General features: G+C 62.7%; 54 protein-coding genes and 1 pseudogene (2 of these 55 cut by a window edge). 41 read left to right on the forward strand and 14 right to left on the reverse strand.

What is annotated here, in order from left to right:
• The 6 genes from F3089_RS00560 to F3089_RS00585 form a co-directional block, all read left to right on the forward strand.
• A protein-coding gene (locus F3089_RS00560; protein WP_077530727.1) for a nitrate reductase crosses the window boundary here: on the forward strand, positions 1-64 show its 3' portion. 113 nt of this gene lie to the left of the window's left edge; the window shows 64 of its 177 coding nt (coding positions 114-177); its start codon lies off the left edge, out of view; its stop codon occupies positions 62-64.
• Positions 65-77: 13 nt separating this feature from the next.
• Positions 78-356, forward strand: a complete 279-nt coding sequence (locus tag F3089_RS00565; RefSeq protein ID WP_151438940.1) for a chaperone NapD — start codon at positions 78-80, stop codon at positions 354-356.
• Positions 353-2857, forward strand: coding sequence for a nitrate reductase catalytic subunit NapA (gene napA, locus F3089_RS00570; protein ID WP_151438941.1), 2505 nt, complete (start codon positions 353-355; stop codon positions 2855-2857). The genes F3089_RS00565 and napA overlap by 4 nt, the downstream gene beginning before the upstream one ends.
• Positions 2858-2881: 24 nt before the next feature.
• Positions 2882-3376: a nitrate reductase cytochrome c-type subunit gene (locus F3089_RS00575; RefSeq protein ID WP_151438942.1), complete on the forward strand. Its 495-nt coding sequence runs from the start codon at positions 2882-2884 to the stop codon at positions 3374-3376.
• Positions 3373-3960: a NapC/NirT family cytochrome c gene (locus F3089_RS00580; RefSeq protein WP_151438943.1), complete on the forward strand. Its 588-nt coding sequence runs from the start codon at positions 3373-3375 to the stop codon at positions 3958-3960. The genes F3089_RS00575 and F3089_RS00580 overlap by 4 nt, the downstream gene beginning before the upstream one ends.
• A gap of 189 nt (positions 3961-4149) precedes the next feature.
• Positions 4150-5559 carry an OmpP1/FadL family transporter gene (locus F3089_RS00585; RefSeq protein WP_202405514.1) on the forward strand — a complete coding sequence of 470 codons (1410 nt, stop codon included), beginning with the start codon at positions 4150-4152 and terminating at the stop codon, positions 5557-5559.
• 72 nt (positions 5560-5631) lie between these two features.
• Here F3089_RS00585 and F3089_RS00590 read toward each other — a convergent pair whose 3' ends face one another.
• Together F3089_RS00590 and F3089_RS00595 are read right to left on the reverse strand one after the other, a co-directional pair.
• Positions 5632-6315: a sensor histidine kinase gene (locus tag F3089_RS00590; RefSeq protein WP_151438944.1), complete on the reverse strand. Its 684-nt coding sequence runs from the start codon at positions 6313-6315 to the stop codon at positions 5632-5634.
• Entirely contained in the window at positions 6312-7961 is a 1650-nt protein-coding gene (locus tag F3089_RS00595; RefSeq protein ID WP_151438945.1) for a tetratricopeptide repeat-containing response regulator, read from the reverse strand. Before F3089_RS00595 ends, F3089_RS00590 begins: the two co-directional genes overlap by 4 nt.
• A gap of 184 nt (positions 7962-8145) precedes the next feature.
• Here F3089_RS00595 and smrA point away from each other — a divergent pair, with 184 nt between their 5' ends.
• The 6 genes from smrA to F3089_RS00625 all read left to right on the forward strand — a co-directional run bounded on the left by smrA (position 8146) and on the right by F3089_RS00625 (position 14988).
• Entirely contained in the window at positions 8146-8724 is a 579-nt protein-coding gene (gene smrA / locus F3089_RS00600) for a DNA endonuclease SmrA (protein ID WP_151438946.1), read from the forward strand.
• 25 nt (positions 8725-8749) lie between these two features.
• Positions 8750-9220, forward strand: coding sequence for a (2Fe-2S)-binding protein (locus F3089_RS00605; RefSeq protein ID WP_151438947.1), 471 nt, complete (start codon positions 8750-8752; stop codon positions 9218-9220).
• Complete coding sequence (locus tag F3089_RS00610) at positions 9217-11442, forward strand: xanthine dehydrogenase family protein molybdopterin-binding subunit (protein WP_151438948.1); 2226 nt, start codon at positions 9217-9219, stop codon at positions 11440-11442. Before F3089_RS00605 ends, F3089_RS00610 begins: the two co-directional genes overlap by 4 nt.
• A complete protein-coding gene (locus F3089_RS00615; protein WP_151438949.1) occupies positions 11435-12427 on the forward strand; it encodes an XdhC family protein in 993 nt (330 codons plus the stop codon). Before F3089_RS00610 ends, F3089_RS00615 begins: the two co-directional genes overlap by 8 nt.
• Positions 12417-13442 carry a DUF3080 family protein gene (locus F3089_RS00620; RefSeq protein WP_192497229.1) on the forward strand — a complete coding sequence of 342 codons (1026 nt, stop codon included), beginning with the start codon at positions 12417-12419 and terminating at the stop codon, positions 13440-13442. Before F3089_RS00615 ends, F3089_RS00620 begins: the two co-directional genes overlap by 11 nt.
• 91 nt (positions 13443-13533) lie before the next feature.
• Positions 13534-14988: a DUF4397 domain-containing protein gene (locus tag F3089_RS00625; RefSeq protein ID WP_151438951.1), complete on the forward strand. Its 1455-nt coding sequence runs from the start codon at positions 13534-13536 to the stop codon at positions 14986-14988.
• On the opposite strand, the gene F3089_RS00630 is transcribed toward F3089_RS00625, so the two are convergent.
• Positions 14981-15493 (reverse strand): SixA phosphatase family protein, encoded by a 513-nt coding sequence (locus F3089_RS00630; RefSeq protein WP_151438952.1) that lies wholly within the window; start codon positions 15491-15493, stop codon positions 14981-14983. The two genes, F3089_RS00625 and F3089_RS00630, sit on opposite strands and share 8 nt — an antisense overlap.
• A 28-nt stretch (positions 15494-15521) precedes the next feature.
• On the reverse strand, positions 15522-16322 hold the full coding sequence (locus F3089_RS00635) for an SDR family oxidoreductase (protein ID WP_151438953.1): 801 nt from the start codon (positions 16320-16322) through the stop codon (positions 15522-15524).
• A 150-nt stretch (positions 16323-16472) separates the two neighbouring features.
• Here F3089_RS00635 and F3089_RS00640 point away from each other — a divergent pair.
• Positions 16473-16886, forward strand: a pseudogene (locus F3089_RS00640) (sodium:calcium antiporter); the annotation flags it as partial.
• Positions 16887-16956: 70 nt separating this feature from the next.
• Here the strand turns inward: F3089_RS00640 and F3089_RS00645 are convergent.
• The gene (locus F3089_RS00645; RefSeq protein WP_151438955.1) at positions 16957-18183 is read right to left on the reverse strand and encodes a DEAD/DEAH box helicase; all 1227 of its coding nucleotides are present in this window, start codon (positions 18181-18183) and stop codon (positions 16957-16959) included.
• Positions 18184-18392: 209 nt separating this feature from the next.
• Positions 18393-18872, reverse strand: coding sequence for a manganese-binding transcriptional regulator MntR (mntR, locus tag F3089_RS00650; protein ID WP_151438956.1), 480 nt, complete (start codon positions 18870-18872; stop codon positions 18393-18395).
• 140 nt (positions 18873-19012) lie between these two features.
• Here mntR and F3089_RS00655 point away from each other — a divergent pair, with 140 nt between their 5' ends.
• From F3089_RS00655 to F3089_RS00675, 5 genes are all read left to right on the forward strand, one after another.
• Entirely contained in the window at positions 19013-19996 is a 984-nt protein-coding gene (locus F3089_RS00655) for a metal ABC transporter solute-binding protein, Zn/Mn family (protein WP_225741625.1), read from the forward strand.
• 13 nt (positions 19997-20009) lie between these two features.
• The gene (locus F3089_RS00660; RefSeq protein ID WP_151438957.1) at positions 20010-20810 is read left to right on the forward strand and encodes a metal ABC transporter ATP-binding protein; all 801 of its coding nucleotides are present in this window, start codon (positions 20010-20012) and stop codon (positions 20808-20810) included.
• On the forward strand, positions 20810-21946 hold the full coding sequence (locus tag F3089_RS00665; protein WP_151438958.1) for a metal ABC transporter permease: 1137 nt from the start codon (positions 20810-20812) through the stop codon (positions 21944-21946). The genes F3089_RS00660 and F3089_RS00665 overlap by 1 nt, the downstream gene beginning before the upstream one ends.
• Entirely contained in the window at positions 21943-22839 is an 897-nt protein-coding gene (locus F3089_RS00670; RefSeq protein ID WP_151438959.1) for a metal ABC transporter permease, read from the forward strand. Before F3089_RS00665 ends, F3089_RS00670 begins: the two co-directional genes overlap by 4 nt.
• Before the next feature lie 101 nt (positions 22840-22940).
• The gene (locus F3089_RS00675) at positions 22941-24044 is read left to right on the forward strand and encodes a histone deacetylase family protein (RefSeq protein ID WP_151438960.1); all 1104 of its coding nucleotides are present in this window, start codon (positions 22941-22943) and stop codon (positions 24042-24044) included.
• 20 nt (positions 24045-24064) lie between these two features.
• Here the strand turns inward: F3089_RS00675 and F3089_RS00680 are convergent, their stop codons facing one another.
• Positions 24065-24688 carry a TetR/AcrR family transcriptional regulator gene (locus tag F3089_RS00680; protein WP_151438961.1) on the reverse strand — a complete coding sequence of 208 codons (624 nt, stop codon included), beginning with the start codon at positions 24686-24688 and terminating at the stop codon, positions 24065-24067.
• A gap of 173 nt (positions 24689-24861) precedes the next feature.
• Here F3089_RS00680 and F3089_RS00685 point away from each other — a divergent pair, with 173 nt between their 5' ends.
• Both F3089_RS00685 and F3089_RS00690 read left to right on the forward strand, forming a co-directional pair.
• Positions 24862-26016, forward strand: coding sequence for a ferredoxin reductase (locus F3089_RS00685; protein ID WP_151438962.1), 1155 nt, complete (start codon positions 24862-24864; stop codon positions 26014-26016).
• A 35-nt stretch (positions 26017-26051) separates the two neighbouring features.
• Positions 26052-27230, forward strand: a complete 1179-nt coding sequence (locus tag F3089_RS00690) for a fatty acid desaturase family protein (protein ID WP_151438963.1) — start codon at positions 26052-26054, stop codon at positions 27228-27230.
• On the opposite strand, the gene F3089_RS00695 is transcribed toward F3089_RS00690, so the two are convergent.
• A complete protein-coding gene (locus F3089_RS00695) occupies positions 27231-27824 on the reverse strand; it encodes a GNAT family N-acetyltransferase (RefSeq protein WP_151438964.1) in 594 nt (197 codons plus the stop codon).
• A gap of 180 nt (positions 27825-28004) precedes the next feature.
• Between F3089_RS00695 and F3089_RS00700 the strand changes: the two genes are divergently transcribed.
• Both F3089_RS00700 and F3089_RS00705 read left to right on the forward strand, forming a co-directional pair.
• Positions 28005-28931, forward strand: a complete 927-nt coding sequence (locus F3089_RS00700) for an aldo/keto reductase (protein ID WP_151438965.1) — start codon at positions 28005-28007, stop codon at positions 28929-28931.
• A gap of 3 nt (positions 28932-28934) precedes the next feature.
• Positions 28935-29603, forward strand: coding sequence for a hypothetical protein (locus F3089_RS00705; protein WP_151438966.1), 669 nt, complete (start codon positions 28935-28937; stop codon positions 29601-29603).
• Between the two features lie 54 nt (positions 29604-29657).
• Here the strand turns inward: F3089_RS00705 and F3089_RS00710 are convergent, their stop codons facing one another.
• Positions 29658-30002 (reverse strand): DUF72 domain-containing protein, encoded by a 345-nt coding sequence (locus F3089_RS00710; RefSeq protein ID WP_225741626.1) that lies wholly within the window; start codon positions 30000-30002, stop codon positions 29658-29660.
• Between the two features lie 69 nt (positions 30003-30071).
• Between F3089_RS00710 and F3089_RS00715 the strand changes: the two genes are divergently transcribed.
• Complete coding sequence (locus F3089_RS00715; protein ID WP_151438967.1) at positions 30072-30608, forward strand: YgjV family protein; 537 nt, start codon at positions 30072-30074, stop codon at positions 30606-30608.
• 32 nt (positions 30609-30640) lie between these two features.
• Here the strand turns inward: F3089_RS00715 and F3089_RS00720 are convergent, their stop codons facing one another.
• Together F3089_RS00720 and F3089_RS00725 are read right to left on the reverse strand one after the other, a co-directional pair.
• A complete protein-coding gene (locus tag F3089_RS00720; RefSeq protein ID WP_151438968.1) occupies positions 30641-31303 on the reverse strand; it encodes an AbiTii domain-containing protein in 663 nt (220 codons plus the stop codon).
• Positions 31304-31466: 163 nt separating this feature from the next.
• Complete coding sequence (locus tag F3089_RS00725; protein WP_151438969.1) at positions 31467-32462, reverse strand: LLM class flavin-dependent oxidoreductase; 996 nt, start codon at positions 32460-32462, stop codon at positions 31467-31469.
• A 169-nt stretch (positions 32463-32631) separates the two neighbouring features.
• Between F3089_RS00725 and F3089_RS00730 the strand changes: the two genes are divergently transcribed.
• Both F3089_RS00730 and F3089_RS00735 read left to right on the forward strand, forming a co-directional pair.
• A complete protein-coding gene (locus tag F3089_RS00730) occupies positions 32632-34455 on the forward strand; it encodes a monovalent cation:proton antiporter-2 (CPA2) family protein (protein WP_160898024.1) in 1824 nt (607 codons plus the stop codon).
• Positions 34456-34535: 80 nt separating this feature from the next.
• Positions 34536-36194 carry an FAD-binding dehydrogenase gene (locus F3089_RS00735; RefSeq protein WP_151438971.1) on the forward strand — a complete coding sequence of 553 codons (1659 nt, stop codon included), beginning with the start codon at positions 34536-34538 and terminating at the stop codon, positions 36192-36194.
• On the opposite strand, the gene F3089_RS00740 is transcribed toward F3089_RS00735, so the two are convergent.
• Together F3089_RS00740 and F3089_RS00745 are read right to left on the reverse strand one after the other, a co-directional pair.
• Complete coding sequence (locus F3089_RS00740; RefSeq protein ID WP_095617541.1) at positions 36187-36384, reverse strand: hypothetical protein; 198 nt, start codon at positions 36382-36384, stop codon at positions 36187-36189. The genes F3089_RS00735 and F3089_RS00740 overlap by 8 nt on opposite strands.
• Entirely contained in the window at positions 36377-37432 is a 1056-nt protein-coding gene (locus F3089_RS00745) for an SO_0444 family Cu/Zn efflux transporter (RefSeq protein WP_151438972.1), read from the reverse strand. The genes F3089_RS00740 and F3089_RS00745 overlap by 8 nt, the downstream gene beginning before the upstream one ends.
• A 149-nt stretch (positions 37433-37581) precedes the next feature.
• Here F3089_RS00745 and pyrG point away from each other — a divergent pair, with 149 nt between their 5' ends.
• The 12 genes from pyrG to rpoS all read left to right on the forward strand — a co-directional run bounded on the left by pyrG (position 37582) and on the right by rpoS (position 48623).
• Positions 37582-39210 carry a CTP synthase gene (gene pyrG, locus F3089_RS00750; RefSeq protein WP_151438973.1) on the forward strand — a complete coding sequence of 543 codons (1629 nt, stop codon included), beginning with the start codon at positions 37582-37584 and terminating at the stop codon, positions 39208-39210.
• Between the two features lie 24 nt (positions 39211-39234).
• Complete coding sequence (gene kdsA, locus F3089_RS00755; RefSeq protein WP_151438974.1) at positions 39235-40080, forward strand: 3-deoxy-8-phosphooctulonate synthase; 846 nt, start codon at positions 39235-39237, stop codon at positions 40078-40080.
• 199 nt (positions 40081-40279) lie between these two features.
• Positions 40280-41578 carry a phosphopyruvate hydratase gene (gene eno / locus F3089_RS00760; RefSeq protein WP_095617538.1) on the forward strand — a complete coding sequence of 433 codons (1299 nt, stop codon included), beginning with the start codon at positions 40280-40282 and terminating at the stop codon, positions 41576-41578.
• A 31-nt stretch (positions 41579-41609) separates the two neighbouring features.
• Complete coding sequence (locus F3089_RS00765) at positions 41610-41882, forward strand: septum formation initiator family protein (protein ID WP_077530768.1); 273 nt, start codon at positions 41610-41612, stop codon at positions 41880-41882.
• A 9-nt stretch (positions 41883-41891) separates the two neighbouring features.
• Positions 41892-42623, forward strand: coding sequence for a 2-C-methyl-D-erythritol 4-phosphate cytidylyltransferase (gene ispD, locus F3089_RS00770; RefSeq protein WP_151438975.1), 732 nt, complete (start codon positions 41892-41894; stop codon positions 42621-42623).
• Positions 42623-43114, forward strand: a complete 492-nt coding sequence (gene ispF / locus F3089_RS00775; protein WP_095617627.1) for a 2-C-methyl-D-erythritol 2,4-cyclodiphosphate synthase — start codon at positions 42623-42625, stop codon at positions 43112-43114. The genes ispD and ispF overlap by 1 nt, the downstream gene beginning before the upstream one ends.
• Positions 43111-44079 (forward strand): tRNA pseudouridine(13) synthase TruD, encoded by a 969-nt coding sequence (gene truD, locus F3089_RS00780; RefSeq protein ID WP_151438976.1) that lies wholly within the window; start codon positions 43111-43113, stop codon positions 44077-44079. The genes ispF and truD overlap by 4 nt, the downstream gene beginning before the upstream one ends.
• On the forward strand, positions 44076-44825 hold the full coding sequence (surE, locus tag F3089_RS00785; RefSeq protein ID WP_095617535.1) for a 5'/3'-nucleotidase SurE: 750 nt from the start codon (positions 44076-44078) through the stop codon (positions 44823-44825). The genes truD and surE overlap by 4 nt, the downstream gene beginning before the upstream one ends.
• Positions 44826-45482 carry a protein-L-isoaspartate(D-aspartate) O-methyltransferase gene (locus tag F3089_RS00790; protein ID WP_151438977.1) on the forward strand — a complete coding sequence of 219 codons (657 nt, stop codon included), beginning with the start codon at positions 44826-44828 and terminating at the stop codon, positions 45480-45482. It abuts the gene before it with no gap.
• Positions 45479-46417 (forward strand): DUF368 domain-containing protein, encoded by a 939-nt coding sequence (locus tag F3089_RS00795; RefSeq protein WP_095617533.1) that lies wholly within the window; start codon positions 45479-45481, stop codon positions 46415-46417. The genes F3089_RS00790 and F3089_RS00795 overlap by 4 nt, the downstream gene beginning before the upstream one ends.
• Positions 46418-46761: 344 nt before the next feature.
• Complete coding sequence (locus tag F3089_RS00800) at positions 46762-47532, forward strand: peptidoglycan DD-metalloendopeptidase family protein (protein WP_225741627.1); 771 nt, start codon at positions 46762-46764, stop codon at positions 47530-47532.
• Between the two features lie 80 nt (positions 47533-47612).
• The gene (rpoS, locus tag F3089_RS00805; RefSeq protein ID WP_225741628.1) at positions 47613-48623 is read left to right on the forward strand and encodes an RNA polymerase sigma factor RpoS; all 1011 of its coding nucleotides are present in this window, start codon (positions 47613-47615) and stop codon (positions 48621-48623) included.
• Between the two features lie 35 nt (positions 48624-48658).
• On the opposite strand, the gene F3089_RS00810 is transcribed toward rpoS, so the two are convergent.
• Positions 48659-49558: a cation diffusion facilitator family transporter gene (locus F3089_RS00810; RefSeq protein ID WP_151438979.1), complete on the reverse strand. Its 900-nt coding sequence runs from the start codon at positions 49556-49558 to the stop codon at positions 48659-48661.
• A gap of 161 nt (positions 49559-49719) precedes the next feature.
• On the opposite strand from F3089_RS00810, the gene F3089_RS00815 reads away from it, so the two are divergent.
• The 4 genes from F3089_RS00815 to F3089_RS00830 all read left to right on the forward strand — a co-directional run.
• Entirely contained in the window at positions 49720-50106 is a 387-nt protein-coding gene (locus F3089_RS00815) for a hypothetical protein (RefSeq protein ID WP_192497231.1), read from the forward strand.
• 174 nt (positions 50107-50280) lie between these two features.
• Positions 50281-51447 (forward strand): TolC family protein, encoded by a 1167-nt coding sequence (locus tag F3089_RS00820; protein WP_192497232.1) that lies wholly within the window; start codon positions 50281-50283, stop codon positions 51445-51447.
• On the forward strand, positions 51447-52802 hold the full coding sequence (locus tag F3089_RS00825) for an efflux RND transporter periplasmic adaptor subunit (RefSeq protein WP_151438982.1): 1356 nt from the start codon (positions 51447-51449) through the stop codon (positions 52800-52802). The genes F3089_RS00820 and F3089_RS00825 overlap by 1 nt, the downstream gene beginning before the upstream one ends.
• 37 nt (positions 52803-52839) lie before the next feature.
• On the forward strand, positions 52840-55864 hold the 5' portion of the coding sequence (locus F3089_RS00830) for an efflux RND transporter permease subunit (protein ID WP_225741629.1). 86 nt of this gene lie beyond the right edge of the window; 3025 of the gene's 3111 nt are visible here — the first part of the coding sequence; it begins with the start codon at positions 52840-52842; its stop codon lies beyond the right edge, outside the window.

Genomic DNA, 55864 nt, shown 5'->3' on the forward strand with positions numbered 1-55864 from the left:
TTATGGCTTTGGCGTCTGGATGTTCCAGGAGCTGATGGGCCCGCCCGGCCCGCCGGCAGGCTAGTGGGAGCCCAGCCATGACAGACGAGATCCATATCGCGAGCCTGCTCGTTCAGGTGGCCCCTGAGTCCCTGGATGATCTGAGCCAGTGGGCCGGCGCCCACCCTGAGGTGGAAGTCCGCGGCACGGACCCGGCCGGGAAGCTGGTGCTGATCACCGAGAGCGAGGGTCGCCAGCCCATTCTTGACCTGATGGATGCCTGCCGGGATCGCCCCGGCGTGTTCACCGTCAATCTCATCTACCACGAGATCCTCAGCGCCCAGGAAGCGGATCAACCGGAGGAAATCCAGCCATGACCATGACACGTCGGGAATTCGCCAAAGCCAATGCCGCCGCGGCCGCTGCTGCCACGGCGGGGATGGCAACCCCTGCCGGCGCCAGTAACCTGATCACCAACCAGGAGCTGACCTCTCTGCGATGGGACAAGGCCGCCTGTCGTTTCTGTGGCGTGGGCTGCAGCGTCATGGTCGGCACCCGGGGCGGGCAGATCGTCGCCACCCACGGTGACAACCAGTCCGAGGTCAACCGGGGGCTCAACTGCGTTAAGGGGTATTTCCTCTCCAAGATCCTCTACGGTAAGGACCGGCTGGAACAGCCCATGCTCCGCAAGCGCGATGGGCAGTACCACAAGGAAGGCCAGTTTGAGCCGGTTTCCTGGGACGAGGCGCTGGACGTCATGGCCGAGAAGTTCAAGACGGCCATCCGCGAGCACGGCCCGGACAGTGTGGCCATGTTCGGCTCCGGCCAATGGACCATCTGGGAGGGCTACGCCGCCTCCAAGTTGATGAAGGCCGGCTTCCGCACCAACAACATCGACCCCAACGCCCGCCACTGCATGGCCTCGGCCGTGGGCGGGTTCATGCGCACCTTCGGGTCCGATGAGCCCATGGGCGTGTATGACGACATCGAGGAGGCGGATGCCTTTGTGGTCTGGGGCTCCAACATGGCGGAGATGCACCCGGTGCTCTGGACCCGGGTCACGGACCGGCGACTGTCATTCCCGGATACGGAGGTCGCCGTGCTCTCCACGTTTGAGCACCGCTCCTTCGATCTGGCGGACAACGGCATGGTCATGCATCCGCATGCGGATATTGTCATCCTCAACTACATCGCCAACCACATTATCCAGTCCGGCAATGTGAACGAGGATTTCGTCAACAACCACACGAAATTCGTCCGGAACGTGACCGACATTGGCTATGGCCTGCGCCCTGAGGATCCGCGCCAGCAGGACGCCGAGAACGCGGACAACCCCAATAGCTGGTCGGACATGAGCTTCGAGGCATTCCGCGAGCACGTCAGTGAGTTCACCCTCGAACGCGCTGCCCGTGAATCCGGGGTGCGGGAAAGCCAGCTCAAGCGCCTGGCCGAGCTCTATGCGGACCCGGATCGCAAGGTAATGACCTTCTGGACCATGGGCGTGAACCAGCACACTCGGGGTGTGTGGGTGAACAACCTGATCTACAACCTGCATCTGCTTACCGGCAAGATCAGCACCCCGGGCAACAGCCCGTTCTCGCTGACGGGCCAGCCTTCCGCCTGCGGCACTGCGCGGGAGGTGGGCACGTTCGCGCACCGGCTGCCGGCGGACATGGTGGTGGCCAACGCCGATCACCGGAAGAAGGCAGAGAAGATCTGGAAACTGCCGGAAGGAACCATTCCCTCAAAAGTGGGGTTCCATGCGGTGGAGCAGAGCCGCCAGCTGCGTGACGGCAACCTCAAGGTCTACTGGACCCAGGTGACCAACAACATCCAGGCCGGCCCGAACTCAGCCCAGGAGACCTATCCCGGATGGCGCAACCCGGAGTCCTTCATCATTGTCTCCGACATGTACCCCACGGTTTCCGCCCAGTGCGCGGACCTGATCCTGCCGACCGCCTCCTGGGTTGAGAAGGAGGGGGCCTTCGGCAACTCCGAGCGCCGGACCCAGTTCTTCTACCAGCTGGTGAGCGGTCCGGGCGAGTCCCGCTCGGATCTGTGGCAGACAGTGGCGCTTTCAAAGCGCATCCGGCTGGATGAGGTCTGGCCGGAGGAGCAGCTGCAGAAGGCACCGGAGCTGCGGGATAAAACGCTGTTCGACCTGCTGTTCGCCAACGGTAACGTGGATGCCTACCCGCTGGATCAGATGCGCGAGGGTTACCCGAACCATGAATCCGAGGACTTCGGGTTCTACATCCAGAAGGGCCTTTTCGAGGAATACCGCAACTTCGGCGAGGGTAAGGGCAAGGACCTGGCGCCCTTCGATACCTACCACGAGGTGCGCGGCCTGCGCTGGCCGGTGATTGACGGCGAGGAGACCCGCTGGCGCTACCGCGAGGGACTGGATCCCTACGTGGAAGAGGGCACCGGCTGGCAGTTCTACGGTAACGACGACAACCGCGCCCGCATCTTCGCGGTGCCCGATGAGCCGCCGGCCGAGAGCCCGGATGATGAATACCCCATGTGGCTGTGCACCGGCCGGGTCCTGGAGCACTGGCACACAGGGTCCATGACACGCCGGGTGCCGGAGCTGCACCAGGCCGTGCCGGATGCCTTGGTCTACATGAACTTCGACGATGCCCGGGAACAGGGCATGCGTCGTGGCAGCGAGGTGCGCGTGGTCAGCCGGCGGGGTTCCATCCGCGCCCGGGTCGAGACACGGGGCCGCGTGAATCCACCCAGGGGACTGATCTTCGTGCCCTTCTTCGACGCAGGCAAGCTGATCAACAAGGTCACACTGGACGCCACGGACCCGATCTCCAAGCAGACTGACTTCAAGAAATGCGCGGTCCGCCTGGAACTTGTGGACCTGGCTTAAGGCACCGGAACAGAGAGGCCCATCATGAAAAGCTTCATCACGACTGTAACCCTTCTGGTGCTCACCGTTCTGGCCATGGGCGTGGCGGCTGAGAAGACGACGGACGCACCCAGGCCGGATGGCCTGCGTGGTGCCGGTTACAGCGCAACGCCGGCTGCTCCGCCCATTGCTGGTGTCACCGACCGCAAGGGTCGGGAGGAACGCAATTACCCGGAACAGCCGCCGGTGATACCGCACAGCATTGACGGCTACCAGCTGGACAAGCGCTTCAACCAGTGCCTGGACTGCCACAGCCGCAGCGCCTCACCGGAGAGCGGGGCACCCATGGTCAGCATCACCCACTTCATGGATCGCAACAAACAGGTACTGGCGGCGGTTTCACCGGACCGTTACTTCTGCACCCAGTGCCATGTGCCGCAGACGGACGTGGATCCGCTGGTGGAGAACCAGTTTGAGACGGTGGATGAAGTGCTGCGGCGGCTGGCCGAAGACGGTGACGGCCAGGGAGGCGCGGAATGAAACAATGGCTGTGCTACTACTGGCGTCTGCTGTGGCGGCCCGCGGCCACCATCAGCCTGGGCGTGCTGGTGCTGGGTGGCTTTATTGCCGGGATCATCTTCTGGGGCGGGTTCAACACCGCGATGGAGGCCACCAACACCGAACAGTTCTGCGTCTCGTGCCACGAGATGCGCGACAACGTTTTTGAGGAGCTCAAGGGCACTGTCCACTACAGCAACAGCTCCGGGGTTCGGGCGACCTGTTCGGACTGCCATGTGCCCCACGAATGGACGGACAAGGTGGCGCGCAAGATGGAAGCCTCGAAGGAGGTCTGGGGCTGGCTCTTCGGCACCATCAATACGCCCGAGAAATTCGAGGCCAAGCGCCGGGAGCTCGCGGAGCGTGAATGGGCCCGCCTGGAGGCGAACGACTCACTGGAATGCCGCAACTGCCACGAGTTTGAGTCCATGGACTTCACACGCCAGAGCCCGCGGGCTGCGGAAGCCCATTCCACTGCCCTGGCTGGCGGTGAGGCCACCTGCATTGACTGCCACAAGGGCATCGCCCACGAGCTTCCGGATATGTCCGGGGTTCATAACCGTTGAACCCAGAACGTCCGCATGGAAGCGGGCGTTCTGGGCGTCAGTCGCGCTTCGTGCCCCCGGGGGCATATCCCGGATCCGGGTGGAGAAACCGCTCTGCTATGGCCGGCCGGCCACTGATTGGGGACTGTAATTTGTGATGTGAGCTAAAAGCGCATTAGAATCCGCATCGACAGACACAACAAAGAGGTAATGATGCGTACAGTCTTTGATGCGAAAGGCGCAGTTGTTCTTACCGCTGCAATGATTCCCGGTATGGCCATGGCGGGTGGCTTCTCCCTGAACGAGCAGAGCGCGAGCGCCATGGGCACCGCCAATGCCGGCGCCGCTGCCAACCCGCAGAACGCCTCGACGGTGATCTTCAACCCAGCGGGTATGACCCAGCTTTCCGGTACCAATCTCTCCTTTGGTGCTGCGGTTCTGGATATCGATGCTGAAGCCGATAGTGCATCCGCCACCAATCAGGTCGGTGAACCTGTTCGGGGCTCGAATGGCGGCGACATTGCTGACCCTGCCTATCTGCCCAATGCCTTCCTGACCCATGAGATGAGCGATAACGTCGCAGTGGGTATCGGTCTCCATGCGCCCTATGGCCTGGCGGCGGACTATGATGATGACTTCAAGGGGCGCTACTTCGCGGACGAGACGGAGCTTACCGGGATTGCCCTGACGCCATCCATCGCAGTGGACTCCGGTAACGGGCTGTCGCTCGGTTTTGGTGTGAATGTCATGTATCTGGATGGCAAGTTGTCCAAGTTTACGGATACGTCAGGCGCAACACTTCAGGATTCCAGTAATGGCTTCAATACGCCTGCCGCCGCAACGCGGGCAGCCAGTGCAACGCCGACCTACTCAAACGTTGAAGGTGATTCCATTGAGTACACGCTTCGCATTGGTGCTATGTATGAGCTGTCCGACAAGACCCAGTTCGGTTTGACTGTAGAGTCCGGTACTGAAGCCTCTTTGGATGGTGACATCACCATCAGCGACTTTCCGACCCAGGCAGGCCCTGTAACTCTCAAAGAAGATGCCGAGGTCCCTCTGGATATCCCGCCAAGTGTAACCTTCGGTGCCCGGCATCAGCTAAATGATGACGTTACCTTGCTGTTCGGGGCCACTTGGGCACGCTGGAGCGACTTTGAGGAACTCGATATCTACTCCGGTGAGGGTGGTACAGGAGAAGTTTCCAGCGCACTCAGGGCCCAAGGCCAGGTTGGTAACCCGATCACCCATATCACCGAGAAGTGGCAGGACACCTGGCAGTACAACCTGGGCGCCAGCTGGCAGGCGGACCCGCAGTGGAAGCTCAGGGCCGGCTATGCCTGGGACGAATCACCTGTGGACAGCTACACCACAGCACGGATTCCGTCTCAGGACCGCCACTGGCTGACTCTGGGTGCCCAGTTTGCTCCGGCCAATACCGACTGGACCGTGGACGCGGCCGTGGGGACGCTCATCTTTGATGGTGATGCGAAAGTCGATGAACAAAACTACACACACGCCACACCGCAGCAAAGTCCGGCAGCAGATCAGTCGCGGTACCAAGGTTCTTACGACCTGAGCGCATGGAGCGCTTCCGTGGAACTCAGTCGCTCATTCTGAACTCCATCCCCTCGGCTCCAGGGATGGAGCCGCCTCCCCCTTAGCCAAGGCACTTGTAACCCCTTTACGGGTCTACGGCAGCCACAGCTCGAACACACTGCCTCCCAGATCACCGCCATTGCGCAGGCGGGTGAAGCCCTGGCGGTCGCCAGCGGTGTGCATCCCAGCCATACGTTCGGCGAAGTAAAGCCCGAGGTTGGTGCTGCCAGTGCTGAAGTCGATGCGTTCGGTGCCGGAAAAATCGACCTCCAGCATGTGTTCCGGGTAGCCCGGCCCGTCGTCCTCCACGCTCAGGACCAGCCAGCCATCTTCGGCACGGGCGTTCAGCTGGAGCTGGCTGCCGGCGTAGCGGATGGCGTTGTTGATTACGTTGGTCAGGACGCCACTGACGAGCTGGGGATCAAAATAGCCTTCCTCCGCATCCGGCTCGGTGTGGACTTCGAGTGTTATGCCCAGCCCTTCCAGCAGGCGCCGGTGATGGGCCTGCTGCTCATCAAGAAAGTCGTGGACCAGCTGCTCCTCCACGGTCGCGGAAAGCTTTTCCTCGGACAGCCGGTAAAGGCTCAGCAGCTGGACCAGGTCGCCATGTACCCGCTGGGCCTCATACTCGAGGGTGGTGAAGGGGCGGGCGCCACGAACCTCCTCGCCGACTGAGTCACGCACCTCATCCAGTGAATTCAAGAGCATCCCCAGGGAATTCTTCATGTCATGGACGGTTGAGGCGAGCACCGTGGAAAAGTCGAGATCATTGCTCATGTGTTGCTCCCGGATGTGAGATCCGCAATTTTCTTTTTCAGGAACTGGTAGCGTTTGTACTGCTTGTGCTGGGGCGGCAGGTGGCTGAGCTGATCAAGGCACCGCTCACAGCGGCGCAGCATGCTCGGGTCTGACCCTTTTCCTTCCTTTTCCGCGTTCTTGAGCAGCACCTGGACCAGGTTGAGGTTCAGAGCCGGATGCTGGGGCACCAGCTCCAGAGCCTGGCTGAAGGAATCCGCGGCCTGACCCAGCTCGCCGCTCTCAAAGGCCTTGATGCCTTCCTTGTTAAGCGCCCGGGCCTGGTTCTTCTTATGGAAGCTCACGGGCTCATCCATCAGTTCCTCGATGGCTTTCATGATTTTCGGGTCATCCTGACAGCGTTCGGCCAGCTGGTTGAGAACCCGTTGGGCAGCCCCATCCTCCTGCTGGGTGTAGAGCGCGCGGGCGTAATCCAGGGTTTCCTCCGGGCTCAGGGTCTCCGGATCCAGCTGATCACTGATGCTGTCCAGCGCCTTGCGGCTTTCGTTCATCCGTCCTTGGCCGGCGTAGACCCGGGCGGCTACCAGCTGCTTCCGGGTTTTTGCGCTTTCGTCGTCCTTGAAGCGACGTCCCACGTTATGCAGGGCCTTGAGAGCTTCGTCCGCCAGCTGTTTGCCTTCGCTGGAGGTATTGCCGTCGCTGAGCTCGGACAGGGTGCGACCCAGGCCAAGGTAGTTTTCCGGGCTGTCGTGGATGGAGTTGTCGCTGAGTTTCACGGTGGAGCGCCAGGCGTCGGCGGCGGTTTCCATGTCCTGGTTGCTGGCCGCGATGCTGGCGAGCTGTTTCTGGCGCAGGATGGCCAGCGGTGAGATCTCAAGCGCCTTTTCCACGACCTCCTGGGCCCTGCGGCTGTTGCCCTTGCGCTGCAGGGCGTCCGCCAGGGCATCGTAGGCCTCGATGTAGTCGGGGTTGCTCTCGATCAGCGTCTCGAAGTGGCTGATGGCTTCGTCCAGTGCGTTGCGGGCCAGCGCGGCCCGCCCCATGCCCATGCGGGCCCAGGCCAGCTCGCGGCCCTCCAGAACCTGCTCATAGATGCCACGTGCAAGATCTGGGGTGCCGCGCTGAAGGTAGAGGTCACCGAGGATCTGCATGACCCGATTACGGTAGCGGGTCTTCGTCTGCAGGAGCTGTTCCGCCTGGCTGATGGCTTCCGGCAGGTCCTCCTGGTCGAGGGCATGGTTGATGGGGTAGAGAGCGTGGCGCTGGGCCATCAGGGCATCCATGCGTTTCTGCAGCACGGCCTGGGTGATGGGTTTGATGATGTAGGTATCGGGATGGTACTCACGGGCGCCCATCACGATCTCCCGCGAGGTTTCCGCGGTCACCAGCACAAACAGTGAGGTGTGGCGCAGCAGCTTGTGGTGGCGCAGTGCCTCCAGCACCTGCTGGCCGGTCTTACCGGAGCCCAGGTTGAAGTCGCAGATCAGTACGTCGTAATGATCCTTGGTGCACTTGGCAATGGTTTCGTTGCCGTTGGCCGCCATGTCGATCTTCTCGGCGCCAAAGCTGCTGAGCATCTGACGCATGGACTTGCGGAAATTCTCAAAGTCATCCGTGATCAGAAACCGCAGCTTCCGGTAAAGGTGATAGCGCTCGTTCTCATCCATCGGCTCTGGGCCCGTAATCAGTGGTGGCAACACAGGGGGTGCTGTTCAAATTAGTCGACCCCCGACCATCCCTCAACAGATCATGCACCCCCTTGACATAAAATAACGCCATTGGCGGCGTTTCCCTGCTTTCAGGGCGGGTGGTAGAGTAGCGGCGAAGCCTGTTTCCAGTTGAGAGGCTGCTATGACCACGAAGGATGAGCGCCTTCAGTTCCTTGAGGCCATGGGGGATGTTGAGCCGATCCGCAAGCCGGATCGTGCGGATCTCGATGGAGGGCGTCAGGTTACGCCGGGGCAGCTGGAACGCCAGCGCGCCGCCGTGCTCGAGAAAACCCGAGACCGTAACCCGCTGACCGCCACGGATGTGGCCTGGCTGGGCCCCCAGGATGAGCTGAGTTTCAAGCGCGACGGTATCCAGCATGGCGTTTTCAAGAAGGTGCGCCTGGGGCAGTACCCCATTGAAGCACAGCTGGACCTGCACCGGATGACCGTGGATGAAGCCCGCCAGGAGGTGTTCAACTTCATCCGCGAATGTCTGCGCCGTGGCGTGCGCTCGGGGCTGATCAAGCATGGCAAGGGGGAGCGCAATCCGGACCGTATCGCTACCATCAAGAGCTACGTTAACCAGTGGTTGCCCCAGCTGGAGGATGTAATGGCGTTCCACTCCGCGCAGCCGAAGCACGGCGGTACCGGAGCGGTCTACGTGATGCTGCGCAAGAGCCCGGAGGAACGGGAACGCAATCGAGAGCGGTTCAGTGGTTGAAGGGCCATTGTGACAGGAGTGAACAATGACAATAACGATCAGGGTGAATGGCGCCGAGCAGTCGGTGGATGCCCCGGAGGATACGCCCCTGCTGTGGGTGCTGCGTGACTGGATGGGGCTTAAGGGCACCAAGTTCGGGTGCGGAATCGGCCAGTGCGGAGCCTGTACCGTGCATATTGACGGCAGTGCGCAGCGCAGCTGCATCACGCCGGTTGCCAGGGTAGCCGGTGGCGAGGTGTCGGTTACCACCATTGAAGGCCTTGCCGGCGAAGACAGCCTGCATCCGGTACAGGAAGCATGGCTTGAGCATAATGTGCCCCAGTGCGGCTACTGCCAGTCCGGTCAGATCATGAGCGCTGCGGCGCTGCTTGACCAGGAGGCGAACCCGGATGATGAGCGGATCAGTGAGTTCATGGCCGGCAATCTCTGTCGCTGTGGCACCTATCCCCGGATCCATGCCGCCATCCGCTCCGTTGCGGATGGGAGTGCCTCATGAGTGAAGTATCCCGACGTGAACTGTTCCGCCTGGGTGCTGCTGGCTCCGGCGCTCTGGTACTGGGCATGGTGCTGCCCGGCTGTGCCACTGCCCCGGGTGAACGGGAACCAACCCGTGTCGGGGCCTGGGCGCCCAACGCCTGGCTTGAGATTGATCCTGACGGCGGGGTGGCGTTCACCCTGGACCGTGTGGAGATGGGGCAGGGGACGGTGACCGGCATTACCACCCTGGTGGCGGAAGAGCTGGATGTGGCCCCGCAGAACATTGAGGTGGTCTTCGCCCCGGTGGGTGATGCCTACATCAACCCCCAGTACGGCCTGCAGGTAACGGGTGGCAGCTCCAGTGTGCGTACCAGCTGGGAGCGGGTGCGCGAGGCCGGTGCCAGGGTGCGGGCGGTTCTGCTGGCCTCGGCTGCGGAGGTCTGGCAGGAGCCGGTTGCGTTACTGACCACCGGAGACGGCCATGTGCTGCACCCGGACGGTACCCAGCGGATAGCCTATAAGGACCTGCTGGCACTGGCGGCACGCCAGAGCATGCCCGAACAGGTCACACTGCGTCGCCCGGAAGACTTCCGCTACATTGGTAAACACAACCGTCGCCTGGATGCCCTGGCCAAGGTCACGGGCCAGGCCCGCTTCGGTATCGATGTGGAGCTGGAGGGGATGCGCTATGCCGTGGTGGCACGGCCACCGGCCATCGGCGCGCGTCTTGTGGCCTTTGACGATTCCAGGGCACGGGGGCTGCCCGGTGTGATCGATGTGCTGGCCATTGAGCGTGGCGTTGCCGTTGTGGCGGAAAGCTACTGGCAGGCCATGAAGGCGCGGGGTGAGCTGAGCATTGAGTGGGACGAGTCCGATGCGGTGAAGGTTACCCAGAATTCGGTCTTCCGCCAGTATCGTCAGGCGGCGGATGACAGCGCCGGTGATACCGAGCGCAGTGAGGGCGATGCCGCCGGTGTGCTTGAGAACGCGGATGAGGTGCTGGAGGCCGAATACGAGGCGCCTTTCCTGGCGCATGCCACCATGGAGCCCCAGAACGCCACCGCCATGGTCACGGACCGGGGGCTGGAGGTCTGGGCACCCACCCAGGGGCCCGATCTGGCACGGATTGCGGCAGCACGCACCAGTGGCTATTCCCCGGGTGAGATCAGGGTGCACACCACCTTTTTGGGCGGTGGTTTCGGTCGGCGCCTGACCCAGGAGTATGTGGAAGAGGTGGCGGAGATCGCCAGCCACAGAAAGGAACCCATCAAGCTGGTGTGGTCCCGGGAGGACGACATCCGCCATGACGTCTTCCGCCCGGCTATGCTGCACCGCTTTCGTGGCGCTCTGGCTGACGGGCGCGTCACGGCCTGGGATCACCAGATCACGGGCCCGCTCATCTTCGACTGGTTCGCCCGCAACGCGGCCGCCGCTCAGTACCCCTGGGCACCACGCATGTTCTACAACACCCTGGCGTCGGTGGGGCGAATGACCGAGGATACCTTCCTCACCCCCAAGGACCATTCCGCCATTGAGGGCGCTGTGGATGTGCCCTATGCCGTCCCGGACCTCTGGGTGCGCCATACCCACTCCGATGCCGGGGTGCCGGCCAGCTACTGGCGCTCCGTTGGCCATTCCCACAATGGCTTCGCGGTGGAGACCTTTATGGATGAGCTGGCCCAACGGGCCGGCGAGGATCCGGTAGCGTTCCGCCTGCGTCATCTGGAGGACAGCCCCCGGCACCGTGCGGTGCTGGAGCGGGCGGCGGAAGCCGCTGGCTGGGGCGGCTCCCTTCCCGAGGGCAGGGCGCGGGGCGTGGCCCTGCACCGCAGCTTCGGCACTTTCGTGGCGCAGGTGGTGGAGGTCAGTATTGAAGACGGCGCTATCCGTGTTCACCGGGTGACCTGTGCCGCGGACTGTGGTCGCATGGTGAATCCGGATATTGTGCGGATGCAGATGGAAGGCGGCATTCTGTTCGGCCTCACGGCAGCCCTCTATGGCGAGGTGGACTGGGATGAGAACGGCCGCCTGCAGCAGAGCAACTTCCACGACTACACACTGATGCGCCACGACGAGACACCGGAACTTAACATCCTTCTGGTTGAAAGTGATGAGGATCCGCAGGGCGTGGGTGAACCCGGAACACCGCCGGCAATTCCGGCCCTGGGCAACGCTCTGTTTGCACTCACTGGTGAACGCCAGCGGCGTACCCCCTTCCAGGCAGGGAGCGCCGATGCCTGAAGCGAATCAGGATCCGGCTTTTTCGGTCATAGAGCATGTCAGCCGCTGGCTGGCCCGCGGCGAGCGGGCCTGGCTGTGCACCGTTCTGCGCACCTGGGGATCCTCGCCGCGCCCACCGGGCTCCATGCTGGCGGTCAACGCCGCCGGTGAGTGGTCGGGCTCGGTCTCCGGGGGCTGTCTGGAGGAATCCCTGATCCGGGAGGTAGTGGAAGGGGGGGAACCGCTTTCCACAGCCCCCAGGCTGGTGGACCACGGCGTAACCGAAGAAGAGCAGGAGCGCTGGCGGCTGCCCTGCGGCGGCCGCATGCGGCTGGTGGTGGAGGTTCTGGATCCGGATCGCCATGCCGGCCCGGTCGCCCGGGTGCTGGATGATCTGGCCGAGCGCCGGGCGGTGACCCGGCGTGTGAACTGGGCCAGCGGCGACTGGCAGTTCGCCGGTGCCTCGGTGCCTGAGCGCGTTGAGGAGCATGAACAGGAGTTCCTGCACACCATCGGTCCAAGCTCGCGCATGCTGATGATCGGGGCCGGGGAAGTGGCTCGCTACGTCGGCCGCATGGCCCTGATGAATGGTTTCAGTGTCGCGCTCTGCGAACCACGCCCGCTGTTTCTGGAAGGCTGGGAGGAACCGGGTATCGAGTGCCATGCCTGCCTGCCGGACGATCTTATCCAGCGTGACTTCAATGATGCGCACTGCGCGATTCTGGCGCTTGGGCATGACCCACGCATTGACGACATGGGTCTGCTGGCCGCCCTGGAGAGCAATGCGTTCTATATCGGCGCCATGGGGTCACAGCGCACCGCCGCCCAGCGGCGGGAACGCCTGTATGAGCTGGGCGTGACGGACTCCCGCATGGGGCGTATCCATGCGCCCATTGGCTTCAGTATCGGCAGCAAGGCGCCGCCGGAGATCGCCGTGGCGACCATGGCGCAGGTTCTGGCCGAGCGCTACCGGCTGCTCCACCGGGTCAGCCGGTATGACGTTTAGGCCGCTGGCCCGCGTTCTCCTGCCGGCCCTGTTGCCCCTGGTCCTGGCGGGCTGCTGGTCGGGTGGGGAGAATGATGCCCGGGCAGAGGCCTATGTTGACGCCCTTGCCGGGGCTTTCGGTGTGGCGCCCGAACCTTCCCGCATCCCCACGGTCGAGCCCCTGCCGCGCCCCCGTGAACGCCGGCTGGAACTGCCGGAACTGGACATGGGGCTGGTGGATTTCCTGTCCCTCTACGGCTGTGAACTGCAGGTGGTGATCGGTGAGCGGACCAGTGTTCTGGGGCGTGTGGCGCATCCGGGTACACGCATGGAATACCATCTGCGCTTTCTTGCCGCCGTGGAGGCGTGCCTGCCCAAGGTCGACAGCGAATCCCGAACCAAGTCCCTGAAGAAAGCGTATGATGCGCGGGCGGAATCACTCCCGCTGGCACTGTGGAACGGCGTCTGGGGCAGCGATGAGATGGCGCGGCTGGTCAGCCGTTCCGGCGGTCGCGTGCCGGAAGCTGTGCCGGAGCAGGCGTTGGATCGGCTTATCGAGAGCCTCTCCGGGACCGCGTCGATGCTGGCCTCCGTGGAGCCGGGCAGGGTGCCTGAAGGGCTGGCGGCCATGACGGAGCACTATCGCCAGTGGCGCAGGGAGCCGCGCTTCGGGCAGCTGCTGCGCAGTGCCGAGGCCCTGCAGGCCCGTCTTGGCGACAGTGCCGGTATCCTGGACCGTGCCCTGGCTTCGGCGCAGGGCTGCCCCACGGACGCGGGGGCGGTGGCGCTCTACCGTAAGCATTATCTGGATGGTCTGGTGCCCCGTATCCGGCAGGTGCAGGGATACGGTCGCCGCATGGCCCGGGCCCTGGAAGCGCTGGTAGAGGCTACCGGCGCGTCGCCGCCGGACGCCATGATGCCCTTCATCAACCGCAACCTCCGTATTCGGCGCTCAGACAGTGTCTGGCAAGATCTCGACCAGGCGGTGGCACGCCACGCCGCTGCCTGGAACCGCCTACTCGAACGCTGTGACTGATCCCATGCCCGTAGTGTGAGGCGGTCGCTTTTGCCGCTTCCCGCATCCTGTTAAAACCGCCGCTGAACCTTCATGGAACAGGATGAACACCATGGAATCGCCTGCCAGGGCCGCACTGCTGGTAGCCGTGACGCTGGGGCTGAGCGGCTGCTTTGAGAGCCAGAGAGATGAAACCTTCAATGATACCGTCGTCGGTGATGACGTGGATGTCCGTGTGCTTCATGCCGTGACGGATGCGCCCTCCCTCCGCCTGGAAGCGGGTGGTGAGGTGCGGGCGGAGACACTGGACTACGGAAAGGTCGCTACCTTCAGCCTGCCGGCCAATCACCACCGTTTCGAGGCGGCGGGCTATACCGGCAGGGAAGCGCCTGAGCCCCTTCTGGACAACCTTGAGGGCAACCTTACCGAGGGCATGCGCCACGACCTGCTGCTGGCGGGTTCCCTGGCCGATGACAGTGCCCGCGCGATCCTGCTTGAGCAGGATGACGAGCCCTTTGATCCCGAGGACCAAGAGGACGAAGAAGACAACGGGGAAGACGACGGTGAGGCGGGTTCAGACGAGGATGAGCCGGACAGGGATGTGCGGTTCCGGGCGGCCCACCTTGCCCCCGATACCGGGGCTGTTGATCTGTATCTGGGCGGTGATACCTCTGGCAGCCCGGATGCGACCCTCTCTTACGGTGACGTCAGCGAGGCTATCCGGGTTGAGTCGGGCGTTTACCGTTTTCTGATCACCCGGGCCGGAGAAAGCGACCCCATTTATGACAGTGACTCGGTTCTGGGTTGGGATACCGGGGATGATCTGCTGCTGGCCGTGACGCCCGCCATCGGTGTTCAGGAGGACAGTGACCTGTCGCTGATCGAGGTGGATGGGGAGCAGAGTCGGCGGATTCCTGGTGATGGGCAGGGAGCTGAGATTGCTTTCGTCAATGGTTCGGCCAGCAAAGTCAGTGCTGAAAGCAGTGATGGCACAATCACCTGGCAGGATGTTGATTCTCTGAGTAAAGCACCCGTGGATGGATATGACCCCGTCGGAGGAGGAAGTTATCAGCTGGATTTCACTTCGGATGGAGGAGCGGCTGGCTCCTATGGTTTCAGTCTTGCCAAGGGGAGCGCAGGCACCGTTGTGCTGAGATCCTGGCCTCCCTCCGATTCGACGGAGGCCAGTTTGCTGATCAATGATGCCCGCTCTGTCGCAACCAATGCCAGGGCCCGTATTCTGAATACTTGGCCTAACGATCCCGATAACGATGGCGACGCCGAGCCCGTGGACGTTTACCTTGTGGAAGGCAGTGGGTGTGAGAACCCGCTTTCCGGTGATGGCGTTGTGCCCGAGCCGGTTGTCGGCAGCCTTGCCTATTCAAACAGGAGCTCAATGCTGCCGGTGCGGCCCGGTGATTATCAGCTGGTCGTAACGGAACCTGATGACCCCGGTACGCAGTTGCTCTGTGAGGATTCCGTATCACTGCAGGCGCAGGGGCTTTATGAGCTGGTGGTTGCCCAGGACAGTGACTCTGGCCTGATCCAGGTTGGAGGTGTCAGGTAGCCTGCCAGGGCTTCTTCGGGGTGTCGTAGACCAGAAGGCGCCCCGTGCCTTCCCTGACGTCCCGCCAGGACCCTCCATCAAACGCCATCCGGAAGACCGCGCAGGTGGGGAGGTTGTCGGTGTGCGGGCCGGCCAGCAGATTGGCCAGGTCCGTCAGGTCCGGATTGTGGCCGACCAGCCAGACCTCCCGTGCCCGATCCGGCAGGTTCCGGATGGTGTCGAGCAGTCGGTGGGTATCCGCCAGATAGAGGCTGCGTTCGAAGCGGATGTCCGCCTCCGGAAAGCCCGTGCCCTGGGCCAGTACCAGCGCCGTCTCCCGGGCGCGCCGCGCGCTGCTGGCAATGAAACGGTCCGGGTATTCGCCGCGTGCGGCCATGCGCCGTGCCATCTCCGGTGCGTCCCGTTCGCCCCGTTCGTTCAGGGGGCGGTCAAAGTCGCTCAGGCTGGGGTCGTCCCAGCCGGACTTAGCATGGCGTATCAGCGTCAGTACCCGTTCCGCGCTCATGTTCCATAACTCCTTTGGTGCTCCGCTGTTATTTGCGGTTCTTGGTCAGCCGGAATACCAGTTCCGGTGATACCCGCTTGAGCCACAGTGCCATCATTTCCTTGCCTTCGCCCACCGGGATCTCGCGCTTGCCCCGGCCGAGGCCATTGATGATGACTTCCGCGGCCTTGTTGGAGTCCATGCCACCGGCATTGTCCCCATCCGCCTGACCAAAGGCGCTGCCGTCCGCCGCCAGTGAGTTCTCCGCCACGGCGGTCGCCACGAATCCCGGCACGATGGTGGAAACCTGGATGCCTTCGTCTTCCACCTCGGCCCGCAGTGCATCGAAAAAGCCCATGACCGCGTGCTTGGCCGCGCAGTAGCCGGTGCGCAGGCGCACGCCGACCTTGCCGGCCACACTGGAGGTGACCGCGATATGGCCCCGGCCGCGTTCCAGCATGTGGGGCAGGACGGCCTTGGTCAGGGCGATCTGGCCCATGACATCCACATCCATCAGCCGCTGGTAGACGGCGAGGTCCGTTTCCTGGCAGAGCGAACGCTGGGAGACGCCAGCGTTGTTGATCAGCAGGTCGATCTGGCCGAAGTGCTCCAGAACCTGACTGGTTTTGCCGGAGGCTGTTTCCAGTTCGGCGACATCCAGTGGCAGCACCATGATGGAGCTGCGAGGAAGGCCGGTTTCACTTTCACAGCGCCGGGCCACGCGTTCCAGCTCCTCCTCGCGCCTGGCGGAGAGAACCAGCCGCGCCTGCTGGCCGGCAAACGCCAGGGCCAGTGACTCGCCGATTCCCGATGAAGCCCCGGTGATCCAGACCACCTGATGCTTGAACATGCGTTGCTCCTGCTGGTTGGTTATTGGTGTTCAGCAGGGAGGAGTATGGATCAGTCCCGGGCGGGTTGCTACGTGACGTTCCGGCCTGTATACCGGAGTCTCACGGATATGCAGGGAGGTTACGGGCTCTGTAATGCTGGCTGGCTACCTGGTCTGGGCCTTCTCATTGCCGGCTCCCGGGGTCTGCTGACAGGCGCAACCGGTATCGCGTTGGAATTGGGTCTTTCCGAGGCGCTGGTCGGGCTGACCGTGGTGGCGGTGGGCACCTCACTGCCGGAACTGACGGTGTCCGTGATGGCGGCAATCCGGCGCCATGCGGACGTGGCCATTGGCAACATCCTGGGCAGCAACATCTTCAACATTCTGGGTATTCTGGGGGTGTCCGCGCTGGTGCAGCCATTGCCGCTGGCATCGCGCATGGCGTGGTTCGATCAGTGGATTATGCTGGGTGCGGCGGTACTGCTGACGCTGTTCCTGGTCAGCGGACGGCGATTGAGTCGCCTGGAGGGGGTGGTTCTGTTGATGGGGTATGGCGCCTACGTGGCCGTAGGCGTCACCCTGTAGGAGCGCGCTCTGCGCGCGATGGGAAAGAATCGCGAGCGGGGCTCGCTCCTACACCGGAGCAGGTCCGGGTTTAACGACGGCGCGGGGGACCGTTACGGCCGGCGCCGGGGCGCCCACCGCCACCAGGGCGTCCACCACCACCGCGTTTCGGGGCCGGGCCGCTCTTCTGGACCGGCTCGAAACCGGCTTCCACGCCTGCGGGGATCTCCCGGTTGACCACCTTGCGGATGCTGTTGAACTGGCCCTTTTCCTGACCACTGACGAAGGACACGGCGGAGCCGCTTTCGCCACCACGGCCGGTGCGGCCGATCCGGTGCACATAGTCGTCCGGGTTGTCCGGCAGGTCGTAGTTGACCACGTATTCCAGCCGGTCGATGTCGATGCCACGGGCTGCCACGTCCGTGGCGATGAGGGCGCGAACGTTCTCGTGCTTGAATTCTTTCAGGGCCTTGTTGCGGGCACCCTGGCTCTTGTCACCATGGATTGCGGCGGAGCGGATACCGTCAGTCTCAAGCTGCTTGGCCAGTTGGTCCGCGCCGCGCTTGGTGCGGGTGAAGACCAGAACCGAACGCCAGTTCTGGGTGCCGATCAGGTGCGTCAGCAGTTCCCGCTTGCGGCCACCGTCGACCATATAGGCGCTCTGGTCGACCCTTTCGGCGGTGCCATTGCGTTCGCCGGTCTGGATCAGTTCCGGTTCGTTCATGAACTTCTGCGCCAGCTTCTGGATGGGTGCGGAGAAGGTGGCGGAGAACAGCATGGTCTGGCGGGCATCCGGCAGTGTGCGGGCGATTTTCTCGATCGCCGGCAGGAAGCCCATGTCCAGCATCCGGTCCGCTTCGTCCAGAACCAGCACTTCAATGTCGGACAGGTTCACGGTGCCGCGTTCCATGTGATCCATCAGGCGACCGGGTGTGGCCACGAGGATATCCATGCCGCTCTTGAGCTGACGGATCTGCGGGCCAATGCCAGCGCCACCGTAGATCGCGACGGAACGCAGGGGCAGATGGCGGCCATAGGTGCGCACGCTGTCTTCCACCTGAGCGGCGAGCTCACGGGTGGGGGTGAGCACCAGGGCACGCGGCCGGCCGCCCTGTGACTTGCCTTCGGAAAGCTTCTGCAGCAGCGGCAGTGTGAAAGCGGCGGTCTTGCCGGTGCCGGTCTGGGCACTGGCCATCAGGTCGCGACCAGCAAGGGCGGCCGGAATAGCCTGCTGCTGGATCTGGGTAGCTTGGTCATAACCCTGTTCCTTGATGGAACGGTTCAGTTCAGCCCGCAGGCCGAGGGAGTCAAAGGACATTCAGTCTTTCCTGTTCAATACGCCAGAGCGGGTGTTGCCCGATGCCCCCGTAAACAGGGAAGGGCAGATTGTCGGCTTGTCGGGAATGGCCCTGGCAATATGCAGTCCGCGATAAGCGTGCGGAGACCAACCGGCGAAACTGGGGTCGTGTGTGCGACCGGGGAAGGCGGAGGGAACAACGCAGGTCGGTACCCTACCACGACCTCCGCTCAGTCGCCACCATTATTCTGTCTGCGGGTGAACTCATGCATGATCCCCAGGGTGGTCTCGCTGACGTGATGCTCCATGCCTTCGGCATCAATACGGGCCGTGGCGTCATCCACCCCCAGGCTTCGCAGGAACTGGAGGACCACACCGTGGCGCTTGCGGGATTCCTCGGCCATGGTGCGGCCGCGTTCAGTGAGGAAGATCGATCGGTAGGGCTCATTGGTGACCAGCCCCTGATCGTTAAGCCGCCTGATCATACGGGCGACAGTGGCCTGGCGAACGCCCATGCGAGCCGCGATGTCCGTGGCCCTCGCCTCGCCGGCATGATCCAGTAGATCCCCGATGAGCTCGACGTAATCCTCGATCAGCTCGGTCTCATGGGCGTCTCTCACGGCAGCATACTGGCGCGCGTGCTGCTCGGGGGGTGGCAGGTTCGTGTCCTGTTCGGACGGGTCGGGGCCGTTGTCGGAGTAGGTTGGCATAGGGCCAGTCTAACCAACTCCCCGAGTCTCGACAATAGCTATGCTGCACAGTTTAGCCTTGGCTAAAAAAGTTTGCGGGAGTGTCAAAAGTTTTTGTAAACTACAAGGCACTACGCAACCCGATTGAAGGAGCATGAGGAATGGTGACGCAGGCGGTTCAGCGATGGATTGTTGCTCTCAGCTTCTCGGCGGTTCTCGTGATGGGCGCCTCCGGTGCGCGCGCCGCTGATGTTGTGACCACCACGGGGATGATCGCGGATGTGGCTGCCAACATCGCGGGTGAGTGCCTCAGCGTGGAACCCCTGATGGGGCCGGGGATTGACCCTCATCTCTATGAAGCGCGCCCCAGCGATATCCCGCTTCTGCGCAACGCGGATGCGATTCTCTACAACGGCTTCAATCTGGAGGGCCAGCTCGGTAAGGTTCTCGCCAGGATGGCTGAAAGCAGGCCTACTGTTGCGGTGGGACCTGAGTCGATGAAAGACGACGATCTGATCAAGGGGGCCGGGGGCTATGCAGTGGATCCCCACCTCTGGATGGATGCCTCGCTCTGGGCCCGGATCGTGCCCACGGTGGCGGACGTTCTGGTCAGGGTCGCCCCCGATTGTGAATCCGGCATCCGCTCGCGCGCCGCGAACTACCGGCAGCAGCTCCTGACGCTGGATGAGTGGGTGAGTGCCAGCGCAGCCAGCGTTCCGGAGCAGCAGCGTATCCTTGTCACCGCACACGATGCTTTCCGCTATTTTGGTCTGGGGTACGGTATTGAAGTGGTCGGCATCCAGGGCATCAGCACCGACAGTGAGGCGGCAATCGCGGATATCCGCTCGGTCGTGGACCGGGTCGTCAGCCGTAATGTGCCCGCTATCTTCGTGGAGAGCACCATCAGCCGCCGGACAGTAGAGACGGTGGTCGATGGCGCTAGGGACCGGGGGCACGACCTGACAATCGGTGGTGAGCTCTATTCCGATGCCATGGGCGCCCGCGGTACGCCGGAAGGGACGTACATCGGTATGATCCGGCACAATACCCGGACCATTGTTGAGTCCCTGGGTGGCTCAGTTGAGTCCTGGCCCGGGAGCCTGCCGTCCTTTGCGGGCAGCGGGCGCAGCAACGCGGCAGAATGAGACTGGAGTTGCCATGAAACGGGAGAAACGCCACGAACCGGACCTGGCGCTGCATATAGAGGACCTGACCGTTGCCTACGAGGGCAAGCCGGTTCTCTGGGACATTGATGTGAATATTCCCCCGGGGGTGATGGCGGCGGTCATCGGGCCCAACGGTGCCGGTAAGAGTACGCTGATCAAGACGGTACTCGGGCTGGTGAAGCCCACAGCCGGCCATATCTGCATCCATGGTTACCCACCGCGTCAGGCACTGAAGCGTGTGGCCTATGTGCCCCAGCGATCCTCGGTGGACTGGGACTTTCCAACCACCGTTGTCGATGTGGTCATGATGGGACGCTATGGCCATCTGGGCTGGTTCCGCTGGCCCGGGAAGCGTGAGCGCAGGCGCGCCATGGATGCGCTTTCAGCTGTTGGTATGGAGGCATTCGCCAACCGGCAGATCAACCAGCTTTCCGGCGGTCAGCAGCAACGGGTCTTTCTGGCACGGGCGATGGTGCAGGACGCGGATGTGCTGTTCCTGGACGAGCCCATGGCCGGCGTGGATGCCACGACCGAGAAGGCGGTCGTGGCGCTTCTGCAGGAGCTGCGGGATCAGGGCAAGACCATCATCGTGGTGCATCATGACCTTCAGACCGTGCGCGACTACTTCGACTGGCTGGTGATCCTGAACGTGCGGGTTGTGGCCCAGGGGCCGATCCCTGAGGTGTATACCGGTGAGAACCTGCGTAAGGCCTACGGCGGCCGTATCGCTCTCCTGGATCCGGATTCCTCTGGCGAGACACCGGATGCGGTGCCGAGGGAGGTTGTGAACTGATGCTGGAGCTGCTCGGCAACCATACGGTCCAGACCGTCACGCTGGGCGCGGTGTTGCTGGGGATGGTCAGCGGCCTTCTGGGTTCCTTTGCCGTCCTGCGCCAGCAGAGCCTTCTGGGCGACACTCTGGCCCATGCCGCGTTGCCCGGCGTCTGTATCGGGTTCCTGATTGCCGGTACCCGTCATCTGGGCTGGATCATGGCCGGAGCGCTTGTCACCGCCGTGATCGCGGCTCTGTTCGTACAGGTGGTCACGCGCTACAGCCGGATCAAGATGGATGCAGGCCTGGGGGCGGCCCTGAGCGTTTCATTCGCGGTAGGCGTGGTGCTTCTGACCTACATCCAGGGCCACGCCAGTGCCTCCCAGGGTGGACTGGATTCCTTCCTGTTCGGGCAGGCCGCAGCCACACGCCCTTCCGATCTGTGGTTCATGGGTGGGGTTACCCTTGCCGCCATGGCACTGGTCGCCCTGATGTGGAAGCAGCTCAAACTGGTGACCTTTGATCCGCTGTTTGCGGGCTCCATCGGATTGCGCGTCGGGGTTCTCGAGACGCTGCTGACGGCCATGATTGCCCTGGCCGTTGTGGTAGGGCTTCAGATGGTGGGGGTTGTCCTGATGACGGCCATGGTGATCGCGCCGCCAGTGGCGGCGCGCCAATGGGTGTCGCGGCTTGAGCACATGGTCTTCCTGGCCATGCTGATGGGAGTGATTTCCGGCGTTGTGGGCGTGCTTTTGAGTGCTGGTGTTGCCCATCTGGCCACGGGGCCGGTGGTAGTGCTGGTGGCCTCGGCGCTGGTGGCGCTGTCGTTGCTGCTGGCACCCGGGCGCGGCGTGCTGTGGAGCTGGCTGAAACTCTGGCGGGAACAGCGCTCCATCGGCCAGCGCCAGATGCTGGTGACGCTGCATAAGCTGGCGGAGCATCACGAGGATCCCTATTACCCGGTGGAACGCAGCATGCTGGACAGCTTCTATGGCGTGGCCACCAGCCATATTCTAAGACGCCTGCAGGCCCGGGGCTTTGTCGTGCCCGCCAGCCACATGCGTCAGGAGGGGCCCCACTGGGCATTGACGGATGCAGGGCATAATGAGGCCAGGCAGGAGCTGGAGCGCATGGACTGGAACCAGGCGGAGGTATGATGCAGGCGTTTCTGGACGATCCCATGGCCATGATCCTGCTGACCGGGGCCCTCGTGGCGACCTCGGGCGCCCTGCTCGGGACGTTTCTGGTTCTGCAACGCCAGAGCATGCTCTCTGACGCGATCAGCCACTCCATCGTATTCGGTATTGTGGTGGTGTGGTTGCTGACCCATGCCCAGTCCGGGCCCCTTCAGATTGCCGGGGCGGCGCTGACCGGTGTGCTGACCGTCTTCCTGACCGAAATGGTCGCCCGCACGCGCCGGGTCAAGCGTGACGCGGCCATTGGTCTGGTGTTTCCGGCGCTTTTTGCGGCGGGTGTGCTGCTGCTCAACCTCTATGCCCGGGATATTCATATCGACAGTCACACGGTGCTGCTGGGTGAGATCGGATTTGTCTGGCTGGATACCATGCCGCTGGCAGGGCTTGAGATTCCCCAGGCAGTGGTCTGGATGACGGTGGCGACGCTGGTCAACCTGGGCTTCGTGCTTGCCTGCTACAAGGAGCTCAAGCTGGCGTCCTTTGACTGGCAGCTGGCCGCCGCACTGGGGCTGGCGCCCACGCTCATGTTCTATCTGCTGTTGGGGCTGACCAGTGTGACGGCCGTAGCGGCATTTGATGCCGTGGGCGCGGTACTGTTCATCGCCTTCGTGATCGTGCCGCCCGCGACGGCTTACCTGCTGACCGACCGGCTCTCGTTGATGCTGCTCCTGGCGGTGCTGGTGGGCGTGGCGTCGACGCTGTGTGGCTACCCGCTGGCGGTCAGGCTGGATGTCTCCATTGGCGGCACAATGGCCTCCATGACGGGGGGCTTTCTGGTCCTGGCCTTCGTCCTGAGCCCTCGCTACGGGGTGCTGGGACACTGGCTGAACCGGCGTGTGAAATACTCCGGCTGAGCCGATTCGCCAGTAGTCTCTGGTACTTGCCTGCGTTCGCCGGCGGCGTATAGTGGAGGAACGCGGCAGGACTGTGGCGCCGCGAGCACACGGAGGCGGCAATGCCGAACGGCACCATAGCGCTTTTTCACGATGACCGCATGCTGGCACATGAGCCGGATGTGGACGTTCCTTTCCTGCCCGGTCGCCTTGACCGGCGCATCCGCGAGATCCTGGCTGGTCTCAATGCCCAGTGGAAGTACCCGGAACACCCCGGACGTCTGCGGGCGGTGATGGATCTGCTGGCCTCCCAGCCGATTCCGGGGCTTGCCATGGAGGCTGGCCGACCGGCCACCCGGGAGGAGCTGGGGCGGGTCCACACCACTGGCTATCTCGATCTGATCGAGGAGCTGCGTGACAAGAACGCCTGGCTTGACGTGGATACCACTGCGGTTTCCGAGGGCAGCGTTCTGGCTGCCGAGGTTGCCGCCGGAACGGCGTTGGCGGCGGTCGAGGCGGTGGTTGAGGAACGCTATCGCCATGCCTTTGCGCTGGTCCGCCCGCCTGGCCACCATGCGGAGCCGGTACGGGCGCGCGGGTTCTGCCTGTTCAACAATGTGGCGGTGGCCGCGGCGCATGCACGCAGCGAGCTTGGCTGCGAGCGGGTGATGATTCTGGACTGGGATGCCCACCACGGTAATGGCACCCAGGATATCTTCTGGGCGGATCCTGACGTGATGTTCATTGATATCCACCGTGCGGCGCCGTTCTATCCCGGGTCCGGCCTGATGGAGGAGGTTGGCGTGGGCATGGCTGAGGGATCGACCGTGAATGTGCCGTTGCCCGGAGGCTCTGGGGATGTCGCCTACCTCAAGGCCATGCGCGAGATCGTGGCGCCGGCTGCGGATGCCTTCCGCCCGGACATCATCCTGGTCTCGGCCGGCTTTGACACCCACTGGTATGACCTGGCGCTGAATGTGTCCTATGAGGGCATGTCGGTGATGACGGAGATCATCCAGGCCGTGGCGGAACGCCACTGCGACGGTAGGCTGGTGTTCGTGCTGGAGGGGGGCTACAACCTGGAGTCTCTTTCCCACGGAGTGCATACCGTTCTGCGGACACTGGCTGGAGAGCGCTTTCCGGAACCCGGTGCGGCCGGGGTAGCAGAAGTCGAGGCTGCGGCTCGCTTTCATCGGAATGCATTTCTGGATCCGGATCAGGAATAAGCCACGGCCACCGGCATGGGTCAGCTGCTCTGCCAGTGATCCGCGCCAATGAAGATCATCCGAAGGAAGCGGGTGGTCCGGCGCCTGATCCGGGCCAGCTCTGCCTCGTCCTCGGGTGAAATGCTGAGGATGTCGGTCAGGCTGAATGCCACCGTGCGCACCACCAGCTCACAGGCCATGTCCAGATCCTCATCACTGAGGTGGGTCAGCAGGCGGAGGTTACGCAGATCGTTGGCCAGCTCGCTGGCGAAGAACTGCATCTCGTTGCGGATGCCCTGCTGGATCGCCTGACTTTCCCCCGCCAGCCCCTGTGCCATGAAGGTGAAGAAGTTGCGATTGGCCTGAACGTGGTTCACGAAGATGGCCACGGATTCGTCCATGAGCTTGTCCGCATGCAGCACATTGGCGCGCGCTTCCCGCATCATTCCCCGCAGGACCACGCCCAGCTCATCCACCAGCGTCAGTCCCAGATCGTCCATGTTGCGGAAGTGACGGTAGAAGGATGTGGGCACCACCTCGGCCTGCCGGGTGACCTCCCGGATGCCGAGGCTGGCGAAGTGGCGGCCTCGGCCCACCAGGGTCAGCGCGGCCTCCATGAGCATGTCCCGGGTCTCGCCGGGGCGGCGTCGTTTCTGTGTTGTCATACCTTTACGGGCGCGTTCGGGCTGATCCCGGAAGTGTACCGACCTGCTGGCGGAATCGAAACGTGTGAGCCGGCTCTGATCACCTGTTGACACCCCAGAGCCCCTTGTGTACATTCGTACACAAGTTGTGAACAACCGTACACACGAGGCCTGTCATGCAGGAGTCAATGAACATGGAAAAGGGTGTTGATCGCGGTCAGGGCCGCTCCTACAGGGGCGTGCTGGCACGGGTCGGGCCGGGGCGTGACACCTGGCGCTGGCTCGGGCAGCAGCTGTTCAACCGGGAGAACCCGGCCATGTACTTCGATCCGCTGCTCGAGAGCATCAACCCGCTCTGGGCCCAGCGTTACATCCCGGCGCGGGTGGAAGCGATTGAAGCGGAGACCCATGACAGCAAGACCCTGACCCTGCGCCCGGCACGGCGTTGGGGTGGGTTCCGGGCCGGCCAGCACCTGAACCTGGAAGTGGAAAAGGACGGTCGCTGGTACAGCCGGCCCTTCAGCCTCTCCTGTTCACCGTCGCACTGGGAACAGGACGGCACCATTACTGTCACCATCAAGAAAGTGGCGGATGGCGAGATCACGCCCTGGCTGCTCGAACACTTCGAACCCGGCGATGTGATCGGGATCAGCCGTGCCTACGGTGAGGATCACACCCCCGAGCCCGGTCGTCCGATGCTGTTCATCACCGGCGGCAGCGGCATCACCCCGGTGCTGAGCCAGCTGGAAGCCATGGCGGATCGTCACCTGCGCAACCCGGTCACGCTGCTGTATTTCGTGCGTACCGACGCGGACGTCATCGGGGGGCGCAAGCTGGAAGCGCTTGCCGAGCGCCTGCCGAACCTGGAGCTGCGCATCGTGGCGGCGGAGCAGGATCCGCAGAACCCGGACCATCTCGGCCCGCATCATCTGCAGGCGGTTGAAGGGCTTACGGAGCGGGATTGCTTTCTGTGTGGCCCGCCTGGGCTCATGAAACACGCCCAGAATCTGCTGGCGGACGCCGGTGTGCCGGAGGAGAAGGTCAGCAGCACGCTGTTTGCGGTAGGGCCGGGAGTGGTCGTGACCGAAGACGCCGGCGGGACCGTTCACTTCAGCCGCAGCGACATCACGGTGGAAAGCGCCGGCGATCGTCGACTGCTTGAGGAAGCCGAGTCAGCCGGCCTGAACCCGCGCTATGGCTGTCGCATGGGCATCTGCCACCAGTGCAGCTGCCGCAAGACAAGCGGCATTGTCATCAACCAGCAGACCGGACAGCCATCGGGTTATGGCGAGGAAACCATCCAGCTCTGTATCAATGTGCCCCAGGGCGCCGTTGAACTGGACCTCTAACCGAACATCGAATCGACACTGCAAGGAGAATCACCATGCAGAAGCTCAGCGAAGAACAGCTCGAAAATCTTGCACAGGACCTGGACGCCATCCGTAATGAGCAAATGGCGGATCTGGGCCAGAAGGACGCCGACTACATCCGCGGCATCATCCGCCTGCACCGGACGCTGGAGTTTGGTGGCCGGGCGCTGATGCCCCTCGGCTTCATCCCGCCGTTCTTCCTGGCCGGCATGACTTCCCTCGGGATCGCCAAGATTCTGGAAAACATGGAGATCGGCCACAACGTGATGCATGGCCAGTACGACTGGATGAACGACCCGGAGCTCAACTCCCAGACCTACGAATGGGACACCATCTGCACCGCGGATTCCTGGAAGCGGACCCACAACTACGAGCACCACACCTACACCAACGTCATCGGCAAGGACCGGGACTACGGCTACGCGGTGCTGCGCCTTGAGGATGAGACGCCCTGGAAACCGATGCACCTGCTGCAGATGATCAACTTCATCAACCTGAGTGTCTTCTTCCAGTGGGGTGTGGGCGTTCACGAGCTGGAGTTCGAGAAGCTGCGCAGTGGCGAGGTGACGCTCCGGGAGAAGGCAGAGTTCCTGCGGGACTTCGCACGCAAGGGCGGCCGTCAGGTGTTCAAGGACTACGCGTTTTACCCGGCGTTGACCCTCCCGGTGGCTCCGGTCGTGATCGCGGGCAACTTCGGGGCGAACCTGATCCGTAACCTCTGGGCCTCCAGCGTGATCTTCTGCGGTCACTTCACTGAAGACGCGGAAAGCTTTACCGAGGAAGAGTGCGAGAACGAGAGCCGTGGTCACTGGTACCTGCGTCAGCTGACCGGTTCCAGTAACTTTACCGGTCCGAACTGGGTTTACACCCTGAGCGGGCACCTGAGCCACCAGATCGAGCACCACGTGTTCCCGGACATTCCGGCATACCGGTATCGCGAGATTTCGCCCCAGGTTCAGGCCGTCTGCGAGAAGTACGGCCTGCACTACAACGCGGACAGCTTTCCACGCCAGTACGCGACCGTGCTCAAGCGTGTGACGGCCTTCTCGCTGCCGGACCGGATGCGTGAGCGGCTGTTCCCCGAGTTCAATGAACGGGACGAGCAGGGCAAGGTGGCGGACAGGACCACCAGCACCTCCCTGGTCAGCCGCCTGCGTAACCGGGTGAGCAGTACGCTCTCAGCGGCGGCCTGATCAGGCCAGCCTGCCCATCCAGAAATTCATCGGCTTGGCCGTCTCCTCGGCCTGGTCGATGTCCTTCCAGGGGTAATGGGTCCGCAGCTCCGGCACGGGCTCATACCCCCGCTTTTTCCAGAAATCATCCAGTGGCTGGTAGTCAGCCGGTCGTAACGGATGATCTGCTGGCCGCTCCACCGCACAGAAGCAGCAGTACCGGATCCCGCCCAGTTCACTGGCGTGGGCTTCACGTTCCCCGAAAAAGCGTACGCCAATGCCCTGACCCCGGTATTCCGGCAGTAGCACCGATTCCCCGAAATAGAAGATCTCCGCCGGGTTGTAGCCCTGGTCAATGAACGGCTGAATGAAGGCGTCCTCTTCGTCTTCCAGCGGCAGTCCCGTGGCGGCACCCACAACGCGATCACCGTCCCGGGCCAGGACGAAGACACTGCGTGGCGACTGGATGTAGGTTTCCAGGTACTGCTGCTCGTAATCCATATCGCCGTCATACAGGTAGGGCCATTCACGGAAAACCTGGATCCTGAGCCTCGCGACCTCGCTGACCCAGGGCCGGATGGTTTCACCGCTGATACGTTCGAGCGTTACAGTCATTCGCTGCTGCCTCCCGGGACTGGTTATCGGCTAGGGGGTTCTTCAGATTGTCATCATTAGAGTACAGGGGCAGTGCCGTGACAATCCGGGTTCAGCCGGAGGCAGTGGGGTATCCCTTGTCAAACGAACCGGATTGGCGTGACGTATAAAGAACAAAGGCCATGAAAAGCGGAGGGCAGCATGGTGGGATACTCCAGGCGCAGGGTGCTTGGCGGCCTGGGCGCAGGGCTGGCGGTTGCTGCATGGCCAGGGCTGGCGGCTGCAGCCGGGAAGGCATTGAATCGCGCTGCCCTGCCGAATGGGGGTGGTTCCATTCCGGTGATCGGCATGGGCACCTGGCGCACCTTCAATGTGGGGGGAGACCCGGAACTTCGAGAGGCACGCACCCAGGTACTGGCGGCGTTCTTCGAGGAGGGTGGCGGGCTGATTGACTCCTCGCCCATGTACGGATCGGCGCAGTCGGTGCTCGGGCATGGGCTCGAAAAGCTGGGGTACCCGGATTCGCTGTTTGCCGCGGACAAGGTCTGGACCCGGGATGGCGGTGCCACGCGGGAGCAGGCGGCGGAGTCGTCCGCTAACTGGGGTCTCGAACGGTTCGACCTGCTGCAGGTGCACAACCTGCTGGCTTGGGAGGCCCACCTGGAAACCCTCCAGGCCATGAAGGAGGCGGGGGAGGTGGGTGCGATTGGCATTACCACCTCGCACGGGCGCCGGCGCGACCAGTTCGAGCGGATCATGGAGCGCCACGAGCTGGATTTTATCCAGCTGACCTACAATATCCGCGACCGCTGGGCCGAGGACCGGATACTGCCGCTGGCCCGGGAAAAGGGCATTGCCGTTATTGCCAACCGGCCCTACCAGGGAGGCTCGCTTATCAGGGGCGTGCAGCGTCGGGGCACGCCCCTTCCAGACTGGGCGGGCGAAATCGACTGCCGTACCTGGGCGGACTTCCTGCTCAAATTCATCGTCTCGCATCCGGCGGTGACCTGCGCTATTCCCGCCACCACGAGCGTCGAGCATGTACGAGAGAACATGGCAGCCGGGCGGGGGATCATGCCGGACGCCGCGCAACGCCAACGCATGATTGAAGCACTGGCAGAGGTCTAGCCCATGCTGGGGGCGCTCGATACCTACGCACTGCGGGACTTCGTGCCGGTCACACCCGAAGTGTGGTCCCGTCTGTTCGAGCGCCTCAACGGGCAGGTGTGGCCATGGCAGGGCCTGTTCCTCTTGTTCATGCTTTTCGCGCTCTGGCGGCTCCACCGGGGCGGCAGCGCCACCGCTGGGCTGGCGCTGGCGGCGTGCTGGTGCTGGTCCGCCGTCCAGTTCCAGTTTCTGCTGCACGCACCTCTGAACTGGGCAGCCAGCCTCATGGGGTGGGCCTTTATGGTTCAGGCGGTGCTGGTGTTCCTGGTGGGCCTTGGAGGCGGTTGGCGGTTCAGCGGCGGGTTGCGGGCGAAGCTGGGAGTCGTTCTGGTGCTGGCAGGCATCGTTGTACTGCCGGTGACCGGCCCATTGACGGGGCGCAGCTGGGCGGCGTTCGAGGTTGCCGGCACGGCGCCAACACCCACGGCCCTGGTAACGCTGGGCATGCTGCTCCTGGCACGCCCCATCAGCTGGGTGACGGGGGTGATCCCCGTGCTCTGGCTGGTCTACAGCAGTGTGATCTGGTGGGTCAGTGGCTGGCTGCCGGGAGCGGTCGTGGCTCCCCTGGCTATTGGCACTCTCGGAGTTGCCATGGGTGCCAGCCCTTGGTCCCGAGGCAGGGAGCCGTCCTAGAACAACCCGATCTGAGGCGGTTCCGTGTTGATCGCCAGGAAAGGACGATTGCTCTCAATGGAGCAGAAAGGGGCCCAGCACGTCTGCAAGCGGTTCAAGGGTTGCCAGGAACTCCCGGACCGCAGTCTCTGAGCCGGTGAGCAGCCGGTCATGGCTGATTTCACGTGGAAACTTGAACAGGAACCGGAAGTCGTCGGGTACCTGGGAGCGCCATTGGGCACATTGTTCCCGGGTGGGTGTGGCGTAGAAAGTGGTATTGCCCTCGACGCAGCCGAACACCCGGCTGTAGCGTGCAAGTGGCGTTGCTCCCGGTGGGAGCAGGGTGTTCCAGCTGGGATCCTGCCACTGCGGGCAGCCGAGGGCGTAGTGGGTCATGGCGCACAGGGTAAACCAGAACATCGCGGCCATCACGGAGGGACGCGGGGTGCTCTGGCTTCTATACTGACGGTTTGAGGCTGTGGAGGCCCTATGCTGGCGGATATGACTGCAATGGAGATCGCCGGCCAGATTGTCGCGCTGGTCTCACTGGGCTTCTGCATCGCCGGGTTTGCCAGTACCCGGGATGATCGCCTGATGCTGCTGCTGATTGGCGCCAACGTGGCCTTCGCCCTCCAGTACGCGCTTTTCCAGAGCTGGACCGCTGCGGCACTGACGGTGCTGGTGATCCTTCGCATCCATCTGGCACAGCGCTTTCAGGGCAATGTCGCCGTGATGCTGGGCATGCTGGCGGTCAGTGGCGTGGCAGCGGTGCTCACCTGGCAGAGCTGGATCGACCTGTTCCCGATGACGGCGATGGTGCTGGGCACCGTGGGCATGTTCATGCTCCGGGGCATTCCCATGCGGCTTTTTCTGGCCGGAGCCGGGCTGGCCTGGATGGGCAACAACATCGCCATCGGCTCGGTGGGCGCAACGCTCGCGGAGGCTCTTGTGGTGGTCACCAATTTTGTGACTATCCTGCGCCTGCAGCGGATGCGGCGGCGTTACCCGGATGTGGAGTTGCCCTGAGTCCTGCTGCGAGCAGCGAGGTGTTCTCGGCCTCAGGCGCTGCCGAAGAAGCGCTCCAGTACACCGGCCTGGCGTAATCCCGGAACCGGGAGGTTGGCATGTTCGTCCATCGCGCGCCGCCAGTAGTGCTCGGGGTCGTCCATGGTGGCTGCCTGTTCCCGTTCGGCCGTGCTGAATGAGTTATGCTCGCCACTGAAGCCCGCCTCGATGAGGTCGAGGGTCCAGAGGTAGATCGTTGAGCGGACCAGGCGCAACAGGTCGGAGTAGGTCTCGCGGTTGATCGTGAGCGCCAGGTCGGTGGTCAGATTGACCCGGGTCTGCAGTTCACGCATCGCTTCCGCGGAGAGAGCATGCTGAATGTAGCTGTCCTTGCGGTAACGGAGGCAGGTTTTCTCCAGGCTGCGGACACCGTCCCTCAGATCCATATGCGCTTCCCTGCGGTTCTGTTCCTCGCTGACGGGGGCGGGAATCCAGCCGTACTGGGGCGACCGTGTCATCAGGTGGCCGGGGAGATTGCGCCGGTAGTCAGGCAGGTCCACTTCCTCGCTGTAACCGGCAAACTCGTTCTGGAGCCAGCTTCCCATCCTGCGATTGCGGAGCATCAGCGACAGAGTGATCGAGGCGGGCAGGACCTCCTCGAGCGGGTCCTGAGGGTCCCTGACGCGCTGTTCCAGTGCATCGACCGGTGCTCCCATGGTGCCTCTCCTTCTGGTTCCCTGTTTGTTGTTTTAACGCAGACCTGACAGGGTCATCCAGCTTGATGAATGTCACAGTCTTCAAGCTAGGTTACCGGGGCGGAAGGTGCAACTGAACAGATGTTGAGCATCGGTAACACTGTGTCACCGATGCGCTGGGCGCTCAGGTGGAGAGGTTCCCGAGCGCGTCGGCCGCGATGCCGAATGAGTGCTTACGGGCGTCGTGATCGTGGATCTGGCCGGTCAGGATCAGCTCGTCCGCGCCGGTGCGTTCCAGGAAGGCCTTCAGCCAGCGCTCCACCGTCTCCGGCGAACCGACGGCTGACTCTTTCAGGGCGTGACGGGCAGTGCCGAGTTCGGCCCGGCTGCCCAGGCTGTCAGGGTCATCCACTGGAGGCTGGAGTGGTCCAGGGGTCCCCCGCCGCAGGGCAATGAACTGCTGTTCCATGGAGGTCATGAGCCGGCGGCCTTCCATGTCCGTATCCGCGGCGAAAACGTTGGCGGCGGCCGCTACATAGGGCCTGGCCAGGCGTTCCGATGGCTGGAACTGCTCGCGATAGACCCGGATGGCTTCGTCCAGCATGTCCGGTGCGAAGTGGGAGGCAAAGGCATAGGGCAGCCCCAGCGCCGCCGCCAGCTGGGCTCCGAAAAGGCTGGAGCCGAGGATCCAGACGGGCACCCGGGTACCGGCGCCTGGAACGGCCTGAACACGCTGGCCCGGCTGTACTGGTTCCAGGAAATGCAGCAGCTCCTGTACTTCCTGCGGGAAGCGGTTGGCCGCCGAATGATGGTCCCGGCGCAGGGCGCGCAGGGTTTCCTGATCGGTACCCGGAGCGCGCCCCAGGCCGAGGTCCACGCGCCCGGGGTAGAGGCTCTCCAGGGTGCCGAACTGTTCCGCCACCACCAGCGGCGCATGGTTGGGGAGCATCATTCCGGCGGCTCCCACTCCGATGCTGCTGGTATTGGCGGCGATGTGGCCCAGCGCCACCGGCGTTGCCGCGCTGGCGATACCGGTCATGTTGTGGTGCTCCGCCATCCAGAACCGGCTGTACCCAAGGGACTCGGCGTGCCGGGCCAGGTCGGCCGCGTTGAGCAGTGCCTGCCGCGGCGTGCTGCCTTCATTCACGGGGGCGAGATCGAGCAGGGAATAGCGCGTCATGGTCGCTCCTGATACGGGTTCAGGTCACACAGTAGCGAGCCGGTACCGTTGCCGGCAATACGGGGTTGCCGGCGGGCTTCGCAACGGCCTTCAGCGTCTGTAGTATGCCCCTGTTTTCCAGCGTGGCCCGAGTGAGCCCCGATCGAACCGGCTTTAAGGAGTGCGTGCATTGGATTTCCTGCTGGAAGTAACCCTGTTCCTGCTGGCGGCGGTGATTGCCGTGCCCATTTTCCAGTGGCTGGGGTTCGGAGCCGTGCTCGGGTACCTGGTTGCCGGTGTCATCATGGGCCCGTCACTGTTCAGTGTGATCGACGATGTCGAGAGTATGCTGCGCTTCGCCAAGATCGGGGTGGTGCTGCTGCTGTTTCTCGTGGGGCTGGAGCTGGCGCCGCAACGGCTCTGGGTGATGCGCAGGAACATCTTCGGTCAGGGGATGGCCGGCGTGCTTGTGTGTGCCATCCCGATGGGCGTAGTCGCCTGGGCCGGATTCGGTCTGGACTGGCAGACGTCGCTGATCATCGCGCTGGGTCTGGCGTTCTCCTCCACGGCCTTCGCCATGCAGGTGCTCTCCGAGCATAATGAGCTTTCCTCGCTCCATGGCCGCAGCGCCTTTGCCATGCTGCTGTTCAAGTACATTGCGCTGCTGCCGCTGCTGGCTGCGATTCCGCTCATGGGTGAGGGCAGTACCGCGTCCATGGACCCGCTCGGAATCGCCCAGGCCATTGCCCGCACCCTGGTGGTGCTGGTCGCGGTGATCGTTGGCGGCCACTACCTGCTGCGGCCGGTTTTCCGCACGGTGGCGCGCATCGGTGCACGCGAGACCTTCACCGCTACCGCGCTGCTGGTGGTGCTCGGGGTGTCCCAGATCCTGAAGATGGCCGGCATGCCCATGGAGCTGGGGGCCTTTCTGGCCGGCGTACTGCTGGCGGACTCCGAATACCGGCATGAGATCCATCTCTCCATCGAGCCGTTCAAGGGGCTGCTGATGGGGCTTTTCTTCATGTCCGTGGGCATGTCGGCCGATCTGCACATGCTGGCGGATATGCCCGGGCTGGTGTTCGGTATCACTGGCGGGGTGCTGCTGCTCAAGATCACCGTTCTCTATGCTGTCGGGCGGCTTGGTGGGCTCGATGACAAGGGCAGCAGGGCACTCGCCGCACTCATGCCCCAGGGTGGTGAGCTGGCGTTCGTGCTGTTCTCCATGGCCATGACCTACGGGGTCATGAGCGAGTCCGTGACCGACGTATTGTTTGCGGTGGTGATCCTCACCATGGCCGCCACGCCCTTCACCTTCCTTTTCAATCGTCGGATTCTGGATCCGATGCTGGCCACCTCGGAGATCGACGATCGGCCCTATGATTCGGTGGGAGAGGATGAGGAAAAGCCCAAGGTTCTGATCTGCGGCTTCGGGGGCTTTGGCCAGATGGTGGGCCGACTGCTGCACAGCGCCGAGATCCCGTTCTCCGCGCTGGATGCCAACCCCCTGCAGGTTGATTTCATCCGCCGTTACGGGCACCGCATCTACTATGGCGACCCGGCACGCGTGGACCTGCTGACAACCGCAGGCGCCCGGGATGCACAGGCCATCATTGTCGCGGTGGAGAATGCGGAGTACTCCATGCGCATCGTGGACCATGTCCGGCGCAACTTCCCGACCGTTCCGGTCTACGCCCGCGCGCGCAACCGCCAGCACGCCTGGCGCCTGATGGATCTCGGCTGCCGGGTGATCACTCGCGAGACCCTGTCGGGCAGCATGCACATGGGCGAGCAGCTGCTGCAGATCTTCGGCTGGGATGAGGATGAGGCCCGCGAAGCGGTGCAGGTCTTCCGGGATCACGATGAGGAGGAGTTGCGCAAGTACTACGCCATCCACCAGGAGAAGGGCAGCCGTAACCCCAGTGACCAGGAAATCATCGACGAACTGGAGGGGCTGTTCCAGTCGGACGAGGCGGAATCCATCGATCCGGACAGTCTTCAGCACTCGAGCAGCTGACCCCGTCTCCTGAAGTGTCTTGAATCTGTTGCTGCTTTCGTTCAGTTTTGCACAACAATAAGCACAACAACGAGGTAGTTATGGCTCAGGATGCGGATGTCATTGTGGTCGGCGCCGGCCTTGCGGGACTGGTGGCGGCGACCGAGCTGGCCGATGCGGGCCGGCGTGTTCTGATTGTGGAGCAGGAGTCCGAACAGAATCTGGGAGGCCAGGCGTACTGGTCGCTGGGTGGGCTGCTGTTCGTCGATTCGCCCGAACAGCGGCGCATGGGTATCAAGGACTCCCCGGAACTGGCGTGGCAGGACTGGTTGGGTACGGCCGGCTTTGACCGGGACGAGGATTACTGGCCGCGCCGTGTTGCCGAGGCGTACGTGAACTTCGCCGCGGGTGAGAAGCGCGCCTGGCTGCGCGAGATGGGCCATCGTGTCTTTCCGGTGCTGGGCTGGGCTGAGCGGGGTGGTTATGATGCCTGCGGTCACGGCAATTCCGTACCCCGGTTCCACATCACCTGGGGGACAGGCCCCGGTATTGTCGAGCCCTTTGAAAGGCGGGCCAGGGAAGCGGAGGCCCGGGGGCTGATCCGGTTCTGCTGGCGTCATCGTGTGGACGAGCTGCTGACCACTGGCGACCATGTGGATGGTGTGCGTGGCAGTGTGCTGGCTGATGACCGGGCCGAGCGGGGCGTTGAGACCAACCGGGAGGAGAAGGATGACTTCGAGTTCCGGGCCCAGGCCGTGATCGTGGCCTCGGGGGGCATTGGCGGCAATCATGAGATGGTGCGCCGCAACTGGCCGGAACGGCTCGGGCGCCCGCCCCAGCGTATGGTCAGTGGGGTGCCGGCCCATGTGGACGGGCGCATGATCGATATCACCGAGGCTGCCGGCGCGCGCGTGATCAACCCGGATCGGATGTGGCACTACGTTGAGGGCATCCAGAACTGGAATTCCATCTGGCCGAACCACGGCATCCGCATCCTTCCCGGTCCGTCCTCCCTCTGGTTCGATGCCACCGGCCGGCGTTTCCCCGCGCCCCTGTATCCCGGCTCGGATACCCTGGGGCAACTGGAGTACATCCAGTCCACCGGCTACGACTACAGCTGGTTCATTCTGGACCAGAGCATCATCAAACGTGAGTTTGCCCTTTCAGGTTCCGAGCAGAACCCGGACATTACCGGCAAGAGCTGGGCACAGACCCTGAAGCGGCCCTTCGGCAGGAAAGGTACTGGCCCTGTTGAGGCCTTCAAGGAGAACGGGGTGGACTTCGTGGTCCGGGACAATATCGAGGATCTGGTTAAGGGGATGAACGAACTCAGTGGCGACCACCTGCTGGACCCGGCGGACATCCGCCGCCAGATCGAGGCGCGCGACCGGCAGCTGACTAACCCCTTCACCAAGGATTTCCAGGTCATGGCCATGCACAATGCCCGGAAATTCTCCGGTGACAAGATGGTGCGCACGGCCAAGCCGCACCGGATGCTGGACCCGGCCCACGGCCCCCTGATCGCGGTGCGGCTGAATATCCTGACGCGCAAGACACTGGGCGGCCTGGAAACGGACCTGGAGGCCCAGGTTCTCAACGAACAGGGTGAGCGTATCCCCGGCCTCTATGCAGTGGGGGAGGCGGCCGGCTTCGGTGGCGGCGGCATGCACGGTTACCGTGCGCTGGAAGGCACCTTCCTGGGTGGTTGCCTGTTCTCGGGCCGTAATGCGGGGCGGGCCGCGGCGAAAGCCGTCATCTGACCGGGAGGTCGCGGCACAGGCCGCACTCCCCCTCACTCTGTTCCTCGGTTGCACCACCGCTCTCAACATAGCGCAGGCGGTGGCGGGCCCGACCGCGATTGGCGCTTACCTGGTAGCGCCGCGGCTCGTGTCGCTGCTCCGCTTCATCCTGTTGCGCCGGTACGGCGTCTGTTTCTTCAGGTTCAGTCATCGTGGGTCTCCCTGATGAGAGTGCGCCGGAGCCAGGGCACGGCCATTATCACCAGAAGGGCGAGAGCGCTCCATTCCAGCCAGGCGGGAATCCATTCCTGAACCCCCTGGACCGAGCCCTGGATGTCCAGGTTAAAGCCGGCAATGACGGCGTCGGTCGCCAGCCCCGCTGCAACGGTGCTCACCACGATGCCGGTGAGGTAGAGGAGCAGTGCCCCGGTGCCCATTTCTCGCTGGAAAATGCTGAGAGTGGCCAGGCTGGTTACAGGGCCGGCGAGCATCAGAACCAGTGCGGTGCCGGGGGATAGCCCTTCCAGCATCAGGGCTGCTGCAATGGGGGTAGTTGCGGCGGCGCACAGGTAAAGGGGGACGCCGATCAGCGCCATCAGCAGCATGGGGCCGATGCCGCTGCCCAGCACCGCCAGCCCCTGGGGCGGCGTCAGCGTGATCAAAAGGCCGGCCACGGCCAGGCCAATGGCAATCCAGACGCTGATGTCGTCGAGCATCTCGGTGAACGCGTAGCGCAGGCCGTGGCGCAGCCCCGGGGCTGTTTCATCGGCGTCCGCCATAACATCGCCGCCGTCACAGCCGGAGGAGCAGCAACCGGAGTTGCAGGCTGCCTCCGCGGGGTCCGCGGCGGTTGCACCGCCGTGGCTCAGGGCGGTAAGCAGGCCGGTACTGATCGCTGCGACAACTGCGCCCAGCGCCCTGGCCACCATCATGAAGGGACCCATCAGCACAAAGGTGAGTGAGAGTGAATCAACGCCCGCGCCCGGCGTACCCACCAGGAAGGAGGTGGTCGGGCCGCGCCCGGCGCCACCCCGGTAGAGCGCCAGCGCGGTCGGAATGGCGCCACAGGAGCACATGGGCAGGGGAACACCCAGAACGGCACCCCGCATGATGGGCCGGATGCCGTCGCCGCTGAGCCACTGCCGGATGCGCGCCCGGGGCACCAGGCCGCGCACCAGCCCCGCCACCAGCAGGCCCAACAGCAGCCAGGGAGCGGCGAGCAGCGTCATCTCAACAATCGCGAACACAAGTTCCTTCATACCCACAGTATAGAGGTCGGCATGCCGTTATGGTGTAGCGCCTTTTGCAAATTGAGGCTCGACCCCCTTTCTGGTAGCCTGTCATCCCATCTTGAGGCGACGCCTCCCTCCTCCTCACAACTGGCAATCGGGCAGAATACGGGATTCGCATGACGCGCTATATATTTGTCACCGGCGGGGTTGTGTCCTCGCTCGGCAAGGGCATTGCATCAGCATCACTGGCCGCCATCCTCGAGGCACGTGGCCTCAGGGTCACCATCCTCAAGCTCGATCCCTACATCAATGTGGATCCCGGCACCATGAGCCCGTTCCAGCACGGCGAGGTCTTCGTCACCGAGGATGGCGCCGAGACGGATCTGGACCTGGGTCACTACGAGCGCTTCATTCGCACCACCATGAGCAAGCGCAACAACTTCACCAGTGGCCGGGTCTACGAGGAAGTCATCCGCAAGGAACGCCGTGGCGACTACCTGGGCGGGACGGTGCAGGTGATCCCGCACATCACGGATGAGATCAAGCGTCGCATTGTCGAGGGCGCCGGTGACGTGGATGTTGCCCTGGTGGAGGTTGGCGGTACCGTCGGTGACATTGAATCCCAGCCCTTCCTGGAGGCCACGCGCCAGCTGCGTGTCGAAGTCGGGCCCCAGCGTGCGCTCTTCATGCACCTGACGCTGGTGCCCTACATCTCCACTGCCGGCGAGGTGAAGACCAAGCCGACCCAGCACTCCGTTAAGGAGATGCGTTCCATCGGCCTGCAGCCGGACATTCTGTTGTGCCGCTCCGAGCATGAGGTGGACGCCAGCTCGCAGCGCAAGATCGCGCTCTTCACCAACGTCGAGGAGCGGGCCGTCATCCCGCTGTGCGATGCGCCCAGCATCTACCGTGTGCCGCGCATGCTCCACGAGATGGATCTGGACCAGCTGATCGTTGAACGCTTTAACCTAAACGTGGGTCCGGCGGACCTGTCCGAATGGGACCAGGTGTTTGAGTGGGAGCAGAATCCCGACAAGACAGTGACCATCGCCATGGTCGGCAAGTACATGGAGCTGCTGGATGCCTACAAGTCCCTGATTGAGGCACTGAGCCACGCCGGGCTGCACACCAGGACCGACGTTAAGATGAAGTACGTCGATTCCGAGGACCTGGAACGCGAGGGCGAGGCGGCGCTGGAGGACGTTGACGGCATCGTGGTACCCGGTGGCTTCGGCGAGCGGGGGGTGGAAGGCAAGATCAGCGCCGTGCGCTACGCGCGTGAGAACGGCATTCCCTACCTGGGCATCTGCCTGGGGATGCAGGTGGCCGTTATCGAATACGCCCGCAACATCGCCGGGCTTTCCGGGGCCCACAGCACCGAGTTCCGCAAGGACTCACCGTACCCCGTGGTGGGCCTGATCACCGAGTGGGTGGACGAACACGGCCAGCTGGAAAAGCGCGGCGAGGATTCCGATCTGGGCGGCACCATGCGTCTGGGCGCCCAGGACTGTCGACTTGAACCGGGAACCACATCGCATCGGTGTTACGGCAAGGACGTGATCCGCGAGCGCCACCGCCACCGGTACGAGGTCAACAACCTGCTTCTGCCCAAGCTGGAGGAAGCGGGCCTGCGCGTGGCCGGGCGCTCCGGCGACAACAGCCTGGTGGAAATGGTGGAAGTCCCGGAACACCCGTGGTTCGTCGCCTGCCAGTTCCACCCGGAATTCACATCCACGCCGCGTGATGGCCATCCGCTGTTCAAGGGCTTTGTGGAAGCCGCGCTGGCCCGCAGGGGCGAATCCTGAACCCGACTGCCGAGGGCGCTCACCATGGCGTATAGCACCATCGACATCGCTGACCTGAGCATCGCCAACGACCGCCCGTTCACGCTGTTCGGCGGCATGAACGTGCTGGAATCCCGGGAGCTCGCGCTGGAAGTGGCGGACGCCTACAGCCAGGTAACCGCCCGGCTGGGCATTCCCTATGTCTTCAAGGCCTCCTTCGACAAGGCCAACCGCTCCTCCATGCATTCATTCCGCGGCCCCGGCCTGGAAAAAGGGCTGGCCATCCTCGAGGAAATCCGCGACCGCTACGGCGTTCCGGTCCTGACCGACGTCCACGAACCGCACCAGGCGCAACCGGCCGCCAACGTCTGCGACGTGATCCAGCTGCCCGCGTTCCTGTCACGCCAGACCGACCTGGTGGTCGCCATGGCCCGGACCGGCGCCGTCATCAACGTCAAGAAAGGCCAGTTCCTCGCGCCCCACGAAATGAACCACATCATCACCAAGTGCGGGGAAGCCGGCAACGAGCGGGTCATACTGTGCGAACGCGGCACCAGCTTTGGCTACAACAACCTGGTCGTGGACATGCTCGGTTTCGGCGCCATGAAGAAACTCGGTGTGCCGGTGTTCTTCGACGTCACCCATGCCCTGCAGATGCCCGGTGGCCGTGCTGACTCCGCCGGCGGCCGCCGCGAACAGGTTACCGAACTGGCCCGCGCCGGCCTGTCACAGGGCCTGGCCGGTCTCTTCCTGGAAGCGCACCCGGATCCGGATCAGGCTAAGTGCGACGGCCCTTGTGCACTAAGGCTCGAACACCTGGAGCCTTTTCTTTCGCAACTCAAACAACTGGATGATTTGATCAAGGGGTTTGAGCGGCTGGATACAGCGTGACCAACAAGGTTTGAAGAGGTGGGGAAGGCAGTCCTTTACGGGATTGTCTGGAGCCATGGATGGCGGAAGACAAGCGTACAGGGATGTATTTACAGCGTATCCCGTAAAGGACTGCCTTCCCCACCTCCTGAAATGACTTTCAGACTCGATTTCATTTCCTGAATCACTGACTGATTCAAAGATAAGAGAGGTTGAACGGATGACAACAATCGCCAACATCAAGGCCCGCGAAGTCCTCGACTCCCGCGGCAACCCCACCGTGGAAGCCGACGTGATCCTCGAATCCGGCCAGATCGGCAGCGCCTGCGCACCCTCCGGCGCCTCCACCGGCTCCCGGGAAGCGCTCGAACTGCGCGACAAGGACAAGAACCGCTACCTCGGCAAAGGCGTACAAAAAGCCGTCGCCGCCGTGAACGACCGCATCCGCGGCGCCCTCAAGGGCATGGACGCCGCCGACCAGCGCGCCATCGACAATGCCATGCTCGAGCTCGACGGCACCGACAACAAACAGAACCTCGGCGCCAACGCCATCCTGGCCGTCTCCCTGGCCAGCGCCAAGGCCGCCGCCACCGCCCTGGGCAAGCCCCTGTACGAACACATGGCCGAAATCAACGGCGCCGCCGGCCGGTTCTCCATGCCCGTGCCCATGATGAACATCCTCAACGGCGGCGAGCACGCGGACAACAACGTCGACATCCAGGAATTCATGATCCAGCCGGTGTCCGCGCCGACCTTCCGCGAAGCCCTGCGCTGCGGCGCCGAGGTGTTCCACAGCCTCAAGAAGGTCCTCAACAGCAAGGGCCTGAACACCGGTGTGGGCGACGAAGGCGGTTTCGCGCCGGACCTCCCGTCCAACGAAGCTGCGCTCGAGGCCATCCGCGAAGCCGTGGAAGGCGCCGGCTATACCCTCGGCAAGGACGTCACCCTGGCGCTCGACTGCGCCTCCTCCGAGTTCTACAGTGACGGCGTTTACGACCTGAAAGGCGAGGGCAAGCAGTACAACGCCGCCGAGTTCAGTGACTATCTTGCCGGCCTGTGCGACCGCTTTCCGATCGTCTCCATCGAGGATGGCATGGACGAAGGCGACTGGGACGGGTGGAAAACCCTGACCGAGCGCCTGGGCAGCAAGGTCCAGCTGGTCGGGGACGACCTGTTCGTGACCAATACCCGGATCCTCAAGGAAGGCATCGACAAGGGCGTCGCGAATTCCATTCTTGTGAAGTTCAACCAGATCGGCAGTCTCAGTGAAACCCTGGATGCCATTCGCATGGCGCAGGATGCGGGCTATACTGCGGTTATCTCGCATCGTTCGGGCGAGACCGAGGACACCACGATCGCGGATCTGGCCGTGGCCACCAGCGCCGGGCAGATCAAGACCGGGTCCCTCTGTCGTTCCGATCGGGTGGCGAAATACAATCAGCTGCTGCGGATTGAAGAGCAGCTCGGGGATCGGGCCGAGTATCGCGGTCTGACCGAAATCAAGGGGCAGGGGGGCTGAGGCACCCCTGACGCGTCAGGGAGCGTCGTGCATGAAATGGTTGTGGGGCATTATGGCCGTGCTGACCCTGCTGCTGCAGGTCCGGCTCTGGGCGGGCGAAAACAGCCTGCCCCACGCCTGGGCCCTGCAGGAGCAGATCGATGAGCAGAAGACCATCAATGCCGGGCTCCGTCACCGTAACGAGGAGCTGTTCGCCGAGGTGAACAACCTCGGCGACGGCACCCGTGCGATCGAGGAGCGCGCCCGTCGCGACCTCGGCATGATCGGCGAGGATGAGACCTTTTTCCTGGTTGTGGAGCCCTGAACCGTATCCATGCCGCCTAATGCCGCCTCAGACGGCCTCCCCCCAGCCATTGTTATACCCGCCGCGGGCGTCGGTGCCCGTGTCGGGGGCGAACGCCCCAAGCAGTACCAGTATCTCGGTAACGCCTTCCTGATTGACGTCACCCTTGAGCGGCTGGCCCGGGCAGTGCCTGGCGCAGCCCTCATGGTGGCTCTGGGGGCCGGGGATGGCTGGTGGGCGTCTACCCGCAGCGCGGCGGCAGACTCCGTCCGTACCTGTATTGGCGGCGCCACCCGTGCCGAGTCCGTGCTGAACGCTCTGCAGGCGCTGGCACTTCCTGAGGAGCACCCCGTACTGGTGCACGATGCCGCCCGCCCCTGTATCACAGGAGGGGATATCCACGCCCTCATGGAAGGGGTTGGCAGCAGCGAGGCCGGAGGCCTTCTGGCCCAGGCAGTCACGGATACGATCAAGGAAGTGGATGGGGCCCGCCATGTGCTGGCAACCCGGGACCGGAGCCATCTCTGGCGGGCCCAGACCCCCCAGCTGTTTCCCGCCGGGGTGCTGGAACGGGCGCTGCTCAGGGCCGCGGCAGCCGGGGCGCCGGTAACGGATGAGGCCTCGGCGGTGGAATATCTGGGCCTGAAGCCGCTCGTGGTACCGGGCCGGGCGGACAATATCAAGGTGACCCATCCGGGGGACCTGGCCATGGCGGCATGGCTGATCGAACAACAGCAACAGGCCGGAGGGGCCGTAACATGATACGAGTCGGGCAGGGGTTCGACGTCCACGCCTTTGAGGAGGGCGATCATATCCGCATCGGTGGCGTGGTCATCCCTCATGATCAGGGACTGCGGGCGCATTCGGATGGAGACGTGCTGCTGCACACCGTCAGCGATGCCCTGCTGGGGGCCATCGCCCTGGGCGATATCGGCCACTGGTTTCCCGATACCGAACAGCGCTGGCGGGATGCGGACAGCCGTGCGCTGCTGCGCGAGGTCTATCGTCAGGTGCGGATGCAGGGCTACCAGCTGGTCAATATTGATGCCACAGTCATGGCACAGGCGCCGAAGATGGGTCCCCATGTGGATGCCATGCGCCACAACATCGCGGAAGACCTGGCGGTGAACCCGGAACGGATCAGCGTGAAAGCCACCACGACCGAACGGCTGGGGTTCGTCGGGCGCGCCGAGGGCATTGCGGCCCAGGCGGTCTGTCTGGTCGAAAGCCGTCGCAGCGGCGGGGGCTCGTGACGGGCTGGCGCCTGGACTGGCCGCGGGCCGGGGGAGAACCTGTCGGAACCGGCCGCATCCGTGTGGACCCGGGGGATTTCGGGGTCACTGAGAACCTGGGGTGGTCTCCCGACGGTGAGGGCGAACACCTTCTTATCCAGCTTGAGAAAAGCGGTGACAACACCGATTGGGTTGCCCGTGGGCTGGCGCGCCTCTGTGGCTGTCCTGCAGCTGCGGTGGGTTATGCGGGGCGCAAGGATCGCCATGCCGTCACCCGCCAGTGGTTCAGCCTGCCCTGTCCGCCCGGGAGAGCGGATGACGTGCTTCAGGCTGTTTCCGCGCAGTGGCGGGTTCTGTCGGTAGACCGGCATAGCCGCAAGCTGCGCACCGGCGAACTGGCTGGCAACCACTTCCGGATCCGGGTAAGAGATCTTGAGGCGGACAGTGCCGCCCTGGCCGCGCGTTGGCAGGCGCTGGCAAATAACGGCTGTCCGAACTATTTTGGACGCCAGCGCTTTGGGCGTGATGGGGCCAATCTGGAGGCTGCCGCGCAGCTGGACCCGCAACGCCTGAAGCGCCCGCGTGAGCGGGCCCGCTCCGGCATGCTGCTGTCCGCCGTGCGCAGCTGGCTGTTCAATGAATGGCTGGCCGGGCGACTGGCAGCGGGCGATTGGCGGCAACAGCGGGAGGGGGACCCGGAAACCTCTCCTTCAGGGCCGATGTTCGGTGACGACAGCTGCGGGGCCGAAGGGGCGCTGGCAGAGGCGGAACTGGCATTTGCCGGGCAGTACCCGGAGTTCATGGCACTTCTGCGGGCCACCCGCATGCGCCCGGCACGTCGCAGCCTCGCGCTGAAACCGCTAGACTGCGCTCTGGAGCAGGAAGGCGACAGTGCCGTTTTTGATTTCTTCCTGCCTGCCGGTGGCTTTGCCACGGTGGTACTGACTGAGATTCTGGATCTGGAGGACGGTTCCCGAACGCCATGAAATTGCTGCTTTCCAATGACGACGGTGTCTATTCCCCGGGGCTCAAGGCACTCTACGACGCTCTGGAGGACCTGGGGGACGTGCGTGTTGCCGCCCCGGACCGGGATCACTCCGGCGCCAGCAACGCACTGACCCTGACACGGCCGCTTTCCGCGACCGATGTACCCGGTGGTTTCACGGCCATCGACGGTACGCCCACGGACTGCGTTCATCTGGGCATCGGGGACATGTTCGGGATTGAATTCGACCGGGTCATCTCCGGTATCAATACCCACTCCAACCTTGGTGATGACATCCTTTACTCGGGGACGGTGGCTGCTGCGGTTGAAGGGCGTCTGCTGCATCATCCGCCGATTGCGGTTTCGCTGGCCAACCAGGGTAACTGGCGTTTCGATACGGCGGCGCGGGTGGTCCGCAGCCTGCTGCTGCGCCCGGATCCGCTGGCAGTGCCGCCCAGAACGGTCCTCAATGTGAATGTACCGGATGTGGATTGGCATGAGCTCAGGGGCTTCCAGATCACGCGCCTGGGCCATCGTGGCCGGGGGGAGCTGCCCCAGCGGGTCCACTGTCCGCGTGGACGCGAGCGGATGTGGATCGGTGCCGCCGGGGACGAGGATGATGCCGGCCCTGGTACGGACTTCCACGCCATCCGTGAGGGCTACGTGTCCATTACACCGGTGAAAGTGGACATGACCCACTATGATACGTTCCAGAACCTGAACGACTGGCTGAAAGACGGACTCTGAATGAATACCGAACTCCAGGGGATCGGCATGACCTCCCAGCGCACCCGGATGCGGCTGGTGGAGCGTCTCAGTGATGAAGGCATACAGCGTGTGGAAGTGCTGGACGCCATCGCGAATGTGCCCCGGCACATCTTCCTGGATGAGGCGCTGTCACACCGTGCCTATGAGGACACGGCGCTGCCCATCGGCTACCAGCAGACCCTGTCCCAGCCCTATGTGGTCGCACGCATGACCGAGATGCTGCTGGCTGCCGGCGCCACGCGAATCCTTGAGCTGGGCACCGGATCCGGCTACCAGGCGGCCATCCTGGCGTATCTCGGCAAGGAGGTTTACAGCATCGAGCGCATTGGTGGTCTTCATCGCCAGGCCCGGGAGCGCCTGCAGCGGCTGGGTTATCGCAATGCCCACCTGCGCTTGGGGGATGGCAGCCAGGGTTGGCCGGAAGCCGCGCCCTTTGACGGCATGATCCTGACGGCAGCGCCCGGGGATATACCGGCAGCGCTGTACGATCAGCTGGCGGACGGCGGCAGCATTGTGGCACCGCTCGGCCGTGATACCCAGATGCTGACCCTGATCACCCGCAACGGGGACGAATTCGAGCGCCGGGAGATTGAGCCGGTGCGCTTCGTGCCCGTGCTCGGTGGCGTGGTGCGATGAACCGGACTCACACCCAGTCCGCTCCCGGTATTGTGGTGCGAGGTTGTCTCATGGGGGCTGCGGATATCGTGCCGGGGGTGTCCGGCGGCACCATGGCGTTGATCACCGGTATCTATCAGCGGCTGCTGGCCGCGCTTGGCAATATCCCAGCAGCGGCGCTGACCCTGGTGCGCGACCGCAGCCTGGTCCGGGCCTGGCAGACCATGGACGCAAACTTCCTCCTGCTGCTTCTGGGCGGCATTCTCTTCAGCGTTGTGACCCTGGCGCACGGTATCGGGACACTGCTGGATGAGCATCCGATGCTGGTCCGTGCTTTTTTCTCCGGCCTGATCATTGGGGCAGTCCTCCATGTGGGGCGGCAGATTCCCCATTGGTCACTGACTGCCGGGATGGGGCTGGGCCTGGGGACCCTCGTGGCCTGGGGCATTGCCCAGCTGACGCCCGCCACCCTGGCCCTGACACCGTTGATCGCTTTTGGGGCCGGATTTGTGGCCATCTCGGCGATGGTTCTCCCCGGTATTTCCGGCAGCTTTATCCTGCTTCTGCTCGGTCTCTACGAGCCGATCCTCGATGCCATCCGCGAGCCTGCTCTGGCAACGCTGGCGGTGTTTGCCGGTGGCTGCGCGCTGGGGCTGGTCGCCATGGCCCGCCTGGTGGCGGCGACCCTGGCCCGCTTTCCCGCTGTGACGCTGGCGGTTCTGACCGGTTTCATGGTCGGTTCGCTTACCAATCTGTGGCCCTGGAAGCGCGCAGTGGCCTGGCGCACCGGCTCGGGCGGGGAAGCCGAGCCACTGCTGTATGAGAATCTTGCGCCCTGGCGCTATACGGAGCTGACGGGTGCTGCTTCCCAGACCTGGACGGTGCTGGTGCTGGCGTGTCTGGGGCTGGGGCTGATCCTGCTGGTTGAGTGGTTGGGTCGTTGTGGCAAGTCGTAACTGGTTGCCTGGCCGTGCGGGGCATACACTTGAGACGGATCACGCGACAGTCGGAAGTAACGCACGGCTTTTGCGTGATCTGTTACGCCCACTGTTCCCACAGGTAACAGTTCGGGGTGGGTGGGTAACTGAATTCTGGGTAAAAATTATCCTGACAAAAGAGCAATTTACCCGCGTCTCCTCAGAGGCTCGTGAATATTCAGGATTTTTTTAGAATAAAAATATAGAATCAATAGCGGAAAGTTCTAGTACGGATGGAGTTCAAAACGGTCAGAAAGGCTGTACGGAACCAGGCGGGAACCGGGATTCGAACAATCCGAAAACCGCTCCTGGCAGTTCTGGTATTGCTTCTGGTTGGTGGCTGCAACTCCACGGATCTGCTCCTCGACAGTGATTACAACCCCAGAGTGAACTGGGGGCATCACCGTGTCTCGAAGGGTGAAACCCTTTACAGCATCGCCATGCGTTATGGCTGGGATTACCGCAGACTCGCGGCTGCCAACGATATCGAGCCCCCCTATGAGATCCATCCCGGTCAGGTGATCCAGTTCGACGTTGAGGCGCCGGATGACTTCAGGCGCTCCGGTGGTGGCTCGGCTTCATCCCCATCATCCGGCACCGCTTCATCGTCAACCGGACGGGCGTCCGGATCATCCGGGCAACCCGCAGACCAGACGCGGGCGTCACCCCAGGCTTCCCGGAGTAACAATGCGTTACAGGCATCTGATGAAGCGTCATCCGAAATCGATTGGGCATGGCCCCATTCTGGCCCGATTATTGCGAAATATTCATCCGACGGCTCCGATGTGAACAAAGGTGTTGATATCGGAGGTGACGCGGGAGACCCCGTCAGGGCCGCTGCGGATGGCAGCGTGGTTTACGCCGGGAACGGGTTGCTGGGTTACGGCAACCTCATCATCGTGAACCACAGCGAGACCTTCCTCAGCGCCTATGCCCACAACCGGACGATCCTGGTGGAAGAGGGTCAGAACGTTGGGCAGGGCGATACCATCGCCGAGATGGGGGATTCGGGCGCCGACAGGATCATGCTCCACTTCGAGATACGGAGACGGGGCGATCCGGTTAACCCGATGCAGTACCTTCCGCGTCGCTGATCCGGGACTTGCGGCCCATAAGAAGTCGAACAAGGCCGGAAGTGTTCAAGGGGTAGATCAGTTAACGCAGGGTGAAAGCTATGTCGGAAGAGATGGTTCAGGAAGCAGCGCTCGATGCATCGGCCGAAGAGGCGGTGATGGATCCGGAAGAGGCCGTGGCCGCCAGCGAAGAAGCCACAAAGCTGGATGGGGATGCGGCAGCGCTTGAACGTGCCCGCTCCAGAACGTCGCGTTACAGCTATACCAGCCGCCAGCAGCAGGCGGATGCCACACAGCTCTATCTCAACGAGATCGGGTTTTCACCGCTGCTCACACCGGAAGAGGAAAAGCACTACGCCCGGCTTGCACGTGATGGCGACGAAAGCGGCCGCCGGCGCATGATCGAAAGCAATCTGCGCCTGGTGGTGAAAATCGCCCGGCGTTACGTCAACCGCGGCCTGACGCTGCTGGACCTGATCGAGGAAGGCAATCTGGGTCTCATCCGGGCCGTGGAAAAGTTCGATCCGGAGCGTGGTTTCCGGTTCTCCACCTACGCGACCTGGTGGATCCGCCAGACCATTGAGCGGGCCATCATGAACCAGACCCGTACCATCCGCCTTCCCATCCACGTGGTGAAGGAACTCAACCTCTACCTGCGGGCGTCGCGTGAGCTCAGCCAGCAGCTGGATCACGAACCCACCGCTGAGGAGATCGCAGAGAAGTGCGAGAAGCCGGTGAAGGACGTGAAACGGATGCTGGGGCTCAATGAACGGGTTGCCTCCGTGGATACACCCATCGGGCACAATGGCGACAAATCCCTGCTCGACACGGTTCCGGACGAAGGCTCGGCAGACCCGGCCGCGCTGCTGCAGGAGAGTAACATCAAGGGCTGCCTGGGGCAGTGGGTTGAGCAGCTCAGCGAAAAACAGCAGGAAGTACTCTGCCGCCGTTTCGGTCTGCGGGGCTACTCGACCATGACCCTGGAACAGGTGGGCGCCGAGATCGGGCTGACCCGGGAGCGGGTGCGCCAGATCCAGGTCGAGGCCCTGCGCCGCCTGCGCGAAATCCTGGAAAAGGAAGGGCTTTCCTGCGACATGCTCTTTGAGGGCTGATTGCCTTCGCCGCCCGCCCTCGCGGGCGGGCTCCTTTAGTCTCTGCCGTAGAGGCTGGCGCCTTGGTGCTGCTGGTTCGAGGGCTCCAACTCCAACGTCGTGTGCTGAATGCCAAAGCGGCTATCCAGTGTGCGTCTGATTTCCTCCTTGAGTGTGTGTTGTTCCTGCCAGATCGAATCAACGACGACGATGTGGGTGTCCAGAGCCGCTGTTTTTTCCTCCATCAGCCAGAAATGCGCATGGTGTACGCCTTCGACACCATCGAACTCGCGGATGCAATCGAGCACTGCATCCGTGTCGATGTCCGGCGGGCTTCCCAACATGAGGACACGAATGACGCCACCGACCTCGGTGGCGGAAAGCCATAGGATGTAGCCTGAAATCAGTAGGGTGATCAGAGGATCAATCAGCCGCCAGTCGTAGAGCACAATGAGTACGCCACTGACCACAACTGCCACGGAGGTAAGCGCATCGCTGAGGTTGTGCAGGAAAAGGGCGCGAATGTTGGCACCACCGTGCTGGATGGATCCGGTGAGAAAGGCCGTAAGCGTGTCCACAACCAGCGCCAGCACCCCCAGGGCGATAACCGCCATTCCGGCGACTTCGGCGGGATCCAGGAGGCGCATGATGCCTTCGAACCCCAGGTAGAGCCCGATCAGGATCAGGGAGGTGTAGTTGACCAGTGCCGCAACGGTCTCCACCCGACCGTAGCCGAAGGTCATGGCAGGATCCGCCGGTCGTCTTGCAATGCGCCGTGCTACCAGTGCAATGACCATTGAGGCCATGTCCGAGAAGTTATGCAGGGCGTCGGCAATGAGGGCAAGGCTGCCGGAAAGGATGCCACCCACAACCTGGGCAAGGGTCAGCAACAGGTTGCTTATAATGGCAACGCCGACCCTCCGGTCCCCTGCCGAGTGACTGTGATCATGGCTCATAGGCGCTCCAGTTCGGTTACATGCGTGTACGAGGCTCTCGCGAGCAGGCCGCCACCTTACCTGAATCAGATTCGGTACACCTTGTTGTTCGTTGTTTCTATGGTAAGCTATTCGACTGTAAGTGATTGCACCCTGCAAAGGGTATTGGATAATTGACGCCTATGCATCCACAAGCAGCTGCCATGCCTGTTGCGAGTCGAACACAGACCCGTCGGCTCAGTGTCGCACTGGTGATGCTGTTCGTGCTGCAGCTGCTGTTCGGGGCAGGGCTTCATTTCCATCAGTTTGCGGACTACGAGCTGTCCAGCTCTGATGCGGTTCATGCGGATTTTTCCCATGAGTTGCATGGAGACCAGAATGGCCTGGACGCGGACCCGGCAACCCGCGAGCAATCAGGCGACTGGTCACTGGATGTGGTGGTCAGCCAATGGCCACAGCCGATCCTTCTCACAGCGGCCCCTGTCGACGTGGGCTTGCAGCTTGTACAGGCACCTCAGCTACCACCACGCTACACCCTTCCCCAACCCCGCGATCCACCCCACGCCTGAACAAATCCAGTCCGCGGTATGCGTTTTCCGCATGCCAGATGAAGAATTGCGTATTGGAGAAGACCCATGCGGCACATGGTGAAGTGTGTCTGTAATGTCAGGCGTTTCCCTTGGGCAGTAATTGCAGCTCTCACGCTGGTAGCAGCGGGGCGTGTCTATGCCGGAACCTGGACATTGCAGCAGAGCATTGAGCGGGCGCAGTCCGTCTCGCCCCTCATTGAACGTGAAAAGGCAGCCCTTGCCAGTGAAAAGGGTGAGTACGAGGAATCCGGCGTCTGGCCGAACCCTTCCCTGAGTGTTTCGGCGGGCGACGCGCTTGGTCAGGAACTGCAGACCGATGACATCCGCGTTCAGAATGTACAGCTGATGCAGCCCATTCCCATTGGCGGGCGCACGATGGCGGATGCCGAAGCTGCCAAGGAGTCGGTTTCGGCGGCGCGTTCCGGCGTGACCAGTGCAGCGCTTGCTGTTGCTCACGATGCCGCTCAACTGTATCAGCGTTTGGAGCACGCCAACGCACAGATGACCATTGCAAAGCGCCAGACGCAGCAAGCGGATCGTTTCGAGCGCATTGCCCAGAAGCGTGCGGACAGCGGGGATATCGCGGTTCGCGAAGCCAGCCGACTTTCGGTGTTGGCCGCGAAGGCGGAAGCTACGCTGTCCGACGCCCGTCGGCACCAGGCAATGGTACAGGAGCGCTTCCGGAACCTGCTTGATATCGAAAACACTGATGACCTTCAGCTGAGTAGCGCTCTGGCGTTGAGAGAGGTACCTGGACTGATGGATCTGAAGTCCAGGCTTACGAGCCACCCGGCACTTCAACAGGCACGCCAGCAAACCGAGTCCGCGAGGGCGCGTGCGCGTGAGGCGAGTGCGTCGCGTATTCCGGACCTGAACCTGACGTTCAGTCACAAGCGGTTTGCACTGCGAGGTGAAGAGGAGAACGCCTACGCGGTAGGGCTGGGCCTGGAGGTTCCGCTCTGGACCACTTATGGAGGGCGTGAAGCGGCTGCCCGAGGCAGAGCTGACCAAGCCCAGCAGACCATGAGGGATCGGCGTCGTGACCTTGAGCGGCAGCTGTCAACGGCCTATGCGTCACTCAGCCGTTTGATGACGCGCCTGGAGCGCCACGAGCAACAGATACTCGAACCCTCACGCAAGGTTCTCAAGCAGAGTGAACAGGGCTATCGCGCCGGCAACGTCACGCTCACGGAGCTTATTGATGCCACCCAATCCGTCTGGCAGGCCGAACGCACGCGCGAGGATCTGCTGTTGGACGCACGTCTGGCGAAACTGGAATTGAAAGAGGCGGCCGGTCTGGCCCCTGGGGAGTCGTTGTAATGAATCACTTGAAAACGCTCATGATACTGATGCTGGCCGTATTGCTGACCGCGTGTGGCAATGGTCAGGAACAGAATGCCTCGCAAACAGAGCACAGTGAAAAAGGTCATGAAAACCATGCTCAGGAGGAGCAGGGCCATGATGGTCACAGTGAGTCGGGCCACAAAGACGGCGAAGGTCATGATGACCATGGCGGATCAGGCCACAAGGAGGGCGGCGAGTCTTCCGGTGAAGGTGATCACGGAAGCGCTTCAGAAGGAGAACACAAGGGCGATCACGGCAATCGGGAACTGGTCCTCTCGGATAAGGTGATCCGTGAATTCGGAGTCGAGGTTCGTGAGGCCGGTCCGGACAAACTGGCACTCAAGCGGACTTTTCCCGGAGAGATTGTTTTTGATGAGAACTTGATTACTCATGTGACAGCCCGTGTATCGGGGCGTGCTGAAGAGCTGCTCAAGCAGAGTGGTGAAAAGGTTGAAAAAGGTGAAGTGCTGGCGGTTCTCTCGAGCCGGGAGCTGGCCCGGGTACGCTCGGACTATCTCTCCGCCAAGGCCAGCCTTGAACTGGCCCGCGCCACGTTTGAGCGCAAGCAACGCCTGGCGGAAGATCAGATTGCCTCCGAGGCGGAACTCCAGGAAAGCCGTCAGGCACTCAGCGATGCGCAGGTCAAGGTGGAGCTGGCACGTCGTGAGCTTCGTACCCTGGGTATGACGGCACAGGGCATCGAGGCGCTGAATCTTGAGGGCAATGACAGCCTGGCCCGCTATGAGCTGACCGCTCCTGTGGATGGCACCATCACTGAGCGCCACCTCACCCGTGGTGAAAGAGTGGATGCCCGCTCTTCCGGGGATTCTCCCTTCGTTATTGCCAGCCGTGAGCAGGTCTGGGGCCGGATCAGTATCTTTCCCCAGAGTATTGATGATGTCAGGCCCGGCCAGAGTGTTACGGTCAAGGCGACCGATTCGAACGCGTCCGCGACCAGTCCCATTACCTACGTCACACCGTTGATGCATGAATCCACCCGATCAGCGAAAGCCCGTGTGGTACTGGAGAACGCCTCGGGTCAATGGTACCCCGGTCAGTTCATCACGGGCGCTGTAACGGTGGATACCGTAGATGCAGACATCGCTGTGCCCAAGAGTGCGGTACAGAACATGGATGGTCAGCCCACTGTGTTCATCCGGACCGGGAAGGGGTTCAGGGCGAGCCCCGTGAAACTGGGGCGCGAGGCCGACGGCAAGGTTGAAATCCTGGAAGGACTCGCCAGTGGTGAGCGTTACGCTGCCAGGAATACCTTCACCATCAAGGCGGAGTTCGGTCGCGACAAACTTGAAAACGCGGGCCACTCGCATTGACCTGGCATCCGACGGTCACGGTTAAAGGAATTATTTGATGATTGAACGACTTATTGATCTGGCGTTGAAGAACCGCCTGTTGATGGTGGTTTTTGCTCTCATGCTGCTTGGGGGCGGAATCTGGAGCTGGGAGCGGCTGGGCGTTGAAGCCGTTCCTGATGTATCACCCAAGCTGGTTCAGGTATTCACACCCACTGCGGGGCTCGCACCGACTGAGGTGGAAAAGTACGTAACCTACCCGGTTGAGCGGGCAATGACGGGCCTCCCGAATGTTCGCGAGATCCGGAGTGTGTCCAACTTCGGATTGTCCGTGGTCAGTATCTACTTCGAGGATGAGACGGACATCTACTTTGCCCGCCAGGTGGTAGGAGAGCGTCTGCCGAAAGCAAAGGAGGCGATTCCCGACGGATTCGGGTCGCCACAGATGGGGCCCATCGCGACGGGGCAAGGGCTTGTACTCTACTACTACCTTGATGCACCCAGGGATGAATACAACCTGACCGAGCTGCGGACCATTCAGGACTGGGTTGTCAAACCCCAGATGGAGACCGTGAAGGGTGTTACCGAGGTTCTCGGGATTGGTGGCTTCCAGAAACAGTTTCAGGTCAATGCCAATGCCAATGCGCTGCAGCGCTACGACCTGACCCTGAAGGATGTCATTGAGCGTGTTGAATCCAACAACCTGAACGTGGGCGCCCAGTACCTGGAGAAGAATGGCGAACAGTTCGTGATCCGCTCTGAAGGGCTTGCCCAGAGCATTGAGGATCTGGAGTCGATCACCGTTAAGACCCATGAGGGTAATCCGGTCCAACTCCGTGACGTGGCATCGATAGAAATCGGCGGTAAGGTGCGACAGGGGATGCAGACCCTGAATGGCGAACAGGAGGTGGTCTCCGGGATGGTCGTGAAGCTCTATGGCACGAATACGTCCGGGGTTATTGAGCGTGTTGAAAAGCGACTCGAGAAGATTCAGAAGAGCCTTCCGGAAGGTGTCAGGATTGTTCCCTACTATGAACAGAAGACGCTCGTCCAGAACAGTGTCGATACCGTGACCAATGCGCTGCTTCAGGGCATTGGCCTGGTTGTGGCTGTACTGCTCGTGTTCATGGGGGGCATCCGTCCCAGTGTGGTCGTTGCTACGGCTATTCCTTTCTCGGTCCTGTTTGCCGTGGTCGGGATGTATTACTTCGATATCTCCGCGAACCTCATGAGTCTCGGTGGGCTTGCCATTGCCATTGGCCTGATGGTGGACGGTACTATCGTGATGGTGGAGAACATCGACCGCCACCTTCGTGAATCTTCCCCGGAAGAGCCCCGCATTCATGTGGTCGGTCGAGCCTGTCGCGAGGTCGCTCAGCCTATCCTGTTCGCGATTGCGATCATCGTCATTGTCTTTATCCCCCTGTTTACCCTGACCGGCGTTGAGGGTAAGACGTTCCGGCCTCTGGCCTACACCGTCGCACTGGCCATGTTCGGGTCACTGATCTACGCCCTTTTCCAGACACCGGTTCTGAGTGATCTCCTGATGCGGCGCCCACGCGCTGACAAGGGGGACGGGGAATCGAAGGAATCGCCTCTGGTGCGCTGGATCCTGGTGCCTTACCTCCCGATGGTTCGGTTCTTCGTCCGTAAACGATTCGCTGCGGTGACGCTGGCGCTTGTCCTGCTGGCTGCGGGGGCTGCGATTTTCCCGCAACTGGGGTCCGAGTTCCGGCCCAAGCTCAATGAAGGGGATCTGATCGTGAACCTGACCCTTGCCCCCTCCATTTCGCTTAGTGAATCCAAGCGTCAGACAATGCTTGCGGAAAAACGGATACTGTCAGTTCCAGGGGTCAAGAAGACCGTCAGTCGAGTTGGTCGGGGCGAAGTTGGCGCCCATGCGGATCCGATCAACAGTATCCATTCGCTGGTTGTACTGGAGGAACGAAGTCAGTGGAGCCAATATGGCTATGAGTCGCAGGCTGACATTGAAGAGGCGATCCGTAAGAAGCTCAAGGGTATGCCCGGCATCATGACCAATATGACGCAACCAATCCAGCTTTCCGTGGATGAGCTGGTGGGGGGCGTCAAGTCGGAGCTTGCCATAAAGCTGTACGGGGACGACCTGGGTACCCTCAAGAACAAGGCTGACAGGATTGCCAGTGTGGTACGTGAGGTTCCCGGTGCGGCTGACGTCCAGGCAGAGCAGGTCACCGGGGCTCCCCAACTGCGTATCAGGCCGGACCGTGAGGCCCTGGGGCGCTACGGCATCGACCTTCAGACGGTGCAGCATGTGATCCGGAATGCCGTGGGCGGCACGACAGCCGGCCAGGTCTATGACGGTGTGCGCCGGTTTGATATCTACGTGCGGTATCAGGAGCAATTCCGGGATAACGCCGAATCCATTGGCAATATTCTCGTTGAGGCGCCAGGTGGGCAGGAGGTTCCGCTGAGCCAACTGGCGACGATCGAATCCATTGAGGGACCACGGCAGATCAGCCGTGAAGATGCTCAGCGGTTTATTACGGTACAGGCCAACGTTACCAATAGGGATATGGGTGGTTTTGTTGAGGAGGCCAAAAAGCAAATCGATCAACAGGTTGAGATTCCGTCCGGGTACCGCCTGGACTGGGGTGGCCAGTTTGAGTTGCAACAGAAGGCCAATGCCCGCTTTGCTGTCGTGATCCCGATTACGCTGGCGCTGATCTGCCTGCTGCTCTATATGAGCTTTGGTTCGATCCGCAATACGGCACTGATTCTGCTCAATATCCCGCTCGCCCTGGTGGGTGGTATCGCGGCCCTCTGGCTTGGCGGACTGAATCTCTCGGTCCCAGCGTCGGTGGGCTTCATCGCCCTTTTCGGGATTGCACTGGAGAACGGAATGGTCCTGGTTACCTATCTGAACCAGCTGGTCAGGTCTGGCGTGCCTGTCGATGAGGCATCAATACGGGGCGCCAAGTTGCGTGTTCGTCCGGTCCTGATGACAGCCGTTACCAGCTCCCTGGGCCTTTTCCCACTGTTGTTCGCGAGCGGTACGGGGAGCGAAGTGCAGCGCCCACTGGCCGCCGTCGTGGTTGGCGGAC

The organism is Halospina sp. K52047b (assembly GCF_008709855.1).
Lineage (GTDB): Bacteria > Pseudomonadota > Gammaproteobacteria > Pseudomonadales > Oleiphilaceae > Halospina > Halospina utahensis_B.

What these genes read in the sequence shown, in the direction of transcription:
- F3089_RS00565 (WP_151438940.1), top strand. Translation starts at nt 78, where the DNA reads ATGACAGACGAGATCCATATCGCGAGCCTGCTCGTTCAGGTGGCCCCT.
- napA (WP_151438941.1), top strand. Translation starts at nt 353, where the DNA reads ATGACCATGACACGTCGGGAATTCGCCAAAGCCAATGCCGCCGCGGCC.
- F3089_RS00575 (WP_151438942.1), top strand. Translation starts at nt 2,882, where the DNA reads ATGAAAAGCTTCATCACGACTGTAACCCTTCTGGTGCTCACCGTTCTG.
- F3089_RS00580 (WP_151438943.1), top strand. Translation starts at nt 3,373, where the DNA reads ATGAAACAATGGCTGTGCTACTACTGGCGTCTGCTGTGGCGGCCCGCG.
- F3089_RS00585 (WP_202405514.1), top strand. Translation starts at nt 4,150, where the DNA reads ATGATGCGTACAGTCTTTGATGCGAAAGGCGCAGTTGTTCTTACCGCT.
- F3089_RS00590 (WP_151438944.1), bottom strand. Translation starts at nt 6,315, where the DNA reads ATGAGCAATGATCTCGACTTTTCCACGGTGCTCGCCTCAACCGTCCAT.
- F3089_RS00595 (WP_151438945.1), bottom strand. Translation starts at nt 7,961, where the DNA reads ATGGATGAGAACGAGCGCTATCACCTTTACCGGAAGCTGCGGTTTCTG.
- smrA (WP_151438946.1), top strand. Translation starts at nt 8,146, where the DNA reads ATGACCACGAAGGATGAGCGCCTTCAGTTCCTTGAGGCCATGGGGGAT.
- F3089_RS00605 (WP_151438947.1), top strand. Translation starts at nt 8,750, where the DNA reads ATGACAATAACGATCAGGGTGAATGGCGCCGAGCAGTCGGTGGATGCC.
- F3089_RS00610 (WP_151438948.1), top strand. Translation starts at nt 9,217, where the DNA reads ATGAGTGAAGTATCCCGACGTGAACTGTTCCGCCTGGGTGCTGCTGGC.
- F3089_RS00615 (WP_151438949.1), top strand. Translation starts at nt 11,435, where the DNA reads ATGCCTGAAGCGAATCAGGATCCGGCTTTTTCGGTCATAGAGCATGTC.
- F3089_RS00620 (WP_192497229.1), top strand. Translation starts at nt 12,417, where the DNA reads ATGACGTTTAGGCCGCTGGCCCGCGTTCTCCTGCCGGCCCTGTTGCCC.
- F3089_RS00625 (WP_151438951.1), top strand. Translation starts at nt 13,534, where the DNA reads ATGGAATCGCCTGCCAGGGCCGCACTGCTGGTAGCCGTGACGCTGGGG.
- F3089_RS00630 (WP_151438952.1), bottom strand. Translation starts at nt 15,493, where the DNA reads ATGAGCGCGGAACGGGTACTGACGCTGATACGCCATGCTAAGTCCGGC.
- F3089_RS00635 (WP_151438953.1), bottom strand. Translation starts at nt 16,322, where the DNA reads ATGTTCAAGCATCAGGTGGTCTGGATCACCGGGGCTTCATCGGGAATC.
- F3089_RS00645 (WP_151438955.1), bottom strand. Translation starts at nt 18,183, where the DNA reads ATGTCCTTTGACTCCCTCGGCCTGCGGGCTGAACTGAACCGTTCCATC.
- mntR (WP_151438956.1), bottom strand. Translation starts at nt 18,872, where the DNA reads ATGCCAACCTACTCCGACAACGGCCCCGACCCGTCCGAACAGGACACG.
- F3089_RS00655 (WP_225741625.1), top strand. Translation starts at nt 19,013, where the DNA reads ATGGTGACGCAGGCGGTTCAGCGATGGATTGTTGCTCTCAGCTTCTCG.
- F3089_RS00660 (WP_151438957.1), top strand. Translation starts at nt 20,010, where the DNA reads ATGAAACGGGAGAAACGCCACGAACCGGACCTGGCGCTGCATATAGAG.
- F3089_RS00665 (WP_151438958.1), top strand. Translation starts at nt 20,810, where the DNA reads ATGCTGGAGCTGCTCGGCAACCATACGGTCCAGACCGTCACGCTGGGC.
- F3089_RS00670 (WP_151438959.1), top strand. Translation starts at nt 21,943, where the DNA reads ATGATGCAGGCGTTTCTGGACGATCCCATGGCCATGATCCTGCTGACC.
- F3089_RS00675 (WP_151438960.1), top strand. Translation starts at nt 22,941, where the DNA reads ATGCCGAACGGCACCATAGCGCTTTTTCACGATGACCGCATGCTGGCA.
- F3089_RS00680 (WP_151438961.1), bottom strand. Translation starts at nt 24,688, where the DNA reads ATGACAACACAGAAACGACGCCGCCCCGGCGAGACCCGGGACATGCTC.
- F3089_RS00685 (WP_151438962.1), top strand. Translation starts at nt 24,862, where the DNA reads ATGGAAAAGGGTGTTGATCGCGGTCAGGGCCGCTCCTACAGGGGCGTG.
- F3089_RS00690 (WP_151438963.1), top strand. Translation starts at nt 26,052, where the DNA reads ATGCAGAAGCTCAGCGAAGAACAGCTCGAAAATCTTGCACAGGACCTG.
- F3089_RS00695 (WP_151438964.1), bottom strand. Translation starts at nt 27,824, where the DNA reads ATGACTGTAACGCTCGAACGTATCAGCGGTGAAACCATCCGGCCCTGG.
- F3089_RS00700 (WP_151438965.1), top strand. Translation starts at nt 28,005, where the DNA reads ATGGTGGGATACTCCAGGCGCAGGGTGCTTGGCGGCCTGGGCGCAGGG.
- F3089_RS00705 (WP_151438966.1), top strand. Translation starts at nt 28,935, where the DNA reads ATGCTGGGGGCGCTCGATACCTACGCACTGCGGGACTTCGTGCCGGTC.
- F3089_RS00710 (WP_225741626.1), bottom strand. Translation starts at nt 30,002, where the DNA reads ATGTTCTGGTTTACCCTGTGCGCCATGACCCACTACGCCCTCGGCTGC.
- F3089_RS00715 (WP_151438967.1), top strand. Translation starts at nt 30,072, where the DNA reads ATGCTGGCGGATATGACTGCAATGGAGATCGCCGGCCAGATTGTCGCG.
- F3089_RS00720 (WP_151438968.1), bottom strand. Translation starts at nt 31,303, where the DNA reads ATGGGAGCACCGGTCGATGCACTGGAACAGCGCGTCAGGGACCCTCAG.
- F3089_RS00725 (WP_151438969.1), bottom strand. Translation starts at nt 32,462, where the DNA reads ATGACGCGCTATTCCCTGCTCGATCTCGCCCCCGTGAATGAAGGCAGC.
- F3089_RS00735 (WP_151438971.1), top strand. Translation starts at nt 34,536, where the DNA reads ATGGCTCAGGATGCGGATGTCATTGTGGTCGGCGCCGGCCTTGCGGGA.
- F3089_RS00740 (WP_095617541.1), bottom strand. Translation starts at nt 36,384, where the DNA reads ATGACTGAACCTGAAGAAACAGACGCCGTACCGGCGCAACAGGATGAA.
- F3089_RS00745 (WP_151438972.1), bottom strand. Translation starts at nt 37,432, where the DNA reads ATGAAGGAACTTGTGTTCGCGATTGTTGAGATGACGCTGCTCGCCGCT.
- pyrG (WP_151438973.1), top strand. Translation starts at nt 37,582, where the DNA reads ATGACGCGCTATATATTTGTCACCGGCGGGGTTGTGTCCTCGCTCGGC.
- kdsA (WP_151438974.1), top strand. Translation starts at nt 39,235, where the DNA reads ATGGCGTATAGCACCATCGACATCGCTGACCTGAGCATCGCCAACGAC.
- eno (WP_095617538.1), top strand. Translation starts at nt 40,280, where the DNA reads ATGACAACAATCGCCAACATCAAGGCCCGCGAAGTCCTCGACTCCCGC.
- F3089_RS00765 (WP_077530768.1), top strand. Translation starts at nt 41,610, where the DNA reads ATGAAATGGTTGTGGGGCATTATGGCCGTGCTGACCCTGCTGCTGCAG.
- ispD (WP_151438975.1), top strand. Translation starts at nt 41,892, where the DNA reads ATGCCGCCTAATGCCGCCTCAGACGGCCTCCCCCCAGCCATTGTTATA.
- surE (WP_095617535.1), top strand. Translation starts at nt 44,076, where the DNA reads ATGAAATTGCTGCTTTCCAATGACGACGGTGTCTATTCCCCGGGGCTC.
- F3089_RS00790 (WP_151438977.1), top strand. Translation starts at nt 44,826, where the DNA reads ATGAATACCGAACTCCAGGGGATCGGCATGACCTCCCAGCGCACCCGG.
- F3089_RS00795 (WP_095617533.1), top strand. Translation starts at nt 45,479, where the DNA reads ATGAACCGGACTCACACCCAGTCCGCTCCCGGTATTGTGGTGCGAGGT.
- rpoS (WP_225741628.1), top strand. Translation starts at nt 47,613, where the DNA reads ATGTCGGAAGAGATGGTTCAGGAAGCAGCGCTCGATGCATCGGCCGAA.
- F3089_RS00810 (WP_151438979.1), bottom strand. Translation starts at nt 49,558, where the DNA reads ATGAGCCATGATCACAGTCACTCGGCAGGGGACCGGAGGGTCGGCGTT.
- F3089_RS00815 (WP_192497231.1), top strand. Translation starts at nt 49,720, where the DNA reads ATGCATCCACAAGCAGCTGCCATGCCTGTTGCGAGTCGAACACAGACC.
- F3089_RS00825 (WP_151438982.1), top strand. Translation starts at nt 51,447, where the DNA reads ATGAATCACTTGAAAACGCTCATGATACTGATGCTGGCCGTATTGCTG.